Source organism: Micromonospora sp. DT229, from assembly GCF_049844505.1.
Taxonomy (GTDB): Bacteria; Actinomycetota; Actinomycetes; order Mycobacteriales; family Micromonosporaceae; genus Micromonospora.
The window spans coordinates 1-56,315 of record NZ_JBNCLD010000025.1; the positions used below are offsets into that span (position 1 = coordinate 1).

Here is a 56,315-nt window from a genome sequence, read left to right on the forward strand (position 1 = left end):
CTATTCCCGCAGGTCAACCAGCAAGGTAGCGTGAGATCAACTTATCGACCCTGTCCGTCAAGCCGGGTCAACCCCAGCGTTTCTACGACTGGGCCTGGCTCGACGATGTCACCACCGACGCAGACCCTGACGACGGCGGCCGACACAGCCTCCTGATCAGACGCAACACCACGACCGGAGAACTGGCCTTCTACCGCTGCTGGACCCCGCGACCGACCACCCTCGCCCAACTCGTCCGGGTCGCCGGGATCCGTTGGACCGTCGAAGAAGCATTCCAGACCGCCAAGGGTCAGGTCGGCCTCGACCAGCACCAGGTCCGCCGCTGGGACTCCTGGCACCGCTTCACCACCCTCGCCCTGGCCGCCCTCGCCGTCCTGGCGATCTGCGCCGCCGACGCCGCCAACGAGTCCGACGACGCTACCGGGCCCAGCTTGATCCCACTGACCGTCAACGAGGTCCGCCGCTTGATCAACACACTGATCATCCGGCCGGTCCGCGACATCGCCCACCGACTGCGCTGGTCACAGTGGCGACGCCGCCATCAAGCCCGAGCCCGACGAGCCCACTACAAACGACGACTCACACTCTCACTTCAACCATGAGCCCGAACGGCGGCTGCCGTACTAGTACTCCAGCCGCACTTGCCTGACCTGAAGTTTTGGCAGCTCGTCGGCTTGATCGCCGCCTGGCGGAACCGGGCCATGTAACTGCGCACGTCGATGCTATTCGTGCCATGGATCAGGGGATCGCACTGTCTGTCTGTTGTGGCCACTTGTGGGGCGGGCAGGCTGCCGTGCTTGTGTTGATCGATGAAATCGTGGGCTGGCGGGCAGGGTTGGATGATCTGCTGGCACGGTTCGCGCACCGGTTCGGGCGGGCAGAGCCGCGCCGGCAGGCGCTGCGCTATCTGGTGGGGTTGCTGTCGCCGCTGGCGAGCAAGAACGGCTGGACCTTGGCCGAAGCGGCTGGCGACACCACGCCGGACCGGATGCAACGGCTGCTTAACAGGTCCGCGTGGGACCCGGACGCTGTTCGCGACGACCTGCTCGCCTACGTGTCCGAGCATCTCGGCCACGACGATGGGGTGCTGGTCGTCGATGAGACCGGGTTCCTGAAGAAGGGGATCAAGTCGGCCGGGGTGCAGCGTCAGTACTCCGGCACCGCCGGACGGACGGAGAACTGCCAGCTCGGGGTGTTCCTCGCCTACGCCAGCCCCGCCGGGCGCACCCTGATCGACCGCGAGTTGTATCTACCCCGCGGCTGGTGCGACGACCCCGCCCGCCGCGCCGAGGCCGGCATCGCGGCGGGTGTCGGGTTCGCCACGAAACCCGCCCTTGGGCTGCGGATGCTCGAACGCGCCATCGCCGCCGGCCTGCCGGCGAGGTGGGTCACCGCGGACGAGGCATACGGCCAGGACTCCAAGTTCCGGACCTGGCTGCAGCAACACAGGATCGGCTACGTCCTCGCCGTGCCCCGCAACCAACGGATCCCCACCACAGTGGGAAACTCCCGCCCCGACGTCCTCGCCACCAACGCGCCAGCCCTGGCCTGGAAACGCCGCAGCTGCGGCGACGGCGCCAAAGGACCACGACTCTACGACTGGGCCGTGGCCTCCCTACCCGGCACCACCGACGGATACGGCCACTGGCTGCTGATCCGCCGCAGCATCACCGACCCCACCGACCTGGCCTACTACCTGTGCTTCGGGCCTGCCGGCACCCCGGACGAGGACCTGATCCGCATCGCCGGCACCCGATGGGCGATCGAGGAGTGCTTCCAAACCGCCAAGACCGAGGTCGGTCTGGACCACTACCAGGTCCGCCGCTACGACGCCTGGTACCGCCACATAACCCTCGTTCTGTGCGCCCACGCCTACCTCGCCGTCACCGCCGCACAGGCGAAAAAGGGGGCACCGAATCTGACGATGGCCTCATTCCGCTCACCCTCGGCGAGGTCCGACGTCTCCTGGCACACCTGATCACCACCACCCGACCGTTCGACCACATACATCGATGGTCACGATGGCGCCGCCGACACCAGTACCGCGCCAGAACAGCCCACTACCAGCGAAGACTACGACTCCACCAAGTACGGCTGGAGTACTAGGCGTAGACGTCGCCGCCCAACTCGCCAGCGATCCACGTCTGCGGGTCGTCGTGCTTCCAGCCGCGGCGAAACCAGTCGAGCACGGTCGCGTCAGGCACGGTGACCACCCGCTTGCTGAACGGAGATTCCTCCCGCCACCGGCAGACGAAGTACACGCGGTTGACTCTAGGGACCGGGCTCGATCCCGCAGTCGGGTGGGCATCCGCGGTCGGCGTTACCCGGTGAGCCTCATTCTCGCCTGTCCGTGGGTGCGGTCAGATGTCGTCTGCGGCAAGAAGGACCGGGTTGATCTCGACCAGCGCATCGAGCAGGTGAGCAGCGCCCCGGCGGAGCGACGGATCGCCCTGCTCGATCATCGCGTCGCAGGTGTGTACTGCGGTGTCTCGTCGGCTGGCATAGATCATGAACACGTCGCAGACTGCGGTGTACAGCCAGTCGGCATGGTTGGCGTCGGCGTCGGCCAGGGCTCGCGCGACCGCCGCCAGGCCGGGCGCATCCATCCGCCGCAGCAGGGCCTCTGCGGTCGTGCGGGTGACGCCGGTGTCGTCGGCGTCGAGCAGGAGCCGCTGCAGTGGCTCACGGGTCTCTGCCATCTCCACGAAGCTCGCCATGGCCTGCCCGGCATCGGCGCGGTCCCGGTAGTCTGCGCTGCTGGCCAACTGCACCAGCGCTGCGACCACGGTCCGGCGCACCTCCCTGTTCATGGGCGCCATCATGCAGTGCCCGACGACGGATCGCCCACATGCACCTCGTCCGCCACACCGGGATGACGGGAGAGCGTGGAGCGGCGGCGCTACCGGGAGCGATACCGCCGGCACGGGCAGGGCGCGGGAATCGGCTCGTCTCGGAAGTCTCGGTGTGATCGCGGATCCGGTGCGTTCAGCGTGGTCGTTGCGCGAGGACGAGCCGGCACCGTGGGTTGCCGTCGCGGCGCTGTCCCAGGGCGGTCAAGGCGACCGTCGTCACGGTGAAGCCGGCCGCTGTCAGGTCATCGCGGACTGCGGGCAGCGGGTTGGTGCGGTAGTACATGACGAACGGGGGTCGCCACACGGTGTTGCGTACCCGCATGGCCAGGTCGAAGCCGAGCGCGGCCCAGTGCGCGGTCGAGGTCAGCGGCGGCGGTGCACCGATCGGGAGGGCGAAGATCCCGCCGGGCCGCAGCGCGCGGTGGACGTCCGTGAAGAGAGCCGGTCGCTCGGCGGGCAGAAAGTGCCCGAGCGCTCCGAAGCTGACGGCCAGGCTGAAGCCTCCGGTGAATGGCAAGGCACGAGCATCGGCCTGAACCCACGTGGCGTCCGGGTGAGCGCTGCGCGCCTGGGCGAGCATGCCGGCGCTGAAGTCCACACCCGTGATGCCTGCTCGGCACACGGATTTGAGCACCCCCATGCCCGCCCCGGTACCGCAGCACACGTCCAGCCCATGGTCGAAGGGCCCGGCCAAGGGTACCTGCCCGGGCCCTGCGGGGCGCCCTCTGCCGGAGTAGCAGGGCCGCTGGTCGGGGCGTATGGCGGCGGTGAGTTCGTCGGCGCACAGTGGCGATCAGGTCGCGTCGATGCTGCCCAGCAGGGTCGCCACAGCAGCCTCCGAGGGTGTCTGCACCGTTCGGTGTGGGGCCGACGGGCTGACCCACACCAAATCGGCGCCAGCGGTCAGCGGTCCACCGCCATCGACGTGTTGACCAGATCGAGCAGTTGACGGGGAGTCTCCGCCGGGAGAATCTCCTCGTCGTCCATCACCACCCCGTACTCAGCACGGAGACGACCGGCTATCTCCAACATTGCAACGGAGTCATAACCCATCGCCGCGAAGGGCACCTCGAGAGCGTCGTCCCGCAGGTTCGACTCCTCCTCACCGGCGCATTCCTTCAAAAGCCGGGCCAGATCCGCGATCGTGAACGTGCTCATGCTTCCACTCCTTCCGTTCCGCCGCTTCCGCTCAATCTCGGTCGGTGTCGTCTTGCCCACCGCGCAACACCATCGCGGAGTTGAACCCGCCATGGCCACGAGCCACGACCAGAGCCGTGGTGAGCGATTGTCGGCGGGCCTGGGTAACCAGGTCGATCTCGTACTCGGGCACCGGGCTGGAGACGTTGATCGTGGGTGGGATGACCCCGTGTCGCAGCGCCAGCAGCGCGGTGGCCACGTCGAGGGCCGCCCCGCCTGCCCCGAGCCGCCCCGTCATCGTCTTCGGCACGGTCACCGGTACGCCATGCGGTCCGAAGATCGTCCGCAACGTCGCCGCCTCCAAACGGTCCCGCTCCGGGACGCCGGCGCCGTCAGCGAAGACGACGTCGATGTCAGCAGCGGCCAACCCGGCATCGGCGAGAGCGTCCTCGATGGCACGGCGCAGCGCCGGTGGCCGCGCCGAACCGGGCGGCGGATCGAAGGTTGCCGCGTATCCCGCCACCTCGCCGTACCAGGAGCGCACGCCGCGGGCCCGTGCAGCGGTCGCGGATTCCAGGACGAGCAGCGCGCCGCCGTCTCCAGGCACGTACCCCGAAGCATCCGCATCGAAGGGCAGGTACGCCCTGGCGGGCTCCTCAGCCCGGCTGACCTGCCCGGTCGCCAACTGCGCGACCCAGCCCCACGGGCACGGTGAGCCGTCAAGTGCCCCGCAGACCATCGCCGCCGTCCCGTCCCGAACCCGCCGTCGGGCCTGTGCGACCGCGTCGAGACCCCCCGCCTGGTCGGCGACCAGGACGCCGTTCGGCCCGCGCAGGCCATGCCGGATCGAGATCTGCCCGGTGTTGACCGCGTAGAACCAGGCGAACGACTGGTACGCGCTCACGTGCTCGGGACCCTTGCTCCACAGTTTTTCCAACTCGCGCTGGCCGAACTCGAAGCCACCGGCGGTGCTGGCGGTCACCACGCCGATGCCGTACTCGGACAGGGCGGGCAGGTCCATGGCGGCGTCCCGCAGCGCCCACTCGGCGGCGACCAGGGAGAGTCGGGTCACCCCGTCGGTCTGCGGCAGCAGCCGGCCCGGCAGGTGATCACCGGCCCGGAAGCCGCTGATCTCACCGGCGAGCCGGCTCGAGTACCCACCCGGGTCGAAAGCGGTGATCGGGCCGATCGCACCCCGCCCGGCGATGGTGTTAGCCCAGTGCAGCTCCGTGCCCAGTCCGGTGGGGGCGAGCACACCGATTCCGGTCACGACGGTCGCGGTCATGACACCCGCCGGTCGGGCCGGGCGATGACCATGGCGCTCTGAAATCCACCGAACCCGCTGCCGACCGTCAGGACGGTGTCGATCCGGTGCTCACGCGGCACGACCGGGACATAGTCCAGGTCGCAGTCCGGATCCGCCTCGTGCAGGTTGGCCGTGGGCGGAACGATCCCGTACCGCATCGCCAGCACGCACGCGGCGATCTCCAGCGAGCCGATGGCCCCGAGCGAGTGCCCGATCATCGACTTGATCGAGCTCACCGGCGTTCGATACGCCCGTTCCCGAAGGACGCGCTTGAAGGCGGCCGTCTCGTGCCGGTCGTTCTGCAGGGTGCCCGAGCCGTGGGCGTTGATGTAGTTGATGTCTGCCGGGGCGACTCGGGCCCGGTCCATGGAGACTCGAATCGCCTCCGCCATCTCGATGCCGTCCGGCCGCAGGCCGGTCATGTGGTAGGCGTTGGCACGGGTGGCGAAGCCCGCGATCTCGGCGTAGATGTGTGCGCCCCGTCGCCGGGCGTGCTCCAGGTCCTCCAGGACGAACATTGCCGCACCCTCGCCGAGCACGAATCCGTTGCGGGTCCGGTCAAACGGCCGAGAAGCGGTGGTCGGCTCGTCGTTACGTGGTGTGGTGGCCCGGATCGCGTCGAAGCAGGCCACCGTGATCGGCGAGATCGGTGCGTCGGTGGCACCGGCCACCATCACATCTGCGGTGCCCTCGGCGATCAACTCGACGGCGTGGCCAACCGCGTCGAGCCCGGAGGTGCAGCCGGTAGAGACCACCGAGACCGGTCCCTCCGCACCGACGATCCAAGCCACCTCGGTGGCCAGGGAACTCGGCACCAGGTAATTGAAGAGATGCCGAACCGCGTACTCCTCGGATACTCGCCAGCTGCGACCACCGTCGCTGACGGTGACGTACTCCTCCTCCAAGCCCATGGTGCAGCCGACGGCCGTACCGACCGCCACCCCGGTACGCGCCGGTTCGAGTCTCCCGAGGTCCAAACCACTGCTGTCGAGGCTCTCCCGGGCACTCACCATCGCGAGTTGGGCCGCCCGGTCGGTGCGGCGGATCTGTTGTGGGGAAAGCCCTTCCTCGGCCGGATCGAAGTCGCACTCGGCCGCTACCTGCGATCGGAACGGCGAGGGGTCGAAGAAAGTGATCCGACGAGTCGCCGTACGACCGGTGGAGATCACATCCCAGAACTGCTTGGCGCCGATACCGCCCGGTGCGACAACCCCGATGCCGGTCACCACGACACGACGTTTCATTCCCACTGACCTCGCAAGGGTGTGATGGCTTACCGCACCTTGAAGGACTGCCGAGGGGCGTACATGTTGGCCTCGTTGGTGCAGCGGCTACGGATCTCCTTGGCGTGCTGCTGGAAGTCCGGGTGTTGCACCGCGTTGCGCCAAGACTCGACGTCGGTCCAGAGTGCGATGTTGACGTAGCGGTTCTGCTTGTCCGCATCGATGTGCCGGCAGAGGGTGTATTGGATGAAGCCGGGCTGCCGAGCCATGAACTCGGAGATGTCCGCGAAGACCCGTTCGAACTCGTCCGCCGCGCTGTGCACGTCGAAGGTGTTGACGAAGGTGACCGTCCCGCTGGCCGTCGCGTCGTACCGCTGGGCATTCGACATCAGCGCTGCTCCTCCTGGGTTCGGCGGGACCACCTCCGGTCCCGCTACGGCAACGCTGCCGGACGGTTCTAGTGCCTTGCTCGACTCTGGCTCGGCTGTAGACGGGCTCACCCGACGGCGCGGGGCGATACTCACGTAACGCTGGCCCCGCCGTCCACGGCCAGCACGGTGCCGGTCGCGAAGTCCGCCTCGGGCGCGGTCAGCTGTCGCACCCACCAAGCGATCTCCTCCGGTCGGCCGACCCGGCGGAGCGGGGTGACGGTCTTCATCCACTCCAGGAATCCGGCGTACTCCCCCGGCGTGGCACCGGCGCGGATGCCCATCCCGGTCTCCACCACACCGGGCGCGACCGCCACGACCCGGATGCCGAGCGGTGCGAGCTCCACCGCCCATGTCCTGGTGAGGAAGTCCAGGGCGACCTTGCTGGCACCGTAGACCGAGAAGTTGGGCCAGGCCCGGCGGCCGAGCGAACCGGCACTACTGATGTTGACCACCGTGCCGCGCGTTTCGGCCAGCGCCGGGATCGCCTGCCGGGTCAACATCATCGGGGCCAGCAGGTTCACCTCCAGCCCGTCGAGCGCGACCTGCCGGTCCAACTGCTCCAACGGTGCCGGCCTACCCGACGAGGCGTTGTTGACTAGGACGTCGATCCGGCCGAACTCACGCAACGCGGTCTTCACGATCAGTTCGGGGGCGTCCGGAGCACAGATGTCGGCGGTCAGTCGGCTGATGCCCGGGTACCCGTCGGCGGTCTCCACGAGCGTTCGCTCGGTTCGTCCCACCACCAGCACCCGGTCACCACCGTTGGCGTACGCCCGGGCGGTGGCCCGGCCGATACCGGTGCCGCCGCCGGTGATCACGACCGCCCGGACCGCGGAATCGTTCCTCGAATCGTTCACGGCCGGAACGCTAGGCCCTGGCGCTCGAAGCGGAGTCAACGGCGACCGGCACGATGCTTGCTCACCGCTGGTCGTCGCGGGTCACCACCCGTTCGCGGACCTTGAGCTCGCCGTCCACGCGTACCAGGACGTCCTCGCAGACGCACATTGCGTGCACCACCGACTCGCCACCCTGCACGGTACGCACGACCAGCACGTACGACCGCACCCGCAGCTCGCCGCCGGGCTGTGGGGCCACCGACATCATGGAGTGGCACCGGCGGTACCTGACGCCTTGCGCGGCCAGAGTCTCTGCCACCTTGAGCAGCCCGGTGTGGAGGGCGGCGCGTCCTCGGATCGGCTCCGGCACCTTGGGCGGGGAGACCATGCTGACGTCTTCGGTGAAGGTCTCCGCCACCTCGTCCGCGGCTCCCTCGTCGAGCAGCCAGATGTGGTGGGCGTAGAACTGCTGCACCTCCGCGTAGAGGTCCGCGAAGGTCGCCTGATCGAGCTGTGCGGTCATGGTGCTCCCGTCCGAGACGTCGCGCGGTTGCCGGTGTGTTCCACCGCGGCACGCTGACACGCGCCCGTTGAGCCTGGCTCGACTCACGATCGGATGCCCGTGATGGAGCGAGGCTGTACCGGGTCTCGAAGCGGTGCGGCGAGCATTCCCGCGACGTGTCGTCCTCGAACCGGGAGTCACCTGTGCGCATCATCGACCTTTCCGCACCCGTCGACGCCGCCGGCTACGAACCTGATCCGGTCAGGCACGAAGTTCTCAGTCCGCGCGACGGTGCGCTGCACATGAGCCACGAGATGCGCGAACATTTCGGCATCGAGTTCGACCCGGATGTCCTGCCGGACGGCGAATTCCTGTCCCTCGACCGGATCTCGTTGACCACGCACACCGGCACGCATGTGGACGCGCCGTCGCACTACGGGTCGGTGGCCGCGTACAGCGACGGACGGCCCCGACATATCGATGAGATGCCGCTGGACTGGTTCTACCGGCCCGGCGTGGTGCTCGACCTGACCGACACCGGGACCGGAACGATCAACGCCGCCCGCCTGGAAGAGGAGTTCGTGCGGATCGGCCACGTGCCCGCCCCGATGGAGATCGTGCTGCTGCACACCGGCGCGGACCGGTTGGCCGGCACCCCGGACTACTTCACCACCTTCGCCGGACTGGACGGCACCGCCGTTCACGCGCTGCTCGATCTCGGTGTCCGGGTGATCGGGACCGACGCCTTCAGTCTCGACGCACCGTTCGGGTACATCATCGAGCAGTACCAGCGCACGGGCGACCGGTCGGTGCTGTGGCCGGCCCATTTCGCCGGCCGCCTGCGCGAATACTGCCAGATCGAACGCCTGGCCAACCTCGGCTCACTGCCCCGGCCGTACGGATTCACCGTCTCCTGCCTGCCGGTGCGGATCACCGGGGCCGGCGCCGGCTGGGCCCGCGCCGTCGCCCTCGTGGAGGACTGAACCGCGCCGGTCGCCGCTCGTCCAGCCAGGCTCCACAGGTATTCGAGCGCAGCCCGTGAGCCTCGAAGCGAACCGTCACACAACCCGGAGGTGCTCGACCGTGCCGACTCCGCAACAGGACACCATCCGACACACCATGACCGTCAGCGCCCCCGTAAGCCTCGTGTACGACCTGGTCGCGGGGCTTCAGCGGTGGCCCGAGTTCCACGGCCCGTCCGTGCACGCGGAGCCACTGGGCCAGCGGGACGGCCGCGACTCCTTCCAGCACTGGTGGGTGATCGACGACCACACCGTACGGTCTTGGACCGGGTACTGGCGCTTCGACCGGAACGCCCTGCGGATCAGCTACGAATTCGAACCCGAGGAGCCCGACGCGGCACCGTCGCGGGGCCAGTTCGCATTCCTTGCGCTCTCCGACACCAGCACGGAGATCCGGGCCGAGCAGACGGCCTCCGGGCCGGGTGACTTCCCGACGGACCGGGCCGACCAGGAGCTCCGCGAGTTGCTCGAACGGTTCCGCTACGCGGCCGAGCAGGCCGAACTGCTGAACGACCTGGTCGTCGACTTCGAGGACCCACTGTTCGTGGCTGCGCCGCCCGACGACGCGTACCGCTACCTGTACGAGGCGGACAAGTGGCCCGAGCGCATCCCGCACGTCTCCCGCCTGGTACTGGAGGAGCCGACCCCGAACGTCCAGTTCTTCGACATGGACACCCTCACGTCGGACGGCTCGGCGCACACCACCCGTTCGGTACGGGTGTGTCTGCCCGGCACCCTGATCGTCTACAAGCAGATTCATCTGCCGAAGCTGCTCGACGGCCACACCGGACATTGGCGTTTCACGACCACCCGGGAAGGCACCGTCCTGGCGTCGCGGCACACCGCCACGATCAAGCCCGAGGCGCTGTCGATCCTGGGCCCTGGCACGACCGTGCTCGACGCCCGCCGGTACCTGCGCCGGGTACTCAGCAGCAACAGCATGAGCAACCTGCGGCTGGCGAAGGCGTACGCGGAGGAGCGCGTCCGTGACTGACCGGCCGACCCGGGAGGAGAGCCTGGCCGGGACAGCCGTGTACACACCGCAGTGGCTCGCCGAGTACGACCAGGCGGTGCTCGGCGACATCTGCCGGCGGGTCTGGTGTTGCGACCGCTCGGTCATGCTCGACTGGTACGACCGCCACATCGGCGACCGGCACGTCGATGTTGGTCCGGGCACCGGCTTCTTCCTCGACAACTGCCGGCACCGGACGCCCCGGCCGCGGATCGCCCTGGTGGACCTCAATCCGACGGTGCTGGCGGAGGCGGCCGGGCGGCTGCGTCGCTTCGAACCGGTGACCCTCGAAAGGGACGTGCTGGCCCCGTTCGATGTCGGGGCCGAACGGTTCGACTCGGCGGGCCTGAACTTCCTGCTGCACTGCCTGCCGGGCGGGATGGCGTACAAGGCCCAGGTGCTCGACCACGTGCGGACGCACATCGAGCCGGGAGGCTGGATCTTCGGCAGCACGGTACTCGCGGAAGGTGTGACACACACACCGGCGGCGAGCCGGCTGCTGGCGACGCTCAACGACAGCGGCACCTTCAGCAACCGGACCGATTCCCTGACCGACCTGCGGGCCGAGTTGGCGGCGCGGTTCGCCGACTTCCAGATCGTGGTGCACGGATCCGTGGCCCTGTTCCGGGCTCGTAACTGAGTCACCCTGCGGCACGCCCACGGTCGACGGCCCGAAACTTTCGGGAATTGCGCTGGAAGTTTCATGTGAAGATTGGCGACCAAATTGCTACTGTCGCCCGACCCGGCTGATTGGAGGGCAATCGTGAGAATTCTGGTAACTGGCGCAACTGGCACCATCGGCCGCCAAGTGGTCGACCGACTGCTGGCCTCCGAGGCGCGTGTTCGGGCCCTGACCAGGCGGCCGGACAGTGCGGGCCTGCCGTCCGGCGTCGAGGTCGTCGGCGGCGACCTCGAACGCCCGGAGACCGTGGAACCGACGCTCGTCGGCGTCGACAGCCTCTACCTGCTGGCGGAAGGCGACACCGAACAGGTGGTCGAGTTGGCCCGCATGGCCGGAGTGCGGCACATCGTCGTCCTCTCCTCGGCGACCGCCGCCATCGAGGATGACGCGAACGGCAGGCACCACCGAGCCGCAGAACTCGCGGTGGAGAATTCCGGCCTCGCCTGGACACACCTGCGGCCGGGCATGTTTGCCAGCAACCTGCTGGACTGGTCAGACGCCATCCGTACCGAGGGCGTGGTGCGGGCACCGTACGACGCGGCCCGGCAGGCACCGGTGCACGAGGCGGACGTCGCCGAGATCGCCGCGGCGGCACTGCTCGGCCAGGGGCAGCAGGGGAACATCTACACCCTCTCCGGGCCGGAGAGCCTCACCAAGTCCGAGCAGGTTGCCGAGATCGGGCGTGGGATCGGCCGTCCGCTCCGCTTCGAGGAAGTCAGCCCCGATCAGTGGCGCGAGCAGGTCAAGGACGAGATGCCCGAGTACGTGGTCGAGTGGTTCCTAGGCTACTGGGCGACGACTGTCGACAATCCGGAACCGGTGCTGCCGGATGTCGAAAAGGTGCTCGGCCGTCCGGCTCGGACGTTGGTCGAATGGGCCGCCGACCACGCCGCAGCCTTCCGCTGACCGCCAACACCTGAGTGACGGCCATCGCATTTTGCGGTGGCCGTCACGCATTTCCCGCCCGCGCTGGCGTCCTCAAGTGAGCCTCGACGTATCGGTCCAGTCGCCTTCGAGTGCGCGCTGACACCGTGAGATCCGAGATCCCGGCAGCTTGCCGAGATGAAGGAGGCCCCCGGTGAGCACGGTCCACGAAACCCTCGCCGACCCCCGGTCGGCCTACCACCGCACCATGCCCCGACGCATCGCCCAGTCGGTGTCCGCGGGGGACGAAACGGGCACGGCCGAGTTCGACCGATGGTTCGACGACCTGCGCGAACGGCGTGCCATGCAGGTGACGCCGGTACCGCTCGACGACCTGAGTGGATGGAGTACGCACCCCGACACCGGTGTGATCCGGCACGACTCCGGCAGGTTTTTCACCATCGGAGGGCTCGAGGTGCACGTCCCGAACGGGCCGGTGCCTCAGTGGAGCCAGCCCATCATCAACCAACCGGAGATCGGCATTCTCGGGCTGCTGATCAAGCAGATCGACGGTGTTCTGCACTGTCTGGTCCAGGGCAAGGTGGAACCCGGCAACCGCAACGGGCTCCAACTCTGTCCGACCGTGCAGGCGACCCGCAGTAACTACACCCAGGTACACGGCGGGCGGCCGGTGCCGTATCTGGAGCACTTCCGGGATACCGCACGGCACCGGATCGTCAGCGACGTCCGCCAGTCGGAGCAGGGTGCCTGGTTCCGTCAGAAGCGCAATCGCAACATGGTCGTCGAGGTCACCGAGGACATCGAGGTGATCGACGGATTCCGGTGGGTCACCTTCGGAGAGCTGCATCGGCTGCTGCAGGCCGAGGATCTGATCAACATGGACGCCCGGACCGTGCTGTCCTGCGTTCCGTTCGCTGGCCCCGAGGTGACGGCCGTCCTACCGGCGGGTGGCGACGCTTTCCACGCCGCGCTGCTGGCCTCGTGCAGCGGCGACGGTGGCCTGCATCCGATGACCGACATCCTGAGCTGGGTGACCGAGATACGGACCCGCACCGAGGTGTACACCAGGGAGGTGCCGCTGCGCGGCCTACCGGGCTGGCGGCGGGAGGCGGGGCGGATCGTCCATGAGTCCGGGCGCTTCTTCGACGTCATCGGGGTGGACGTCCGTACCGGCACCCGGGAGGTGGGCAGCTGGATGCAACCGCTGATCGCGCCGATCGGGACCGGGCTCGTCGCCTTCCTCGTGGCCCGGATTCAGGGCATGCTCCACGCGCTGGTGCACGCCCGCGCGGAGCCGGGATACCTCGACGTGGTCGAGCTGGGGCCGACCGTCCAGTGCACCCCGGAGAACTACACCGTGCTGCCTTCAGCGGCCCGCCCTCGCTTCATCGACACGGTGCTGGCCGCCCGGCCGGAACGCATCCACTTCGACACCGTGCTGTCCGAGGAGGGAGGCCGCTTCCACCACTCTCGGAACCGCTACACCGTGGTCGAGGTCGATCCGGGTCCCGAGTACGACCACCCGGATTTCCGCTGGGTCACCCTCCACCAGATGGCGGATCTGCTGCGGCACAGCCACTACCTGAACGTACAGGCCCGAAGCCTGGTCGCCTGCCTGCACAGCCTGACCGCGACCGGACGGGCCACCAGGCGAACGGACCGGCCGTGACCGTACGACCGCTCGCCGTCGAGGGCGCCTTCGCTTTCCGGACGCCCGGATTCACGGACGATCGCGGCCTGTTCAGCACCCCGCTGGACGCGACGGTGTTCGCCGAGGCTGCAGGCCGGCCGCTGTTTCCGGTCGCCCAGGCATGTCTCAGCCGGTCCCGCCGTGGAGTGTTCCGAGGGGTGCACTACACAGCAGCGCCGCCGGGTCGGGCCAAGTACGTGTGGTGCGCCCACGGCCGCTGCCAGGATTTCGTGGTCGACCTCCGAGTCGGATCGCCCACCTTCGGCCGGCACGACGTCATCACCCTGGACGGCGACGGGTCGACCGCGCTGTACCTGCCGATGGGGGTCGGGCACGCCTTCTTGGCGCTGGCGGACGACACCGTGATGTCGTACCTGCTCTCCGGCGGATACGTGCCGGAACACGAACACGCCCTCGACCCGTTCGACCCGGATCTGGGCCTCTCCCTGCCGGCCCCAGCCACCCTGCGGCTGTCTGATCGGGACCGCGTGGCGCCGACCCTGGCGGAGGCGCTGCGGCAGGGCTGGCTGCCCTCGTACGCGGAATGCGTACGGGCGGAGCACGGCTGACCCACGAGCGTCCGGCCGTGACACCGATGTGCCACGGCCGGACGGCTTCAGGCCGGTGGTGTCCTGACGCCGACGAAGAGGCCCCGACTGAACTGGGCGGAGGTGACGAACTCCGCGGGACAGCCCGCCTTGGCGAAGGCGTCCTCGTACTGTTCCCGGGTGAACAGCGCGAGCCGGTGGACGTCGGTGAGGTGCTTGACGCCGCCTGAGTCCGCGTCGAGGTAGTGCACCGTCATCACGACTGCGTCGCCGTCGCGCACCGAGTGTGAGATCCGGGCGATGCTGCGATCGTCGTGGCGGACCAGGTCGGCGGCCACGTACCCGGGAAGGAACGTGTCCGGGAAGACCCACGGCTCGATGATGAGGACGCCACCGAGGTGGAGGTGTTCGGCCAGGCAGCGCAGGGTCCGCTCCAGGTCGGCCTGGTCGAGCACGTACCCGATCGAGCTGAACATCAGGGTGATCGCGTCGTAGCGGCGCCCCAGCCGGAAGGCGCGCATGTCACCCTGGTGCAGTCGAAGTCCCGGAAGCCGCTCGCGAGCGATGGCGAGCATCTCCGGGGACATCTCGAGTCCCTCTGCGGTGGTGAACCGCTCGCGTAGGTGGCGCAGGTGTCCACCGGTGCCGGACGCCACGTCCAGCACCGAGTCGGCCGACGGGTGGCGGGCCCGGACCAGTTGGGCCAGGTACGCCGCCTCCGCCGCATAGTCCTTGCCCCGATGCCGATGGACCTCGTCGTAGATCTCGGCGAAGCCGGCCTCATACACGGGCGCCTCCCAGCGGCGACACCCGGTTGTCCGCCGTGCGGTACTGGGCCGTCAGACGTTCCAGCACCGGCACCAGCTCGTTCGGGGTCGGCTCGGCCAACACCTCCCGCTGTACCCGCCGAGCACCCTCGGCGAACGACGGATCGTTGAGCAGCCGGTGCAGGCTGTCGCGGAGCAGATCGGCGGTGATCTCGGCGCGCGGTATGGCCAGCCCTGCCCCGCTGCCGGCCACACCCTGTCCCCGTACGGCGTCCCAGGGGTCGAAGAGCATCAGCTGCGGCACACCGTGCACCTCCGAGGTGGACCGACTGCCGCTACCGCCCTGGTGCAGGATCGCCGAGCAGGTCGGCAGTAGATCGTTGAGTGGCACGAAGCCGACCGCCTGGACGTTGTCCGGTAGCCGGACCCCGGTGAGCAGTTCCGGCGCGACGGTCAGCACGATCTCGGCATCCAGGCCTCGGACCGCGTCGAACAGGTCGCCCAGGGACAGTGAGCCCAGCACCTGGTCGAGGGCACTGATCGGCTGACCGTCAGTGCGGCTGCTGAGGCCGAAGGTCAGGCAGATCCGCGAGCGCTCCGGCGGGGTACGCAGCCAGTCCGGAAGCACGGACGGCCCGTTGTACGGCACGTAGCGCATGCCCACCGTGCGCAGGCCGACATCGAGCCGCATGCTGGGCGGCGTCATGTCGATGCTCCAGTGGCCGGTGACGACCTCCTCGTCGAAGTGGCTCCCGAACCGGGCCAGGCACTCCCCCAGCCACTCGGCGGTGGGATCGTGCCGGTGAGCGGCCGGTTGCCGCTCGGCGAGCCGCAGCATCGTGTGCCGAGCGCGCACCGCGATGTCGGGAGCCCAGAGGAAGCGGGCGTGTGCGGCGCCCGAGACCCGGGCCGCGATCGCACCGGCGAACGTGTACATCTCCCAGATCACCAGGTCCGGCCGCCACTCGTTGGCGAACGTGGTCAACCCGTCGATCATCGGGTCGCTGTTCGTCGTGGCGTACAGGCCGGAGCTGGTGACGTACTCCAGTTCCAGCAACTGTCGCAGGCTCCACTGCTGTGCGGAGTTTCCGGTGTAGTCGAAGTCCCGAACGAAGTCGAGGCTGTCCGGGAAGGTCTGCCCGAGTAGTTCGGGCGCCCACGCGTCCACCCCGAACCAACCGGCCGGGCCGACCGGGACGGCGGTGAGTCCGGCCTGGGTGATGGTGTCGGCGAGGTCGGGCTGGCTGGCCACCCGGACCTCGTGGCCCGCCGTGCGCAACGCCCAGGCGAGCGGCACCAGCGAATAGAAGTGGGTGGGTGCGGCGAAGCAGGTGAACAGCACCTTCACAGACGACTCACTCTCCTGTCGGTCCAAGCGGGCAGCTCGCGAACGGCCCGGGTGGCCGGTGCCCGGACGTCCCGGACCACCGGCCCCGCGGCCGCCAGGTCGGGGAACCGGTCGGCCAGCGCGGTCAACGCGACGACTGCCTGGGCTCGGACCAGCGGCAGTACCGACCCGACCGGCCAACCAGGCAGCAGCACGGGCTGGTCCGGCGACACCACCCGGTCGGGACGGAAGACGTCCGGGTCCGGGAAGACCTCAGGGTCCCGGTTGGCCACCCCGAGCAGGACGGCGATCTGGTCACCCGTCGCGATCGGGACGGAGTGTGTGTCAGTGTCGGCCGCCGCCACCAGCATCTGCACACGTACCGGTGGGTCGTGGCGAAGGGTCTCCCCGAGGACCGCCGCCGCGGAGCCGGGTTCGGCCCGTAGGGCGGCCCAGCCCGCCGGGTTGGCGAGCAGCGCGGCCAGCGCGTTGCGCAGCAGATCGCTGCAGACGCGTACGCCGAGCACGGCAAGGATCAGGTGCAGCGGCTGCTCCTTGAAGAGATCCCGCAGGTCGGCAATGCCGGCCAGCATGTCCCGGGTCCGCCGCAGGTCCTGCGGGCACAGCAGGCTGTCGGCCGCCAGCCCGGCGCGAGGTGCCTGCTCGGCGAGCCGGCTCCGGTCCTGCTCAGGCAGCGCCAACTGCGCGGCGAGCATGTCGACGGCGAGGTCGGCGGCCAGCGCGGCGAGGTCGATCTTTCCGCCCTCACCGGCCCGGTCCAGTCTTCGCCGTACGGCTGCCGCCCACTGCGGCTGCCAGCCGACCAGGGCCTCCTCCCCCAGTTCCGCCCGCGCGAGACCCAGCAGCGACTCCCGGCCCTCGGGGTGCAGCCCCAGGTGGTGCGCGGTCAGCGGCATGACCGGTATGCCGAGAGGTCGCCAGTCCACGAACTGTTCCTCGACGGCCGGGTCGGCCGCCAGCGCCATCGCGGCGCGGTGCCGGGCCACCACCCAGGTACCGGTGGTGCTGCGCCAGATCGGGGCACCACCGTGCAGCCGGGCGTACAGGTCGGCATGGTCCTCGTCGTGGTCACGCAGCAGCGCGGCGAACGGATCCCCGCCGGCGGCGCGCAGCCATTGCAGCCCTTGCGCCAGTTGCAGGCGGCGTCGCTGGCCGCCCTCCAGCATCGTGCTCACGGTCTCGCTGCGGGGGTAGTCCGCTCCCGCCGTGCTCACGGCCGGATCCCCAGGTAGAGGCCCGGGGCGTTGGGGCGCCCCCGGTCCAGGGCCAGTCCCGGCACCAACTCCGCGGAACACCCGGTACGGGTGATCGCATCGACATACTCGGCGTGGGTGAACAGGGCGATGTCGAGGACCTCCCGAACGTCGCGTATGCCGGACGGCTCAGCGATCACGAACTTGATCTCCAAGTGGGCCCGGTCGCCCTCCCGGCGCGAATGCGTGATCCGGGCGACGACCCGTTGCTCCTCGACCGCCAGGTGGCCCCGGACGTACCCCTCGATGAAGTTCTCCGGGAACCAGAACGGCTCGACGATGAGCACGCCGCCCGGTTTCATGTGATCCACCATCCGTTCGATCGCGATGCGCAGCTCGGCAACCGAAGCGGTACACGCGATCGCGTTGCCCAGGCAGACCACGGCGTCGAAGGTGTGGCCGAGCCGGAACTCGCGCATGTCGTCCGGGTGGATGGTCACCCCTGGGAGGCGCCGCTCGGCGATCTTCCGCATGGCCGGGGCGTACTCCACCCCCTCGACGTGGTCGAAGGTCTCGCGCAGGACCTCCAGGTGGGTGCCCGTGCCACAGGCTACGTCGAGCACGGAGCTCGCCTGCGGCCGGTGATGGTGGATCAGCCGGGCGACCGTTTCCGCCTCGGCCCTCAGGTTCTTGCCGCGGTCCGGGAAATCGATGTCGTACAACTCCGCGTGCTCTACTCCGTACTGCATGGCACTCCGCATCGTGGTCAGGCCGGGGCGTGCGCCGCGGCCCGGGCGGCGACCGACTCGGCCAGGGCAGTGGTGATCAGGTCGACGTCGGCATCGGTCAGTCCCTGGTGCAGGGGGAGGCAGAGGGTCGTCTGGGCGACCCGCTCGGCGTTCGGCAGCCGGTTGTCGGCGCCGTACGCCCGAACCTTGTGCAGCAGCGGGTAGCGGTAGGTGGTGTATACCCCGCGCTCATACAGGTCGCGGGCGACCTGATCGCGGATGGCCGGGTCCATCTGCACCCAGTACAGGTAGTAGGAGCTCTCATGGCCGGGGGGCAGCGGTGGCGGCAGCAGCAGCCCCGGCACGTCACCGAGCACTGCGTCGTACCGGTCGGCGATCACGCGTCGGCGGGCGACGAAGTCGGCCAGCTTCCTCAGCTGCACGGAACCGACGGCCGCCAGCACGTCGTTCATGATGGAGCGGCGGGAGAACGACGACACCTCGAAGTCCCACCACCGGCTGGTGCCGCGCATCGCCTCGGCGTACCCGGTCGCCTGTTCCATGCCGAAGTAGGCCAGTCGCACCGCTCGGGCCGTCAACTCCGGGTCGCGGGCGTAGAGGACGCCGCCGTCGACCGCCACCGCGATCTTTGCGTGGTCGAAGCTCCACACCCCGATGTCGCCGATCACGCCGCAGGCCCGCCCGTCGACACGGGACGCCTGGGCGTTCGCGGCGTCCTCGATCAGCTTGACGCCCCGGTCCCGGCACAATTGAGCGATCTGGGCGACCTCGCCGGGGTAACCGCCGTAGTGCAGCAGCAGCACCGCCTTGGTCGCGGGCGTCAGCGCCACCTCGACGTCACGCACGGTTGGGTTCAGCGTCCGTGGGTCGACATCGCAGAAGACCGGCCGCGCGCCGTACGCGGCCACCGCGTTCGCGGTGCCGACGAAAGTCACGGTGGGCAGAACGACCTCGTCCCCCGGGCCGACCCCCAGCAGTTCCATCGCCAGGAAGGTCGCCTCGGTACAGGAGTTCGTCGAGGTGACGTGCTCCCGGGAGACGCCGAGGTGGGCAGCGAAGTCGCTCTCGAATTCCGCGACCCTGCGGCCCTTGCCGACCCAACTGCTCTGGAAGACCTCCCGGACGACGGCGACTTCCTCCTCGCCCAGCGTGGGCTGGAACACGTTGATCATCTTTGGCCTGGTGACGACCTCGTCGGCTGAACCTGCGCTCATGGGTCATGAATGTCGCAGCACACACTCGGATTCGGCTAAAGCGACGGTGAACCGCATCGCGGCGGCCAGGCAGCGACGGTGTACCGATCTTCAAGTGCCGCTCTGGCCGCTGGCGCTACGTTCGGCTGATCGACCCGGCGGAGTTCCGCCGCTCGCCGTCGCGGGCCCCGGGTCCAGCCGATTGCGTCAGGTACGGTGAGGTGCCGATGTCCGAACGCTATACCGGAGGCATACTGCGGGTGGGAGCGGTTGGATGCGCCGACATCGCCATCCGCCGGGTCCTACCCGCGCTCGTCGAACTGGAGTCAGCCCAGCTCATCGCGGTTGCCAGCCGTGATCCCGCCAAGGCAGCCGCGGTCGCGGCGAAGTTCGGATGCGTCGGCATCGGCGGATACCAGAACCTGATCGATCGCCCCGACATCGACGCCCTGTACATCCCGCTGCCACCGAGCATGCATCACGAGTGGGTGGGCCGGGCTCTGCGCGCCGGCAAGCACGTGCTCTCCGAGAAGCCGCTGGCCGTGAACTACCAGCAGACCGCGGACCTGGTGCGACTCGCGCGCGCGCAGGACCGGGTGCTCGCCGAGAACTACATGTTCCTGCACCACTCGCAGCACAACACGGTACGCACGATGATGGCAGACGGCGCGATCGGCCCCTTGCAGGTGTTCTCCAGCTCGTTCGGTATCCCACCGCTGCACTCGGACTCCTTCCGCTACCAGCCCGGCCTGGGCAGCGGGGCGCTGCTGGACGTGGGGGTCTACCCGCTGCGGGCCGCGCAGCTCTTCCTCTCAGCAGACCTCGAGGTGCGCGGCGCCTCGCTGCGGATCGGCGCCACCGGCGTGGACGTGGCCGGCAGCGCCCTCCTGCGCAGCCCGACGGGTGTCACCGCCCAACTCGACTGGGGTTTCGAGCACAAGTACCGGTCGGTGTACTCGCTGTGGGGCACTCGGGGCCGGATCACCGTGCCGCGGGCGTTCAGCCCACCCGAGCACCACCGGCCGGTGCTTCGCCTCGACCAGCAGGACGTCGTGACGGAGTTCTCGCTGGCCCCGGACCATCAGGTGCGCAACACCCTGTCCGCGTTCGTGGCCGCGGCGACCTCCGGCGGCGGCAACCAGCCTGCCTTCGATCAGGCACTGCTGGAGCAGGCGTTGCTCGTGGAGCAGGTGCGTGCCGCTGCGGAGCGGTGACACTTGGCATATGAATACTGATCGCGTACGCCATAATGCGCTCCCAGATAGAACAATTTTGGATTGTCAAGCGGAATGCGCCATCAGCCCATGAAATTCAGACTCGACGCCTTATGTGCAATCCTCGAGAAAATCGAGTACTGTCCGGGCCGGGCATGACTCCACCTCGATTCCATTCATCCACGGGAGTTGCATGTGAATTCCGACCCTGCCATCCGTACGAGGGGCCTGCGAAAGTCGTTCGGCGAGACCAGAGCGGTAAACGGGATCGACCTGACCGTCGACAGCGGCACGGTATACGGCGTACTCGGCCCCAACGGCGCCGGGAAGACCACGACGATCAGAATGCTGGCGACGCTGCTGCGCCCCGACGGCGGCACGGCGGAGGTGTTCGGTCATGACGTGGTCAAGCAGGCTCGAACCGTACGCGAACTGGTCAGCCTCACCGGCCAGTTCGCCAGCGTCGACGAGGGCCTGACCGGTTACCAGAACCTGGTCCTGCTGGCCCGACTGATCGGCTACTCCCGCTCCGCCGCCCGCCAGCGGGCCACCAGCCTGCTCGCCGCGTTCGACCTGACGGACGCCGGTGACCGGACAGCCCGGACGTACTCCGGAGGAATGCGGCGGCGGCTGGACATCGCCGCGAGCATCCTGAGCGCGCCCCGGATGATCTTCCTCGACGAGCCGACCACCGGATTGGATCCTCGCAGCCGCAATCAGGTCTGGGACACCATCCGGACCGTGGTCGCCCGGGGCACCACGGTGCTGCTGACCACCCAGTATCTGGAGGAGGCTGACCAACTGGCCGACCGGATCGCCGTGATCGACCAGGGCCGCCTGATTGCCGAGGGCACCCCGGCCGAGCTCAAGTCGTCGGTGGGTGATCGGGCGGTGCACGTCCGAATCGCCGACCCCGCCCAGCGCCCGCAGGCGGAGCAGGTGCTGACCCAGGTGCTCGGGACATCCGTGCGTCCCGCCACGGAACCCAACACCCTCTCATCCGCCGCCACCGATCCCTCGCTCGCCGGCCAAGCGCTGACCGCGTTGACTGCCGCAGGCGTCACGGTCGCCGCTTTCTCCCTCGGCCAGCCGAGCCTGGACGAGGTGTTCCTGACCCTGACCGGCCATCCCGCCGAGGATCACAACAGCACCGAGGAGTTGGTTTCGTGAGCACCACTACCACCACGACCACCATGCCCCCGGAAAGCGAGTTGGACGCGCTTCTACTGGCAGCCGACCGGCCACGCCCTCCCAGCGCGCTCTCCGCGACGCTCACCCTGTCCTGGCGGGCCGCCATCAGAGTGAAGAACGAAGCGCTGGAACAACTCTTCGACGTCTTGATGATGCCGGTGGTGTTCCTGCTCATCTTCAGTTACCTGTTTGGTGGAGCGTTCGCCGGATCGGTCGACAACTATCTGCAGTTCTTTCTTCCCGGCGTGCTGGTCATGGCGGCCGTCATGCAGACCCTGGCCACCGGTCACACGGTGAGCCTGGACATCGCCAAAGGCGTGTTCGACCGTTTCCGGACGATGCCGTTCTGGCAACCGGCCAGCCTGATCGGAACCATGCTCACCGACCTGGGTCGCTACCTGCTGACCCTGGTGCTGACCGCCGCGCTCGGCCTGGCGCTGGGCTTCCGCCCGGACGCCGGCCCTGGCGGCATGGCCCTGGCAATCCTGCTCATCCTGGCGTTCTCGTTCGCCTTCGCCTGGATCTTCACCACCATCGGCCTACTCACCCGTAGTCCGAACACCATCCAGGCGCAGAGCATGCTGCTGATGACCGTGGTCTTCTGCAGCAACATCTTCGTCGACTCGCGCACGATGCCCAGCGTCATCCGGGCCATCGTGGATGCCAACCCGATCAGCCACCTTGTCACCGCGGTGCGAGGACTGGTGCACGGCACCGTCACCACCGGCCAACTCGGCCTGGTTGCCCTGTCGATCGGTGTGCTCCTCGCGATCTTCGGGCCGCTGACCATGGTGCTGTATCACAAGCGTGGGAACGGCTGACCCAATCAGCCCGGTGTGGCCGCCCGGTAGGGCGGCCACACCGGGGATGGGTTCAGCGGGACCGGTGCGCGGCGGTGAGCCGCTCCAGGTGCCCCACGATGTCGACCGGACTCGGCGTCGCGTTGAACTCGGCCTGGACCCGCTTGGCACCGGCCCGAAAGGACGGCTCCTCGATCAGGCGGATCAGGTTCTCCCGCAGCGTTTCGCCGGTGAGGGCGGACGGCTCCATGAAGATCGCCGCTTCGCGATCGACCAGCGCATGGGCCTTGTCCACCGCGTCCCACCACAGCTCGGTGGAGATCACCAACTGCGGTACGCCGCTTGCGAGGGCCAGCGCGTAGGCACCCGAGCCACCGTGGTGGACCACCGCCGAGCAGGTCGGCAGCAGCACATTCAGCGGATAGAAGTCGAAGATCCGCACGTTGTCCGGCAGCTTCGTCCGCGGGTCCAGTTGGTCTGCGCTAAGGGTGGCCACCACCTCGACCTCCAGGTCGGCGACCGCGTCGAACAGTTCCGAGTACGGAATCCACTCCTCACCGGTGATCTCACGTCCACCCAGCCCGGCGGTCAGGCAGACGCGTGGGCGTGCCGGCCGCTCCGGCAACCACTCTGGCACCGGCGAGGCACCGGTGTATGGGACGTAGCGGACCGGGAGGTAGTCCAGGCCGGTGTCGTCGAGGCGCAGCCAGGGCACGGTCGCGTCGAGGCTCCACTGTCCCACCACGAGGTCCTCGGCGAACGTACCGCCGGTACGGGCGACCGCCTCGCCGAGCCAGTCCGCCAGCGGGTCATGTCGCAGGTGCGCCGGCTGTTCGGCCAACAGACGCAGGAAGCCCGTGCGCATCCGGCCGATCAGATCCTGACCGAACAGGAAGCGGGCGTGCGCAGCGCCGCACGCCCGGGCAGCCACCGCGCCGGAGAACGTCATGCTGTCCCAGAGCACCAGATCCGGCTGCCACTCCCGGGCGACCGCCACGATGTCGTCCAGCACCGAGTTCGTGTTCAGGTGACGAAAGATGTTCCGGAGGTGCCAGTCCTGGACACCGCTGACGAAATCCCAGGTCAGTTTCTCCGGCCGGACCTCCCTCAGGTCACCGGCCCGGGAGTCCTCCTCGCGCCAACTGGTGTCCTCCTGCATCTGCCGCGCCAGATCCAGCGGGTCACCGACAGGCACCGCGGGAAGGGATGTCCGGACGATGGTGTCGACGAGATCCGGCTGGCTGGCGACCCGCACCTCGTGCCCGGCGGCGTGCAGGGCCCAGGCCACCGAGACCATCGGGTACAGATGCGAACTGGCGGCAAAGGTGTTGAAGAGCACTCGCATGTCGATCTTCCCCTCGATTGCGGTGACGGCTCGGCTCACCGTCTCAGGTCGGGTTCGAGAGTCGCTCGACCCGCACCGCGCCGTCCGCCGGATACCGGTCGAGTACGTCGCGGAGCGCGTTGATCACGCGGTCCTGGGTCTCTCTGGGCAGGGACGGATACATCGGCAGGGAGAAGATCTCGTCGGCCAGCCGCTCGGTCACCGGCAGCGACCCGGGACGATAACCGAGATGGGCGAAGCCGGACATGGTGTGCACCGGCCAGCGATAGCTGACGTTCAACGAGATGCCATACGACTCCAGGGCGGCGAGGATCTCGTCGCGCCGGGGATGGCGTACCACATACAGGTAGTAGACGTGGTCATTGCCGGGTCCCAGGGTGGGCAACCCCAGCTCGGTGTCGGCGAGCCCTTCGGCGTACCGTTGGGCAACCGCCCGGCGGGCCGCGATGTAGTCGTCGAGCCGGCAGAGCTTGCGGCGGAGGATCTCGGCCTGCACCTCGTCAAGCCGGCTGTTGTGGCCCGGCGTCTCCACCACGTAGTACCGCTCCTGCATGCCGTAATACCGCAGGCGCCGCATCCGATGCTGGACAATGTCGTCGGCGGTGAGCATCGCTCCGCCGTCGCCATAGGCACCCAGGACCTTGGTCGGATAGAAGGAGAAGGCAGCAGCGTCGCCCATGGTGCCGGCGATCCGGCCGTGATGTCGGGCGCCGTGCGACTGGGCGCAGTCCTCCAGGACTACCAGGCCGTGCCGCTCGGCGAGTTCCAGCAGCGGGTCCATCGCCACGCACTGCCCGTACAGGTGAACCGGGAGCAGGCATCGGGTCCGGGATGTGATGGCTGCGGCAACCTGGTCGGTGTCCATCAGGTAATCGGAATCGCGGACATCGACGAAGACCGGCCGCGCGCCGCGCGCGTCGATGGCCACAACGGTCGGCGCGGCCGTATTCGACACGGTTATCACCTCATCGCCGGGGCCTACGCCCAGCGCCTGCAACGCCAGTTTGATCGCGTTGGTGCCGTTGTCCACCCCGATGCAGTGCGGAACACCGTGGTAGGCGGCGAACGCCCGCTCGAACCCCTGGCCACTCTCCCCGAATATCAGCCGACCGGACCGAAACACCTGCTCGACCGCGTCGAGGATGTCGTCGCGCTCCTCCGCGTACTCCTGCAAATAATCCCACACCAGAATGGCCATGGGCCTGCCGCCTTCCGAGGCTGCGATATGTGATCTGACAGAACTATCACAAGCGACTCGATCCTTGGTAAAGAGTCACTCGCAAAACGTGGGTGGACGTTTCTGCAAACCGCACCTAGGATCCGAATCGCCGCGTTACTCCGGCTGTGGGGAGCACACTTTGTCACGGAATACACCTGGGCGCCGAAGTGTCGTCGTCCTCGGTGGCACCGGTTCGGTGGGCAGGCACGTCTGCGCGGAATTCGCCCGGTCCGGACACCACGTTGTGGCGGTGGCCCGCCATCCGGGCCGGGAGGTGAACTGTCACGACTTCATCGCACTCGACCTCACCGCCGTCGGAGCGGCGCGGGTGCTGCGGATGCTGCAGGGCACGGCGGCCGACGTCGTCGTCAATGCCACCGACGGCGCGAACGACACCGACGGTTGGGACCGCAGCGAGGCCGAACTGGCGACCGCCAACATGGACCTGGTCCGTACGCTGCTGGACGCGGTCGCCGCGGCGCCACGGCGACCGCGCCTCGTGCATGTGGGCACGATTCACGAGTACGGCCCGGTGCCGGCCGGCACCATGATCGACGAATCCGTCCCACCCCGCCCGGTGACCGCGTATGGCCGGACCAAGCTGGCCGGCTCCACCGCAGTTCTGGAGGCGACGGCCAGCGGCCGGGTCGACGGCGTGGTGCTACGAGCGGTCAATCTCTGCGGACCGTACCCGTCGGCGGTGAGCCTGCCCGGCAAGCTGCTGGGCATGCTCGACGACGCGGCCCGCACCGGCCGGATGCCGATTGCCATCGCCCCGGCCAGCCGCGACTTCGTTGACGTGCGGGACCTGGCGACAGCGGTCCGGCTGGCCAGCGAGCGATCGAGGACGGCTGGCGTCTTCAACATCGGCAGCGGGGTCGCGGTGCCCCTGCGCCACCTGATCACCCTCTTCGTTACCGGCGCCGGTTTCCCGGAGTCGGTCATCGAGGACAGGTCCGGCACCGTGACCAGCATGGGGGGATCCTGGACCCAGGCGGACACCCGGCGTGCTCGGGAAGAGCTCGGCTGGGCTCCCCGGATCGCGCTGGCGGACTCGCTGCGGGAGATGTGGCTGGCCCACCGCCGGGGCTAGGGTGTTGTCCGTCGACCAGCCGCCGGCCCGCAGCGGGCCCGGCGTTGCAGGAACCACTCGGATCAGACGACCTGGACCTTGGGCGTGTAGAGGATCCACCGGCCGCCGGCCTCCCGGAAAGCCCGTTCCTTCGCCATGATCTCCTCGGCGTGATTCCAGGCGAAGAGGAGCACGTAGTCCGGGTAGGGCGCGGTGAACTCCTCGGCTGGCCGTACCGGTAGATGGGCGCCCGGGGTGAGTCGTCCCTGCTTCGCCGGCGTAGTGTCGAACACGCCGGAGACCAGGTCGGCGCTGATTCCGCAGTAGTTGGTAACGGTGGCACTCTTGGCGGTCGCACCGTAGCCGACGATCCGACGGCCGTCGGAGACCAGTCCGCGCAACAGCGTCATCAACTCGTCGCGAGTCCGTTCCACCGAAGTGGCGAACCCGGTCACGGTCGCCCGGGTGGCCAGCCCTTTGCGTTCCTCCTCGGCGAGCAGTTCGGCGACGGCAGGACTCTCCCTGCGGGCACCGGTGCGGGCCAGGGTGTACCGCACCTCGCCGCCGTGCACCGGCAGTCGTCGGACGTCGACCAGATCGAAGCCGAACCGACGGGCCATGGCCCGTACCGACCGGGCGGTGAAGAAGTAGAAGTGTTCGTCGTAGATCTGGTCGAACGAGGTCCGCTCGACGATCTCACCCAGGTAGGGGTCCTCGAAGACGAAGACACCATCGGGTTTCAACAGCGCATCCACGCCTCGGAAGATGGATTCGACGTACGGGATGTGGCAGAAGGTGTTCGCCGCGTAGACCACGTCCGCCGGCCCATGTTCGGCCCGGATCGCCGCCGCCGTGTCCGCCTCGAAGAACTCCGTGCACACGGCTATGCCCTGGGCCCGGGCTCGCTCGGCCACGCTGCCGGACGGTTCCACGCCGAGATGCCGCACCCCGGCCCGGTCGATGGCACGCAACATCACGCCGTCATTGCTGCCGATCTCCACGATGAACGGATCCGGCCCCGCCAGTTCGGTACGCAGGAACTCCTCGGCGGTCGACTCGAAGTGCTGTCGCATCACCGACGAACCGGACGAGAAGTAGGGATAGCTGTCATGGAACATACGCTCTCGGGGGACCTCCTCCATCAACTGCACCATGGTGCAGTTGCCGCACATTCCCACGGCCAGGCGGAAGAAGAATTCTTTCTCCACTTCACCGGGATCGAGAAATGCGTCGGACAACGGCTGCCGCCCGAAGTCGAGGAACTCGTCGACGGACCCACTACAGACGCGACATGCAACCATGCTGCAATCCTCGGAGTCCGACCACGACGACCGCTCGAATATCGCTCAAGTGAGCCCAGCGGCAGCATGCACAAAGCACCTGGACCGGGTACAGTACCGACATTGTGCCGACGGAGCAAAAGTCCATTGGAGAATGAGAATGGGCCGTACGAATCCCCAGCACGATGCCGAGCAGCCGGGCTTCGCCATTCCCGACGCCGGGCACCGGCCCGGGGTCCGGTGGTGGTGGCCCGGTGGTGCGGTGAGCGGCCCACAGATCGAGCGGGAGATCCGAACGCTGCGTGAAGCGGGCTTCTCCCGGGCCGAGATCGCGCTTCTCCCGCTCGGCCTGCCCGAGGCCATGCCCAGCGACGCGATCCGAACATGGGGCACGCCGGCATTCAGCGACCGGCTCCGCGAGGCACTGATCGCCGCCCGGCGACACGGCATGCGGATAGACCTCACCGTGACTCCCGGGTGGCCGCTGGCCAGTCCCGCCACCGCTGGCGACTCGATTCACCTCGCACAGCGGAAACTGGTGGGTGGCAGCCACACCATCGCGGGCGGCACGACGATCGACACCCTCCCCGAGCCGGAGGGTGGCCCGGCCGACGGGGACCATCTCGTCGCTGTCACCGCCGCACGGCTGGCCACCGCCGAGCCGGACGACGCCGGCACGATCCTCCTCGACGAGGAGACCGCGACCGACCTTACCCACCGGGTCAGCGGCGGGGCGCTGCGCTGGACAGCGCCCGGTGACGGCACCTGGCTGGTGTTCTCCTTCTGGTCCCGGCCGACCGGGCAGCGCTCCCTTGCCGAGGCGGGTGTCCAGGATGCTCTGGTGATCGACCACTTCTCGGCCGAGGCGGCAGCAGCGGCCATCGAGCACATCGACCGGTACGTGCTCCCCGCCGATCTGGACCCGCTGCTGGCCGAGGTCGGCGGGGACATCTTCGAGGACTCGCTGGAGCTCGCCGCCGACGGGGAACTCTGGACTGCGGACCTGCTGAACGAGTTCGCCCGGCGGCGTGGCTACGACCTGACCCCGTATCTGCCGGCGATCCGGGTGGAGGGACTCTTTCGCTTCGACTGGGAGATGCTGCTGGCCGGGATCAACCCGGAGAGCCCTCCGGCGCACGACTTTCCGGATCGGCGAGGCCGCCGGATCCGGCACGACTACTACCGCACCCTCAACGAACTGTACGCCGACAACCACATCGCCCCACTGACGCGGTGGGCCAATGGTCGTGGGCTGCGGTACCGGGCACAGCCGTACGGCAACATCATGGATCACGTCGAGCTCGCCGGTTCGGTGCAGGTGCCCGAGAGCGAGGACCTGGTGAACTGGATCGCCTCCGGCGGGATGACCGGCGAAGGCGCGGCGGCGTACGAGACCGCCCTCGACTTTCACCGCGGCATCGCCGCCGCAGCGCATATGACCGGTGCCCCCGTGGTGTCGCTCGAGTGCTGCGCGGTCCTGGATGCCGACTATCAGACCGATCTCGCCGCGCTGAAACGGCACGTCGACACGGCGTTCAGCGCCGGCGTGAACCAGTTGGTCCTGCACGGGGTGCCGTACCAGGACGTGCCGGGTGCCCACTGGCCCGGGTGGGCGCCGTTCTCCGGTGACGGCACGCCCGCGGTTTCCGATGCCTGGGGTCCGCGGCAGCCGATGTGGCGGCACATTCGCGCCTACACGGACTACCTGGCCCGGATGTCCACAGTGCTGCGGCACGGGCGACCGCAGGTGGATGTGGCGGTCTACCGGCAGGCGTACTGGTGTCTGGCCTGGCCGAAGATCACGGACCCAGGTCTGGCGGACGCCGGATTCACGTACGAGTTCCTCTCGCCCAGCCTGCTGGAGCACCCCGCGGCGGTGGTCCATGACGGCCGGCTCGCCCCGGAGCGGGCCGGCTATCGTGCGCTGATCGTGGCTGACGAGCCGGCGATGGAGCTCCGGGTGCTGGACCGGATTCGTGAAATCGCCCGGCAGGGTCTGCCGGTTGTGTTCGTCGGTGCGCCACCACACCGGGCCCAGGGTTTCCGGGACGCGGACGGCCAGGACCGCGAGGTCGAGCAGTCCGCCGCGAGGTTGCTCGCCCTGCCGAACGTGCGCCTGGTGACAGAGCAGAAGCAGATCACCCAGGCACTCGACGAGTTGGGAGTACGCCCCGACGCCGAACTGCGGGGTGCCAGCGGGGTCGTCACCGTACACCGGCAGGGCACCGGCGGAGACTTTTACCACCTGTTCAACATGGGCACGGGCGCGGTGCGGTTCACCGCCGACCTGAGAGGTACCGGCACGGTCCGGATCCTGGATCCGTGGCGCGGCACCTCCCACTCGATGCCTGCGGTGCAGACGGCGGGCCGCCGGTCGGTCGTGCTCGACCTTGGGCCGGGTGAAACCACGGTGGTACACCTTGGCTCCGGAACGGGCCTCGGTGCCTGGGCGGTGAGTACGCCGGCAACGGTCGTACCCCGCACGGTCCGTTGGGAACGCGAGCTGACCGATTGGAACCTGGAGGTGCTCGACTGGCAGCCGCACGGCGTCGAATGCCGGCGCCGGTCGCTCCCGCTCCCGGCCGACTGGCGCACGCTCGACGGGCTCGCCGACGCGTCGGGGGTCGGCATCTACCGCAGCACCGTCGTATTGCCCACCGGATGGAGTCGCGGCACCGACGCGGTACTGCTCGAACTGGGCCTGGTGGCGGGATCGGTACGCGTAGAGGTGAACGACCAGCCGGTTCCGGTCGACTGCGCCACCGGCCGGGCACCGGACGTGCGCCCGTACCTGCACGACGGCGCGAACTCCGTCCTCATCGAGGTGGCCACCACCCTTGGCAACCGCCTGGTCGGCCTGGCACGTTCCGGTGACGCGACCTACCGCAGGTTCGCGGACCGATCGAGCAGGCCGGCCGGCCTGCTCGGCCCGGTGCGGCTCTACGGGGCGACCGTCGCCATCGAGCCGGCGGAGCCCTGCGTGAACCGCGGGCCGGGCCGCGCCGCGTCCGGTCAGTCGCCGTAGAAGGCGGCCGCGTCCAATGCCGTCAACGTGACCCAGCCGGGCGGCGGGGCCACAGCCTCCGTGGCCCCGCCGCGTAGTTCGACGGCGAGCGACGGACGTTCGTCGATCAGCTGACTCAGCGCGTAAAGGGTGGCGAGAACATGCACGCAGGGACGCTTGCGGCTGCGGCAGACGCATTCGGCCCCTAGTTCGTCGAGGCCGGCCGCGATGGCGATGCCCTTCTGCCGGAGCTCCGTCTCGAACGTGTCGGAGAGGTCTCCGGCGATCAGTCCCGGCTGCTCCGCGACGGATTTCTCGAGCAGAAGACGCACCTCCGCCTGGGTCTGCTGCGACCAGATCGGCACGTCGATGTGGACCGGGTAGGCCGTACCGGAGGCGGTCACCCGCGCCTCGATCCGGCCCGGTGCGGTGGTCAGCTCGACGGCGTGGTTACGTGCGAGGGAGCGCGCTTTCGGCAGCAGGGCGTTCGGCCCGGCAGCGGCGGTCGCGCCGGCGATCCGGACCCAGGCGCGTCCCCAGGGGGTGGACCCGAACTCGGCTGGGATCATGCCAGCGCTCCGAGGTCGAGGTCGAGGACCGCGTGCAGTTCGTCGTCGGAGAGGCGGGCCAGGGCCGCGTCGGTGTCGCCGGAGACCACCTCTGCGAAACCGCGCTTGTGTTCGTGCATCTGGGCGATGTGATCCTCGAGTGTGCCGCCGGTGACCAGCGTGTGCACCGTGACGATGCGCCGTTGGCCGATCCGGTGCGCCCGGTCGGTGGCCTGTTCCTCGACCGCCGGGTTCCACCAGCGGTCGTAGTGCATGACGTGGGCGGCCCGGGTCAGGTTCAGGCCGAATCCAGCAGCGCGCAGGCTCAGCAGCAGGACCGGTGGCCCGTCCACGCTCTCCTGGAACTCTCGGACGAGTTCGTCGCGGCGGCGGGCGGAGAGCCCACCGTGCACGAACGGGATCGGGCCGACACCGAGTGTCTCGGTCAGGTGGCCGGCCAGCAGGTCCCCCATGGCTCGGTACTGGGTGAAGACCAGACTCCGGTCACCGTCGTCGACGATCTCCGCCAGCATTTCGGTGGCCCGGTCGAACTTGCCGGAACGACCTGCGCCGGCCCTCTCCTCCCGCAGGAACTGGGCGGGATGGTTGCAGATCTGCTTGAGTTCCGTGAGCAGCGCGAGAACCCGGCCGCGCCGAGTGATGCCTTCGCCGAACCCGTCGGAGAATGCCCGGCCCACCGCCTGCCGGTAAAGCTGGGCCTGCTCGTCGGTGAGTGTGCACACGACGGTCGAGTACTGCTTGGGCGGCAGGTCGGCCGCGACGTCGGTCTTGGTGCGGCGCAACAGATGCGGCTGGATCAGCGCGTTCAGGGCGGCCGCTGCGGAAGCCGAACCCCGCTGCTCGATCGGTGCCGCGAACAACTGCCGGAACCTGCTGCGGCTGCCGAGCAGGCCTGGGTTCGTCACGTGCAGAATCGCCCAGAGCTCGTCCAGGCGATTCTCCACCGGGGTGCCGGTCATGGCGATCGCCGCTGTAGCGGAGAGCCTCGCGGCTGCCTGGCTGACTTGGGCATCCGGATTCTTGATCTGCTGCGCCTCGTCGAAGATCAGGATGTCCCATCGGATCGCGGTCAGCGCGGCCTTCCGGCGCAGCACCGGGTAGCTGGTGATCACGACGGTGCCGGGCGGCACAGTGTCCGGCAGTTCCCGTTGCGCGCCGTGGTAACTGATCACCGGCGTGTCTGGGGAGAAGCGGGCAAGCTCGCGCCACCAGTTGCCGATCAGCGAGGTGGGGCACACCACGAGGTGCGGTCCGGCGGTCCGGCGGGTGGCGAGCAGGCAGATCGCCTGCAGCGTCTTGCCCAGACCCATCTCGTCGGCGAGCACCCCGCCCTGGCCAAGGAGTGGCCGAGCAGTGAGCCAGGCGACGCCGTGTTCCTGGTACGGCCGCAGCGTGGCGTGGATGGTGGTGGATCGCAGCGCGACCCGGGCCTTCACTGCTTGACGGAACTCGGTGAGCAGCGCGGTGGCGACGACGACTGCCGTGCCTTCGGCGTTGAGCACGGCGTGCGCGGCGGCCGGCATCCGCTCACCGAGTGCGGCGAGCGCCTCGTCGTCATCCGGCAGCCGGGCGGCCTCGCGCCAGGCCCGCAGCGAGGCGCTGTCTCCTGCCGGTGGAGCGGGCCTGCGCAGGGCGGTCACCGCCGTGTCGAGGTCAACCAGGCGCACTGGAACGGTCGCGGCGCGGATGTGGCCCCGATCGGCAACGGCCAGCCGGCACGCGCCGGGCCGCCCGGCGGGCAGTCCGTGCTCTCGGACGGCCTCGTCCAGATCCCGCACACCCCACCAGGCCATCGCGTTCTCGCTCGGAATGAAGGTGGCCTGCAAGCGCCCGGGCAGAGCAACAGCGTCCTGCGCGGGCGGCTCGCCCGCGTCGATCACGTCGGGCAGCGGTGAGATCGCCCTGGTGGGCACCACGAACTCCTCCAGACGGGGGTATGCTCGTTTAATTGCATGGCACAACAGTTGCACTACGCACATTACCATGAGGTGATTCACGGCAAATGACAATGAGCCGGCACGATGCTCCGACAACCAGCGACTCCCTGGCCGATCAGGTCATCGACGCGCTGCCGGACTGGATCACGTACCTCATCCAGATCAACACGCTGATCGCGGAGCGAATGGGACTCGTCGCGACCGACCTCCACTGCCTGCACGTCCTGCAACGGGACGGACCGACCACTACCGGCGCACTGGCCACCCAGGTCGGCCTTACCCCGGGAGCTGCTACCCGGATGGTCGACCGGTTGGTCGCAGCCGGCTGCGTGCAACGGGTTTCGGACGCGGCAGACCGACGGCGGGTCCTGGTCGAGGCGACCGGCGAGGGCGCTGAACGAGCCAACGCCCACTACACCGGGCTGACCGCGCGTACCCGAGAGGACCTGGCCTCCTACGACGACGACCAACTGCAGGCTCTGCTGCACTTCGTCCGGTCGTCCGAGGCCAGTGCACGCGCCGAGGTGCAGCGGCTACGGGCGCAACGGTGACCGGGGGGTGTGCCTACCGGCGACAGGCCCACCCGCCCGGGCAGACAGTGCTCCCGCTGTTCGATCAGCGCCCCACGGATTCGGTCAGGGCGAGCGCCAACTTGCGGTAGAAGGCCAACACCCCCGGTTCCTTGGGGCTGAGGTGACCCCGTTCCAGGAAGCGGGAGCCGAGGGTACGCTGCACCTCCTCCAGGCCACGCCGGTCCTCGCCGTTGATCACGCTGGTGGTGGCCTCGACCTGAGCCCTGACGGCTGCCACGTCCGCGCCGTGGAGGGCGCCGGCCGGCATCAGCGTGCCGCCGCGCACCTCGGTCCGGTCGATGGCGGTCGGAATCAGGCTGATCCAGGCGACACTCTCGCCGAAAGTCGCCACCGCGGCACAGGGAAAGAGCCTGAAGCTGTACATCACCCGACGCTCTGCCTCGGTCAGCGGCAGGACCGTCGTCGCGAACGGCGTGCCGGCCGGACTGAGTAACCGGGTCACCAGTGGCGAGTCCATGTGCACCTGCATGTCGATGCCGCCGGTCATCAGCGGCTTGACCGTGTCCGGATGAAAGCCCAGCGCGTGGTAGTTCTCGTAGCCGTTCTCGACCGCGACCTTCCAGTTGCAGTGCCACTGCTCGGTCCAGCCGCTGATCTGCACCATGTCGTCGAGTTGATAGTTGGTCATCTCGGCGTCCACCACGGCGAGGTCGTCGTCGAAGGGCGGAGCTTCCGCGTCCAGGTTGACGAAGATCAGTCCGTGCCACTGCCGTACCGCGAAGGCCGGGAGTCGACACTCGGCCGACTCGAAGTCCGGGTTGCCCCGCATGTGCGTGGCGGCGAGCAGTGAACCGTCAAGCCGGTACCGCCACAAGTGGTACGAGCAGGTGAAGTCCTTCACATTGCCGGCGCCGGGCCGCACCAACGGCATCAGCCGGTGCCGGCAGACCGGGGAGAGCCCGTGCAGCCGCCCGTCCTCGTCACGAGTGACCGCCACCGGCTCGCCGGCGATGTCCAGCGCGAGGTAGTCGCCCGGGGCGGCCAACTGGCTCACGTGCCCGACCAGGATCCACGAGCGGCCGAAGATCTGTTCACGTTCGCGTTCGTAGATCCCCGGTGAGGTGAACATCCGCGGCGGCAGGCTGATGGCCGGCGGCTCGGGCAGCAGGTAGTCCCGCAGGTTGGTGAGCAGCTCATCCGTCGACGTGTCTGCGGGCACCGAACGCCGGACGATCTTGGCGGAACTCACGTGTCGTACCTCTCCGGTGCATCGGACGCCGGCGGTATCGCGCCGAGCGCCATCCAGGCTTGATCATCCATCCACCGCGGGAAGCAGATGTCGTCGTTGGCACCCTTCTCGATGAACGCGATGTTCCGGTACACCCGCACGCTGGCCACCTGTTCCTGAGTCAGCGTCGGCCGTCCGTCAACCTGCTGCCACTGCTCCTGATAGTGCATGTCGTCCAGCAGCCGCTTGAGCAGTCCGATCGAGGTGTCCGGACCCGCGACCGGCCCCGCGCTCCCGCCGAACCGCGGGATGTACGCGGTGTGCATGTCCTCGATGACGTACAGGCCGCCACTCCGTAGGTAGGGGAAGAGTGCCTCGAACGAGACCAGGACGTGCGGATTCTCGTGACTACCGTCGTCGATGACGATGTCGAAGGGGCCGTACCGCTCCGCGATGGCGGCCAACTCGGCCGGGTTGCCCTGGTCTGCGGTGAGCGCGGTGAGCCGCTGCTGGTTCAGGGCGGACTTGTCGAACAGGTCAAGCCCGTAGATCGTGCCGCGGTGGAAGTACTTCTTCCACATCTTCAGCGAACCGCCCCCGAGCTGCCCCTGGTAACCGCCGATGCCGATCTCCAGCACCCGGACCGGTTGATCGCGGTACCGGGCGAACTCGCGCTCGTAGTGGGTGGTGTACCAGTGGAAGCTGGCCCACTTGTCCGAGCCGTAGGCCAACGACGCCTTGCCCAGGTCGAACCTCGGCACCCCGCACCCCGACAGCAGGGTGCCGGACGCCTGGTTCGTCGCCGCCAGGATCTCCGGCAGCTCCCGCAGGTCGTCGGGCCGCCGGGGCAGGAATGTGTCGCGCAGGTCGCCGTATCCACGCTGGTCGACCGGGCCGAACAGGCGCCGCACCAGGTCGGTGGCGGTGATCCGCAGCTCCCGTCGTACCGGGCCCGCCTCATCGGCGGGAACGACGGTGACCGGCTCGTCCCGGGCGATCCGGAAGCACAACTGCCGGTTGTCGGCGCCGTGGGTCACGGTCAGCGCGAGGTGCACCGGCATCCGGTTGACCGGCTCGTCGCAGCGGAACACGATCTCGTCTGCGAGGATGTCGAGCACCGTGTCCAGGCCGGTCTCCTTGACCAGGGCGGAGATCTCGTCGTCCGTCCCGGTGCCGACCAGTTGAACCCGCTCAACGAGGTTGCTGGATCCGGTCACCGGCCCATGGTTCACGCCGGCCACGTCACCGGCCGCCCTGCTCGGTCGACCGGCTCCACTTCGCCAACTGGGCCTTCGGGTCGAAGCTGCCCGGCTCGGCCAGTGGAATCACCTCGAACCTCAGGTGCGGGCTGATCGGGTTGTCGTAGAGCGCAGCGAGCAGTTCCTCGTGAGATCCGACGTCGTAAATGTTCAGGCCGCCCGATGCACCCACCCGGATCCAGCTGTGCCGGATCACCCCCTTGTCGACCAGGGCTCTGGTGTAGGCGAAGCCCTCGTGCAGTCGCTCACGGAATTCCTCGGCCTCACCTGCGGCGGGTGCCTGCGTCGCCAGCACGGCGAACAGTGCCATCGCTCCTCCTATGCTCGGTTGCGGATACATCGGCCGGTGACCTGAACCCGGCGGTCTCAGCTGCCCACATGTCGGTGTTGAGCGGTCAGTTCGGCAAGGGCCGGTACCACCTCCGCCGGGCTGGGCTCGGCCTGGATCCGGTCACGCAGGCGGGCCGCCTCCTCGGCGAAGGACGGCTTGGTCAACAGACGTTGCACGCCGTCGCGCAGCAGCGCCGGGGTGACCTCGTGCGGTGGCAGGTAGATGCCTGCGCCCAGTTCGGCGAGCCGCTCGGCGCGGTAGACGTTGTCCCACATTCCCGCGACGACCAGTTGGGGCACACCGGCTGCCACCGCGCTGGACCAAGTACCCGCCCCGCCATGGTGGACCACCGCAGCGCAGGTGGGCAGGAGGGCGTGCAGGGGCACGAACTCGGTCACCCGCACGTTGTCCGGCACCGACGAGACATCGGCGAGTTGTCCGGCGTCCACCGTCGCGACGATCTCGGCATCCAGGTCGGCGACGGCGGCGAACAGGTCATCGAGGGACACCATGCTCGGGTATGCCTTCTCGCGTACGGTGATGCCGAGGGTGAGGCAGACCCGGGGCCGCCGCGGCTCGGCCCGCAACCAGTCCGGGACGACGGACGGGCCGTTGTAGGGCACGTACCGCATCGGCACGGTGCGTTGCCCGGACGTGACTCGGATGCCGGCGGGCATCTGGTCGATGTTCCACTGGCCGGTCACCACCTCCTCGTCGAAGGTGCTGCCGAACCGCTCGAGGGTCCAGGTCAGCCACTCCGCCAATGCGTCCTCCCGCCGTTGCGGTGGAAGCCGCTCGATCTCCTGGCGGAACCGGCTCCGAGTGCGGAGAAACAGGTCCGGCCCCCAGAGCAGGCGGGCGTGCGCGGCGCCGGTGACCCGGGCGGCGACCGCGCCGGCGAAGGTGAACGGCTCCCAGAGCACCAGATCCGGCTTCCAGAACCGCGCATAGTCGACCAGGTCGTCGATCATGGAGTCGTTGTTGGCCTGCGCGTAGAACGTGGCGGTGAGCAGCAGGTTCGCCGCCTTGAGGTCGAACAGGCTGGCGTTGCGCCCGGTGAAGTCGATGTCCCGGTAGAAACCGGTCAGCTCCCCGCCGAGGTCCCGAACGAACTCGTTGTGGGTGTGGTCGGTGCCGACGGGTACGGCGGTCAGCCCGGCGGCGGTGATCGGCTCGGTGAGAGCCGGCTGGCTCGCGAAGCGAACCTCATGCCCCGCCGAGCGCAACGCCCATGCCAGCGGAACGGTGCCATTGAAGTGCGCCTCGACCGCCAGAGACGTCATCAGTACCCGCATGATGCAACCCTTCGCTCGATGATCAGATGGTGGAGGCGGGATCAGGCGGAGACAGGGAAGCGCACGATGGCGTGCGTGACGGGGGCTCGCAGCCGGCGTACCACCGGTCCGGTCCGGCGCAGTCCCGGCAAGCGGACCGCCAGGACCCGCAGGACCGCGGCGGCCGTCGCCCGTACCGCGGGTGCCAGCAGGTCGAGGTACGAACCGCCGGCGAGCGGCAGGTCCACGCCTACGGCGGCGCCACCGTGCTGTGCGGCCTCGACATACACCACGATGTCGCTGCCGGCCGCCACCCGCCTGCCGGCGATCTCCACGTCCTCGTGGGCGAGCAGTGCGTGCATCCGAATCGGTGGATCATGCCGCAGGGTGTCGGACACCACCTCGTCGGCCCGGTCCTGCTCACCGGCGAGCGAATCCCAGCGACCGGGCTGGTCGAGCAGCGCCAGCAGCGCATTGGCGAGCAGGTTCGCGGTGACCTCCACCCACAGCACCCCGGCGACCGTCCCGGCAGCGACGGTCGACTCGCCGCCGGGGCAGGTACGAAGTCGGGCAGTCAGGTCATCCACTGCCGTCATCATCGATCGGGCAGCCGGCAGGGTCGGTGGACAAAGCACGGCGTCCAGCGCGATCGCCGCCGCTGCGGAATCCCGGCCCAGCGCCTCCCGGTGTTCCGGGGGCAGGGCGAGCATCTCCGCGAGCAGTCCGGCAAGGATCGGGCGCAACAGGTCGGTGACGAGGTCGAACTCGCTGCCGATCCGGGTGGCCGTCGCCGCACAAACTCGCTCGACAATCTCCTGCGGTAGGTCGATCTCGGCCAGTCGACGCCGCGCGTCGGGCGACAACTCGGGAAAGGCGTCGCACTGGTACAGCACATGGCCAGCGGGAAAGGTACGCGAGGACCTGGCGGTGATCCGCGGATCCGCGAGGATCTCAGTGGCCACCTGGTGGTCCCCGGTGACCCAGGCACCGACCCGGCTCAAGTGGATCGGTCCCCGCTCGCGGATCCGCTCGATCAGCTCGCGTCGGTCGTCGTCCTCGGCCCGCAGCAACCTGGCGAGGGGATCGCCGCCGTGCGCGTAGAGCCATTGCATGCTCCGCTCGGTCAGCAGAGCCCGCCCCAGTTCGCCGTCCGTGAAGGTAATCACGGTTCCACCGTCGGGTGGGGTGGTCGCAGGGCACTCGGATGCGCCTCGAATGATGGTCAGCTGGCCCGGAACCGGGCCCAGCTCGTCCCATGGGCGCTTGTCTGAAGCGGCCGAATGCCGCGCAGATCGTCTTCGAAATCGGTATCCGAGTTCAGGATCGACCGGTGGATTCGTTGCACCTGGGGCTCCGGTTCCAGCCCTAGTTCGTTGACGAGGCTACGGCGCAGCCGGTGGAAGACCTCCAGCGCCTCTGCGCGACGACCACTGAGGTACAACGCCCGCATGTACTGCGCCTGGAGCCCCTCGTGCAACGGGTTCTCCGCGGTGAGCGCGGCCAGTTCGATGAGAACCTCCCGGTACATGCCCTGGCGCAACTTCGCGCCGACCAGGTACTCGGTGGCCATCAGCCAGGACTCCTCCAACTCGCGCCGCTTCGATTCGAGCACCCGACCCAGCGGCACGTCGACCAGCGCGGGACCACGCCATAGCCGCAGAGCCTCGGTGAGCCTGCCCATGCCGGTCGCGTCGTCGCCCATGCCGAGTGCGGCACAGCCGGCCGACATGAGGCGCTGGTACTCCCGGATGTCGACGGCAACGCGATCGCTGCGCAGCATGTAACCGCCCGCCCGGGTGATGAGGAGGTTTCGGGTGACCTCCGCAGCGGGCAGGCCGGTGACCGCCACGAACATCTTGCGCAGATTGAGAACGTACGTCTGGAGAGTGGTGAGGCTGCTGACCGGAGGTTCGTCGTCCCAGAGCTCGGAGACCAGGACGGAGACCGGGACAACTTGGTCGGCATGCACAAGGAGCATGGCGAGCACATTCCGCGGTTTTCGCGCCGTCGGCGTCTTGCTCTGGGAAGAGGAGCTCACGAACAGTGGGCCAAGGGCGCCGAGATTTACGACGACTTCCGGATTTCGCAATTGCACGACGTCCCCCATGGAAAAGCAATGTAACCGGACATTTGAAACCTTCAACAGGGAATCGAATCGCCCTATATGAATGTAACACCTCAATCACGCGAGCCGCGAGCCCTCGTCATTGCGCCAAACCTCCGCTGCGGCACGCCTTCGCGGCCCACGGGCTGCCTGCGTCGTGTTTTCGCTGGTAAACGGCGCAACTACCGTCCATTCGTCACGCTGGGCAACAGTTCCGGGATGCCAGCAAAGCCACGCTGACCAGGAACAACGGCTTGGATAACGAAGTGCGGTGTTTTCCTGGAGTCAGTTTTGCCAGGCCGCACCACGTCGCCTGGAGCAGGGTGCCAACCTGGGCCCATCGACACCTCCAGAGGCGTCCACCGCGCTGACCAGCACCTACGAGTATTGACATGGCTACGCACAGTAACCAGATAGGTCCGACGCCCCGAGCAGAAGGCTCACCTGCGGACGAAGATGTGCGCTTCTTCACAGCGCGGCGGGGCTCACCTGGTGGCGATCTTGGCGATCAGCAGCTCACGCCACACCCCCGTGCCCTCCCTGTCACGGCCGACGATGACCCACGCCGCTTACCGGACAGCCGCCGGCCCGGTCGGGCGCTCAGGTACGCCAAAGGATGTCGGAGGTCCGCCGCCCGGGGGCCACCGTCGTCCGTCCCGGCGGTCCCTGCGCGATGCGGACGGCGACGTACGCCTGCGCCAGCAGCGCCAGCGTGACGTGCCGGTACCAGGCGCCGTACTGCCGCACCTGGTACCGATCCAGGCCGGCCTCATCGCACGCGCGTTGCAGACAGTCCCGGGCGGCCGGCACTGACTCAGCGACCCGGGCCAGGACTCCGACCTCGGTGTCCGCAGGCCCCGAGCAGAGGAAGAAGGCGAACTCGTCCGGCTCGCCGGACACCCGCCGAATGAGCAGCCAGCGGCCGTGAACGCCACCGCCCGGCAGTTCCCCCATCGCCCAGTCGGCCAACTTGAGCCGGCCCGACCCCGCGCCGGTATTCACCCGCTTCCAGGCGCGCTCAGGAGCCTGCCCGGCGATGGTCGCCACCCGTACCGGCCCGTTCGGCAGGGCGACCGTGTGGCGGCGGGACAACTCCACCACGTAGCCCACTCCACGTCGCTCCAGGAACGCGCGGAACGCCGGTTCCGGCCCGTACGGCTCACCGGCCGCTACCCAGCGCGCGGGTACCCCCGCGTCGAACGCCCGGGAGAGCATCGCCGCAGCTTGTGCTGGCCGGGCGGCGTACCGGGTATGCGCCGGCACCCCCGCACCGGCGCACCGGGGCGGGTCCGCCGCCCATGACCGTGGCAGGTACAGCTCCCGGTCGATCAGTGCCTGACCGACCGGGGTCGCGTATGCCAGGAAGACCCCGATCTGGCAGTTCTCCGCCTGCTCCGCGCCGGGCAGTATCTGCCGCTCGACCCCGGCAGAGCGGGCACCCTTCTTGACGAAGCCGGCCTCGTCGACGACGAGCACGCCGGCCGGGTGGCCGAGGTGCTCGACCACGTACGCGCGGAGGTCGTCGCGTACCCGGTCAGCGTCCCAGCGGGCACCGTTCAGCAGCCGCTGCATGCCGTCGGGCCGGCTCTCGCCGGCCGCCTCCGCCAGCTGCCACCCGGTCTTGCGTGGCAGCGGCGCGAGCAGTCCGAGCAGGTACGCCCGCGCCCGCCGGCGCGGCTCCACCCGCCCGAACCGCGCCGCCACCCGCGCGAACATCGCGTCGAACCCGGCGACCCAGTCGGCATGCGAGTCAGCGTCAGCGACCACCCGGCACCCCCATCGAGAACAACGATCTGCGGTTGCAGGCTTCGGCGAGCACGACCTTAAATGCAGTGGCCGGGAACGTCCACCAGGCTACGCCGGGCAGGGGCAATCGGCCCGCCCGTCTGCGGGACGTGATTATGAACGACCGCGAAGCTGGTCCAGTGGGTGCAAAATTGCCGAGCCTCTTCCGAGGCCGAGATAAGAGGCCGAAGAATCGTGGCGCGAATCAGCCGGCCGACGCGGCCGCCAACACGGCCGGAAAGGCTTCGGCCAGCGCCGGGCGCCAGTTCCGAATGGGCGCGAGGCCGGCTTTTGCCCAACGGTCATGGCCCAGCACACTGAATGCCGGGCGCGGGGTACGGCTCTGGAATCGGTCACTGGAAATAGGTCGGATCCGGTCCGGATCGGCACCCAGCAACCCGAAGATCTCCCGGGCGAACTCGTACCAGGTGGTGTGGCCGGCGCTGGTGCCGTGGTAGATCCCGGGTGGGGCGTCGCCGGCCAGCGCCGCGATGCCCAGCGCGGTCAACTGGCCGGCCAGGTCGGCCGTCCAGGTCGGTTGACCGCGCTGATCGTCCACCACGTCGAGAGTTTCCCGTTGCCGTTGCGCCCGGATCATCGTGGCCACGAAGTTGTGGCCGGCGGCGCCGTACAACCAGCCGGTCCGAACCACGTAGCCCTGCTCCGGGCAGGTCTCGAGCACCGCCTGCTCCCCCGCAAGCTTCGTCCGGCCGTACGCGCCGCGCGGTCCGGTGACTGCGTCCTCACGGTAGGGCCGGTCCGCCCGACCGTCGAACACATAGTCGGTGGAGATCTGCAGCAGCACCGCCCCGGACGCCGCGCACTGGTCGGCGAGCCACCGTGGCCCCCGACCGTTGACCGCCAGCGCTTCCTCCTCACGTTCCTCGGCGTCGTCCACGGCGGTGAAGGCGGCACAGTTGACCACCACCGCCGGCCGGTACGCGGCGAAGACCTCCCGGACGGCGGTGGCGTCTACGATGTCCAGCTTGCGGCGGTCGGCACCGAGTGCCGGTATTCCGGCAGCCTCCAGCCGGGGCAACAGGTCCCGGGCGAGCATGCCGCCCGCGCCGGTCACCAGCCATCTGGGCGACCGGGCGGGGCTCACCGCACTACCACCCGCTCACGCAAGGGCTCCCACCAGGTCCGGTTCTCCCGGTACCAGCGCACCGTCTCAGTCAGTCCCTGGCGGAACTCCACGCGAGGCGCGTAGCCCAACTCCCGCCGCGCCTTTGTGCAGTCGAGCGAGTAACGCCGGTCGTGCCCTTTGCGGTCCGGCACGTACCGCACCCTGCCCCAGTCCGCGCCGCATGCGGCGAGCAACATGCCGGTCAGCTCGCGGTTGGACAGTTCCGCTCCCCCGCCGAGGTGGTAGATCTCTCCGGCCCGGCCCCGCGTACGGACCAGCTCGACCCCGCGGACGTGGTCGTCGACGTGGAGCCAGTCCCGCACGTTGCCGCCGTCGCCGTAGAGCGGCACCGGTTCCCCGTCGAGCAGGCGGGTGATGAACAGGGGGATGAGTTTCTCGGGGAAGTGGTACGGCCCGTACGTGTTGGAGGCCCTGGTCACCCGCACGTCGAAGCCGTGCGTGCGATGGTACGAGAGTGCGACGAGGTCACCGGCCGCCTTCGATGCGGAGTACGGCGAACTCGGCTCCAAGGGATACGTCTCGAGCCACGAGCCCTCCTCGATGGAGCCGTACACCTCATCGGTGGAGACGTGCACGAACCTCTTTATTCCGCTCCGGTGTGCGGCCTCGACCAGGGTCTGGGTACCGAGCACGTTGGTGCGTACGAACGCCGCGCCGGTGTCGATGGAACGATCCACGTGTGACTCAGCGGCGAAATGGACCACCTGGTCCTGCTCGCGCATCAACGATGCCACGGTCTGGGCGTCGCAGATGTCACCGTGGACGAACGCGTACCTCGGATGACCGCTCAGCCCCGCGAGGTTCTCCGGGTTGCCGGCGTAGGTGAGGTTGTCCAGGACCGTCACGCGCACGCCAGCCGGGCCGTCCGGGCCAAGCAGGGTTCGGACGTAGTGGGAACCGATGAATCCGGCACCGCCGGTGACCAGAAGTCGGGTCGTCATGACGAGATCTGCACCTTGCTGTGATCGCCGAGCACGAACCGGTGGGCAGCGGGGTTGCGCGGGGCCGGGGTGACCTCCACGTCGCGCCCGATCAGCGACGCCTCCACCCGGCGTACGCCGGTGAGCGCCGAATCCTGTAGCACGATCGAGTACTCGATCTCGGTGTCCTCGATCCGGCAGCCCTCACCGATCGCGGTAAACGGCCCGACGTACGAGTCCACGACCTCCGTCGAGGCGCCGATGACCGCCGGGCCGACGATGCGGCTGCCACTGATCCGGGCGCCACGCTCGATCCGTACCCGGCCGATAATCTCACTCGTCGCGTCCACCGTGCCGGCCACGACCGGTTCGATGCTCTCGAGTACTGAACGGTTCACCTCCAGCATGTCGGTCACGTTGCCGGTGTCCTTCCAGTACCCGGAGATGACTGTCGAGCGCACGTCGTACCGCTGGTCGATCAGCCGCTGGAGGGCGTGGGTGATCTCGAACTCGCCTCGCTCGGAGGGGGTGATCACGCGTACCGCCTCGTGGATCACCGGGGTGAACAGGTAGACGCCGACGAGGGCGAGGTCGCTCTTGGCGTGCTCCGGCTTCTCCACCAGGCTGACCACCCGGCCACCGTCGAGCTCGGCCACCCCGAACTGCCGCGGGTCCGGCACGCTGGTCAGCAGGATGTGAGCGTCGGGGCGATCCCGGCGGAAGTCGTTCACCAGGTCACGGATGCCACCGACGATGAAGTTGTCACCCAGGTACATGACGAAGTCGTCGTCGCCGAGATAATCACGGGCGACCAGGACCGCGTGCGCGAGTCCCAACGGAGCGTGCTGCCGGATGTAGGTGACGGAGATACCGAACGCGGAGCCGTCTCCCACGGCGGACCTGATCTCGTCTGCCGTGTCACCGACGACGATGCCGACATCGCAGATCCCGGCCTCGGCGATCGCCTCCAGCCCGTAGAAGAGCACCGGTTTGTTGGCCACCGGCACCAGTTGCTTGGCCGACGTGTGCGTGATCGGTCGTAAGCGGCTACCCGCTCCGCCCGACAGAACAAGCGCCTTCATGTGACCCCCGAGAACCAGAGATGAACCGTCCACCCTCGCGTCCAGGTTGACGGGGTTGTCTTCAGGGCAGGTCGAGCCCGGGCTGAGAAAGGCATGCTCACCGAGCCCGCAGGGCCTGATCGAGCGCGACGCATTCGGCGTACGCCGGCAACATCCCGTCGGCTAGCGCCTGCTCGATGGTGGGTGCCTCGCGGTCCCGGTCGGACAGGATCGGCTCGATGCCTGCGGGCATGGGCAGGCCCAGCGCCGGGTCCAGGACCGAGAGGGTACGTTCGCCCTCCGGCACGTACTCGGTGGAGAGCATGTACGCCATCGCGGTGTCATCGGCCAACACGACGAAGGCGTGTGCCACTCCGACGGGCAGGTACACCGCGCGGAAAGAGACCGAGTCCAGCAGGGTGGAATCCCACTTGCCGAACGTCGGCGAGCCAACCCGGACGTCGACGACGATGTCTATCGCGCGTCCTGAGGCACAGTACACGTACTTCGCGCACCCGGGCGGGGCCGTCGTGAAGTGCAGGCCGCGCACCACTCCGCGCCGGGAGACGCTGTGATTCGCCTGCATCACCGGGAACAGCGGACGTCCGGCGCCCGCCACGAACGCAGCCTGCTGGAACGGGGAGACGAACCTGCCCCGCGCGTCGGGAAAGACCGTCGGCTCGAACTCGAGGGCACCCTCCACCGCCAACCCACGCACCCGCATCCCTACTCGCCCCACTTCAGATAGACCACCGGTTGCTCGCGGCCGGGGATCTGCCGCAAGGTCACCTGGCCGAGATCGAGGCCGTCTCGGATGGCGGCGGTCACGCCCGGCCACCGGGGATGCCCGAGTTCGTCGAAGGCGATGACGCTCCCTTTGGCGAGGCAGGGACGGATCGCGCGGAGCACGTCACGGGTGGGTTCGTAGAGATCAAGGTCGAAGATGGCCAGCGCGATGATGGTCTCGGGGTTGTCCTGCAGGTACCGCGGGAGCGTCTCGCGCACATCTCCCTCCACGACGAAGGTGCGCTGGACGTGCGCGACAGGATCGCCGGCCTCGTGCGCCGCGAGCACCTCGCGCAGATGGTCCACCTCACCGTCGGGAACCGCGAATCGGCCGACCACGGCACTCGGACTCGCCTGATCGATCTCGGAGATGTCGGGAAAACCGGTGAAGGTGTCGAACCCGATGATTCGGCGGTAGGAGTTGTACGGCTCGTGGAGGCCCCGCAAGGCGGTGAGGGTGGCGAGATGGCGACCGTGCAGGACTCCGAACTCCAGGATGACCCCGGGTACGTCGGAGAGCATCCGATAGAGCGCGTCCATGGCGAGCAGGTCGGCCATTTGATGCCGCCGAAGATACAACGGAAGGTTGTCGATGAGGTAGACCGGCGGGATGGGCGTCTCGATCAACAACTCGGTAAGCCTTTGCCGTACCTGCCGCTCCTGTTCCGACTCGTGCGGCAGGGTTCGAGGATCCCGGTACTCGATATCGGTCATAGATCCCTTCCTTCTCGACGGCTTGTCCGCCATCTCGCCGGGTCGATCGGCTGCGCCGCACAGCCGCAGGCCAGCGGGTCACGACAGTTCGGCCTCCGGCACCGGCCACGCCTGCCACGGGTAGCGGGACGCGGCCCAGCCGAGCCAACTGCACCGACGATGGCCTCTCGAAGTGGAATTCGTGCCGTCGGCGTACGGATATCAGCTTCGTGGGACCGGCTTGACTCTGGCTCAAGAGCCGATGTACCGGCTGTTCGCCGCTCTCCTGTCGAGGTTTCGTGAACCGAGGGTCGGGCGGAAATCAGGGGCACTGCGAGTATGAGGTTGCCACTCCGGCTGGCGGACTGACTCGCTGCGCAACCGGCCCTGGTGCCTTGTCGCCAAACCGTCGTTCGCCGGGCGGAGCCGCATGCTCGACATGGGAGCGTCGCTGACGTGTCTCGATAGGGCCTCGCTACAGGCGTCGCCACAGTTCCGACCCTCGCCCGCTCCGACAAGAAGCTCGTCCGCCTTACCCGGAACTCGAACGCGAACGCGCCTGGCTCGTCGACAGCGGCGTCCTGCCGGCCGATCTGGTCGACCGCAACCGCGAGATAGCCGAGGCCGCGATTCGGCCGTGGACGCCGGTGTTCATAGCCGGCTGATCGAACACGGCTTCGACCCGTCCTTGCCAGGCTGCGAGTTCGACGTCCTGAGATCGCCGATGTAAGGCTGCACGACCCCGACGGTCACGAGCGGTGACCGGGGGCGCTCGGGGACTCGGCTATTCCGTCGGTGTCCTGCGGAGGGCGGGCGACACCAGGCCCATGGCGACGGCAGCCGTGTCCGCCACCAGCCAGATCCGGTAGGGGTCGAGCGGCCAATCGGCCCGATCGATGCTGAACGACACGAGCAGCCCTCCGACGAAGTGCCCGACCTGAAGCGACGTCGATGCCACGACGTCGAGCAACGTCAAGGCCCGGACCGAGGTGGTTTCGTCGACGTCCCGGTGTGCCCGCTCGAGCATGGCCAGAAGGATCGTGAGGTTGGCTGCCGACGCCACGGCCAGGGCCGCGATGGTGATCATCTGCTCGGCGGTCCCGTCGACCGGTGCCCGCACGACGGCGAGGGCGACGGTGGCGGTCAGCAGCACCGGACCGGCCTGCCAGGCATAGCGGCCGAGGTTCGTGTGGCTGGACCGCTCCGCGGGTCGGTTCGGAGCCGGGATGCCGCGGGCGGCGACAGCCAGCAGCAGGGCGACGGCGCCGATGACCGCGAACATCGCCGTACGCAGCACTGGGCCGCCCGAGCCGTACAGCAGGACCGCACCGGCCACGATCAGGCCGCCGGCGGCCCTGCCCCAGGAGTTCACCCGCTGGCGTTCCTGGCTGACGAGGCCGTAGTTCAGCAATGGCTGCCACGAGGGGACGTAGAGCACCGACAGGTTGATCTCCGCCGTGACCGTGACGGCCAGGGCGATGAGGGCGAAACCTCCGCCGACCACGTCCAGACCCACGAGCACCGCCAGGACTGCGCATTCGACGGCGCGTTCGACCTGCGCTCGGACGGTGCGGTGTTGCTTGTTCAGGTCGGCTTTCCAGTCGGGTAGTTCGTTGCCGTCGGCGGGTTTGCGGTAGGGATGATCACGTCGGGGTTGCCGCGGTAGGCGCCGTCGGCGATGACGGGCCGTCCGGTCAGTTTCTGGTCGATGCCGCTGGTCCGGTAGACGATGGTGTCGTTGCGGTTGCTGGGTCGCGGATCGCCGAGGGCGACGACGAGGCGGGTGTGGGCATCGATGGCGACCTGCAGGTTCGTGCTGTAGCGGTAGTTCTTGCTCGGGGCGGCCAGCCGGTGGTCCCGGGTCGGTATGAGGGTGCCGTCGACGATGGTGATCTGGTCGACCCGGCGTCGGTGTACCGGGGCCAGGGCCAGCAGCGGGCCGAGGGTGTCGATCACTCGGTGCGCGGCGGAGTGCGACACCCCGAACAGCGGGCCGATCTGCCGCATCGTCAGGTTCGTGCGCCAGTAGGCGGCGACCAGCAACACCCGATCAGCAAGGTCAAGAGACCACTGCCGGCCCGGCCGGCCGTCGGCGATCGCGTCACCGCCACGCTCGGCGACCAGCCGGACCAGCCTGCGGAACTGGGCGGGCTGCAACCCGGTGAACGGGAAGATCCACTCCGGGCGGGCCGCCGAGATCACCTGCACCCAGACATGATCCACCATCGACCAACCACCGAGTTACGAGACGTCCCTCAGTAACCGCGCTCGGCGACATCACCACCGTGCTCCGCGACGCCGACCCTGCCGACAAGGCCGAGGTGTACCGGCAACTCGGCCTCCGGCTCGCCTACCAGCCGGAAACGCAAACGGTGCGCGCTGAAGTAGATCTCAGCGCACACCGTAGGGCTATGGTTTGTGTCCGAGGGGTGATCGATACCGCAACCCCACCGTCGCAATCCGCTGACGATCACGTGATGATCGACTATCGACGGTAGCTGCCCGGCGTCACCGAGCTTTGCCGATTGCAGCAACACAGGCGGGCGACCCTAGCCGAGGCAGCAGAGCTAACGACGGAAGGGCCGTCGTTAGCTCTGCTCGCACGCAAGGATCAACGCTGAAACATGGTCCGGTGAGTCGGTGGGGCACCACGGCGCTGGGTACTCATGGCAGTCTGCTCTGATGCATCCACCCGTTGGGGCGTCGGGCTCGTTGATCAAGCCGGCCGACGCCTTCGATGTACCGGTGTTTGTACGACACTCGTCGCCCGCGCCCGGCACGCCGTCACCACCCTCACCGCCGAGGCCGACGAAGCAGGCAACGTCTCCACCCGCGTGCGACTCCTGGCCGACGTGCGGACCGCGTTCACCGTGCTCGGCGACCCGCCCGCCGCATCCACACACGACCTACTCGCCGCGCTCAACGGCGACGACGAAGCACCCTGGGCAGGATTCGGGCCAACCGGCCTCACCGGCAAGCGACTCGGCGACCTGCTCCGCGAATTCGGCATCACCTCGACCACCATCCGCTTCCCCGTCGGACAGGCCAAGGGCTACACCCGAGAAGCCTTCACCGACGCATGGAACCGGTACTGCCCCACCCCATCCGTACCATCCGTCCCACCCTCATTTCCGCAGGTCATCCCCGGTACGGATTACCCACCTGGTACGGATCGATCCGTACCACCAACCCCACCCGGACGCGCCCCTGGTACGCATCAATCCGTACCAGCACACCAATCCGTACCGCACCTGACCAGGCAAAACGAGCTTGGTACGGATGGTACGGATACCCCCCGGCGACACGTCACCCACCGTCGACCCTGACCGGACCGCCCGGCACGGCCACCGGCCACCGATCCCGGAAACGGCCCGCTGAGAGCCACACAGGCGCGACCGCCCTATGCCCCTCGCCGGGCCGCCCGAAATCGCGCGCCTCCGGCGCTCTCAGCGGGCCGTTCTACGCCGTTCTGCGGCGACACCTCCCCGTCTATCCCCACAGAGTCCAACCACCCCGGAAAGGCGCTCACCGTGCGACTCGTGCCGCAGAATCAGCCCGCAGACGCGACCGACCGCCAGGAAGGAGACAACGTCATCCGCCTCTCGCCCAAGCCGTTCATGTCCACCGAGGAACTTGCCGGACTGCTCGACGTCGACCCGTCGACCATCCGGCGGTGGCGCACTCTCCAACCGTTGCAGGGTTCGCCGTTCATTCAGATCTCCGACCGGGTGGTGAAGTACGCGACGACCGATGTCGAACGGTGGCTGTCGGCCCGTCGCATCTACCCGCAGGCGGCCTGATGGCCACGCCGCAGCAACCACCGATCGGCGTACGGCTGACCACCGATGTGGAGTACCGGCCCGGCCGCGACCGGCCGTACCGGGCACGGGTGCGGTGGACCGACCCGACCAGCAAGCGCCGGCTGTCCAAATCAACGACGGTCGCCACACCGGAAGAAGCGCAAGCCTGGATCGACGGCATGGCCAGTGCCGCACAAGGTGGCGTCGACCCGGTCGCCGCTACCAAGCGGCTCGCCGAGTACGGCGAGAGCGTGATGACGCTGGCCCTACGCGGCTTGGAACGCAAGACGCTTGATCCGTACCTGGCAGGGTGGCGTAAGCGGGTGGTGCCGACGCTCGGCCACATTCCTGTTCGGATGATTACCAATGGCGCGGTGGATCGGGCGGTGCATTCCTGGATCGCCGACGAATACAGCCGATCTACGGTGAAGAACAGCCTCGCCGTGCTGGTCCGCGTGCTGGAACAGGCCGTACGCGACGGCATCATCCAACGGAATCCCGCACAGGTCACCGGGTGGCAGCGCGAATACCAGCGGGCCGAAGACGAGTTGGACGATCCGCGCTCGCTGGCCCTGCCCGATTGGGAAACGCTGACCAAGCTTGCCGCTGCACTGGTGGACCGATCCGCGAACAACTTCACCGGTTGGGCCGACGTGGTGGTATTCGCAGCCTGTACCGCCGCTCGGATCGGTGAGGTTTCCGGCGTGCGGGCCGAGGACATCGACCGGGAAACGTGGATGTGGACAGTGCGCCGCCAAACCACACCCAGCCCCGGTGGCCTCATCGACAAGGGCACCAAAGGAAAACGCGCCCGGACCGTGCCCCTGATCGAAGAGGTACGGCCGATCGTCGCTCACCGCCTGGCCGCCGCGACCAAGCCTGATTCCCGGCTGTTCACCGGCCCGCGCGGTGGCCGAATCAGTACCGCCGTGCTCCGCGACGCGACGCATTGGGATGAGGTGGTGACCAAGCTGGGATTCGAGCACCTACGCCGACACGACCTACGGCACACCGGCCTCACCTGGATGGCCGACGCAGGCGTACCCGTGCACGTCCTACGGAAGATCGCCGGACACGGGTCGCTGACCACAACCCAGCGCTACCTACACCCCGACCGGCAATCGATCACCGACGCCGGAACGGCCCTCAGCGCCCATCTGAAGGCCCGCCGGTCCCCAGATGGTCCCCAGCTACGCGCCGTCTAGATCAGGAAACCCCTACTACCTCAGTACGAATTAGAGGCCGTTGACCAGGGAGAATATCCCGGTCGACGGCCTCTTTTCGTGCTGTCGGGACGGCCGGATTCGAACCGACGACCCCTTGACCCCCAGTCAAGTGCGCTACCAAGCTGCGCCACGTCCCGTTGCCACCGCCGGACCTTGCCCGCGACAGCCGGTACAGCTTAGCGCAGCCTCCCCCATCCGTCGCACAGCCCCCACCCCACACCGCCGCCTCGCCGAACAGCTCACCCCCGCTAGAGCATCCTAGGAAGATAGGTGAGCAGCAAAAGGGCCCGGGTGGAGGCGAGCGCCTCCACCCGGGCCCGGGTAAGACAGGATCAGCCGTGTGCTTTGCCTCGGCCGCCGGGGCCGAGCTTCTTGCGGGGGCGTACCGAGATCTCGATCGGGCTGCCCTCGAAGCCGAACTCCTCGCGCAGCTTGCGCTCGACGAAGCGCTGGTACCCGGCGTCCAGCGGGGCGGTGGTGAACAGCACGAACCGGGGTGGGGCCACGCCCGCCTGGGTGGCGAACAGGATCCTCGGTGCCCGTCCCCCACGTACGGGGTGCGGGGTGGCCTGGACCAGGGCGGTGAGCCAGGCGTTGAGCTGCGCGGTGGGGATGCGGGTCTCCCAGCTGTCCAACGCCCGGTGCAGGGAGGCGGCGAGCTTGTCGACGGCCCGGCCGGTCATCGCCGACAGGTTCAGCCGGATCGCCCACGGGATGCGGCGCAGTTCCCGCTCGATCTCCTTGTCCAGGTAGTACCGACGGTCGGCGTCGACCAGGTCCCACTTGTTGAAGGCGATGACCAGTGCCCGGCCGGCCTCGGTGACCATGGACAGGATCCGCTGGTCCTGTTCGCTGATCGGCTCGCTGGAGTCGAGCAGCACCACCGCCACCTCGGCGGCCTCGATCGCGGAGGCGGTACGCAGGCTGGCGTAGTACTCCGTGCCGCTGGCCTTGCCGACCCGCTTGCGCAGCCCGGCGGTGTCCACCAGGTGCCAGGTCTCGCCGCCGATGGTGACCAGGCTGTCCACCGGGTCGACCGTGGTGCCGGCGACCGCGTCGACCACCGCGCGTTCCTCACCGGAGAAGCGGTTGAGCAGGCTGGACTTGCCGACGTTGGGTCTACCGACCAGGGCCACCCGGCGGGGACCGCGGGGACGGTTCTCCACGATCTTCGGTGCCTCGGGCAGCGCGGCCATGATGGCGTCGAGCAGGTCGCCGGAGCCGCGGCCGTGCAGTGCCGACACCGGGTGCGGTTCACCGAGGCCGAGGGACCACAGCGAGGTGGCCTCCAGTTCGATGTTGGTGTTGTCGGCCTTGTTGGCGACCAGGATCACCGGTTTGGCGCTGCGCCGCAGCATCTTCACGGCCGCCTCGTCGACGTCGGTGGAGCCCACCGTGGCGTCGACCACGAACACCACCACGTCGGCGCTGGCCACGGCCGTCTCGGCCTGCGCGGCGATGGCCGCGGCCCGGTCCTTGGCGTCCGGTTCCCACCCGCCGGTGTCGACCACGGTGAAGGTCCGGCCGGACCACTGTGCGTCGTACGGGATCCGGTCGCGGGTCACTCCGGGGACGTCCTCGACGACCGCCTGGCGGCGGCCGATGATCCGGTTGACCAGTGTGGACTTGCCGACGTTCGGGCGGCCGACCACGGCCACCACCGGCTGCGGGCCGGTCGGCTCCTCGATGTCGAGGTCCGGTTCCCGCAGCTCCACCCAGCCGTCGTCGTTGCTCATGCCACTCCCCGCTCGGTGAGCAGCTCACGCAGTCGGGCCACGACCTCGTCGATGCCCAGTTCGGTGCTGTCCAGCACCACGGCGTCGGCGGCCTGGGCGAGCGGGTCGGCCTTGCGGGTCGAGTCCAACTGGTCGCGGCGGGCCAGGTCGGCGGCGGTGGCGGCGACGTCGGCGGCGTTCTCGGCGCTGCGCCGGGCGGCCCGGGCCTCCGCCGAGGCGGTGAGGTAGACCTTCAGGTCGGCGTCCGGGGCCACCACGGAACCGATGTCGCGGCCCTCGACCACGATCCGGCCGGCCTTGTCGATCATGTCGCGTTGCCGGGCGACCAGCAGGGCCCGCACCGCCGGTACGGCGGCCACCGCGGAGACGGCGGCGGTCACGTCGGCGCCTCGGATCTCGGCCTCGACGTTCACCCCGTCGACGGTCACGGTGTAGCCCGCCGGGTCGGTGCCGATGCGCAGGTCGACCTCGCCGGCGACCTTGGCCACGGCGTGGGCGTCGTTGAGGTCGACGCCGGAGCGCAGCACCGCCCAGGTGACGGCCCGGTACATCGCGCCGGTGTCCAGGTAACGGGCGGCCAAGCTGGTCGCCAGCCGTCGCGAGACGGTGGACTTACCCGAACCGGACGGCCCGTCCACAGCGACGACGCAGCGTCCGACCGGTATCTTTTCTTCCACCGTTGTCCTCCTCAGCCCGTACCTCACGTTCCGCCGTCATCGGCGGACGCGAGCGGTTGTCACACATGTCTCAATCATCCCCGGCGCCGAACCCCACGGCCCGCCGGGCCGTCCGCGAGCCTACCCCCAGCGGTACCCGCGACCGCGCGGTCAGTCACCCACGGCCTTGAACAGGGCGGCGACCTCCGCGTTGGTCAGGCGTCGGGTCCGCCCGCTGCGCAGGTCGCCGAGCCGGATCGGCCCGATGGCGGTACGCACCAGCCGGCTCACCGGGTGCCCCACCTCGGCGAGCAACCGTCGTACGATGTGTTTGCGCCCTTCGTGCAGGCTCAGCTCCACCTGGGCGGTACGCCCCAGGGAGTCCACCACCCGGAAGCCGTCCACGGTGACCGGCCCGTCCTCCAGTTCGATGCCGGCGGCCAGCCGCTTGCCGAGGTTGCGCGGGATGGGCCCGGCCACCTCGCACAGGTAGGTCTTCTGCACCCCGTAGGAGGGGTGCATCAGCCGGTGCGCGAGGGTGCCGTCGTTGGTGAGCAGCAGCAGGCCCTCGCTGTCCGCATCGAGCCGCCCGACGTGGTAGACCCGCTGCTCGACCCGGTTGCCGAGGAAGTCGGCCAGCGCGGTGCGGCCCTTCTCGTCGGCCATGGTGGAGACCACGCCGCGGGGCTTGTTCATGGCCAGGTACACCAGCCGGGTGTCGGCCTGGAGCCGTTCACCGTTGACGTGGATGACGGCGGTGGCGGGATCGACCTTGTCGCCGAGCTGCGCCACCCGCCCGTTGACCGTCACCTTCCGACGGAAGATCAGGTCCTCGCAGGCGCGCCGGGAGCCGACACCGGCGGCGGCGAGCACCTTCTGGAGGCGTTCCGGGCCGGTGTAGACGGGCGCGTCGGGTGAGGGGGTGCGGTTATCGCGAAGCATCGGCAAGCTCTTCTACGTCGTCGGGGAGGAACGGGGCCAGCGGTGGCAGGTCGTCGAGGCTGTTCAGGCCGAGTTTCTCCAGGAACATCGTGGTCGTCCGGTACAGGAACGCCCCGCTGTCGGACTCGGTGCCGCACTCTTCGATCAGCCCTCGGGAGACCAGGGTACGGATGACCCCGTCGCAGTTGACACCGCGGATGGCCGAGATGCGGGACCGGGTGACCGGCTGCTTGTAGGCCACCACGGCCAGGGTCTCCAGGGCGGCCTGGGTGATGCGTACGGACTGCCCGTCGAGGACGAACCGTTCCACGTAGGTGGCGTATTCCGGCCGGGTGTACAGCCGCCACCCGCCGGCGGCCCGGCGCAGGTCGAAGCCGTGACCGGCGGCGGTGTATCCGGCGGCGATCTCGTCGAGCATCGGGCCGATCCGCGCCGGCGGCTGCTCCAGCACCTGGGCCAGGGTCAGCTCGCTGACCGGTTCGTCCACCACCAGCAGGATCGCCTCCAGGGCGCCGCGCAGTTCGGTGTCGTCGAGCACCGGCGCCGGTTCCGGTGCCGGCCGGGTCCGCCCCGACCGCTGCCGACGCACCACCGCAGCGCCGGCAGTTCCCCCCGCCGTCACCGCACCGACGACACCCGTCTCCCCCGCCGCCGCACCGGCGGCACCCGCGTCATCCGGCGCCGCACCTACGACATCCGCGTCATCCGGCACATCGGCCTGGGCCGGAGTGGATGGCGCAGTCAGGGCGTGGGAAGGCCCCTGGCGGGGCACCTCCGGGTCACGATCGGGGGCGGCGGCCTCGACGGGTGGGGCGGGGCGCTGCCAGGGTGGGATCCAGGCTGCGGCCTGGTCAGCCAGCGAATCGCCACGTTCCTCGTGGGTCATTCGGCCTGCTCCTCGCTCGTTGCCGTCCCGTCCGGGTTCGGTTCGGCCGGGGCCCCGGCGTACTCGTCGATGGCCAGGGCCGGTCCGCCGTCGGCGGGACCGGTCCAGCGTACGGTCAACTCCTCCAACGCCTGTTCCTGCACGAAGGCCACCACCCCCTGCCGGTACAACTCCAGCAGGGCCAGGAACCGGGCCACCACCTCCAGGGTGGCTTCGCAGTCGACGCAGAGCAGGGTGAAGGTGGCCGTACCGGCCCGGCGTAGCCGTTCGGCGATGATCGCGGCGTGTTCCCGGACACTGACCCGGACCATGTGCACGTGGGCGATGGAGACCTCCGGCACCGGCTTCGGGGTCATCGCCCGTACGGCCAGGTCCCGCAGCCGCTGCACACCGATGTTGAGCACCAGGTCCGGCAGGGCCTCGGCGTAGCGGGGTTCCAGGGTGACCGCGCGGGGATAACGGCGTCCCCCGACCTCCTCCAGGGCGGCGATGTGCGCGGCCGCCTCCTTGTACGCCTTGTACTGGAGCAGCCGGGCGAAGAGCAGGTCTCGCGCCTCGAGCAGGGCCAGGTCCTCCTCGTTCTCCACCTCGGCGGCCGGCAGCAGCCGGGCCGCCTTCAGGTCGAGCAGGGTGGCGGCGATGAGCAGGAACTCGCTGGCCTCGTCGAGGTCCCAGTCGTCTCCCATGGCCCGGATGTAGGCGATGAACTCGTCGGTGACCTGGTGCAGGGCGACCTCGGTCACATCCAGCTTGTGTTTGCCGATCAGTTGCAGCAGCAGGTCGAACGGGCCGGTGAAGTTGGCCAGCCGCACGGTGAATCTGCCGGGATCGGCCGAATCGTCGACAGCGGCGTCCGCACCGACCGGGCCGGCGTCCGGCTCGGCCACCCGGGTCGGATCGTCCGCGGCGGCGGGGTCGAGGGGCGGCGCGGTCACGTCGAC

General features: G+C 68.7%; 52 protein-coding genes, 1 tRNA gene and 4 pseudogenes. 17 read left to right on the forward strand and 40 right to left on the reverse strand.

Annotation, left to right across the window (positions count from 1 at the left end; translation table 11 throughout):
* Positions 1 to 77 precede the first annotated feature (77 nt).
* A pseudogene (locus tag ACLQ2T_RS26695) lies at positions 78 to 602 on the forward strand (IS701 family transposase); the annotation flags it as partial.
* Positions 603 to 799: 197 nt separating this feature from the next.
* Positions 800 to 1,909 (forward strand): annotated as a pseudogene (locus tag ACLQ2T_RS26700) (IS701 family transposase); the annotation flags it as partial.
* 193 nt (positions 1,910 to 2,102) lie between these two features.
* Here the strand turns inward: ACLQ2T_RS26700 and ACLQ2T_RS26705 are convergent.
* The 9 genes from ACLQ2T_RS26705 to ACLQ2T_RS26745 all read right to left on the reverse strand — a co-directional run bounded on the left by ACLQ2T_RS26705 (position 2,103) and on the right by ACLQ2T_RS26745 (position 8,308).
* A complete protein-coding gene (locus tag ACLQ2T_RS26705; RefSeq protein ID WP_425769109.1) occupies positions 2,103 to 2,261 on the reverse strand; it encodes a hypothetical protein in 159 nt (52 codons plus the stop codon).
* Between the two features lie 99 nt (positions 2,262 to 2,360).
* Positions 2,361 to 2,810 carry a hypothetical protein gene (locus ACLQ2T_RS26710; protein ID WP_425769110.1) on the reverse strand — a complete coding sequence of 150 codons (450 nt, stop codon included), beginning with the start codon at positions 2,808 to 2,810 and terminating at the stop codon, positions 2,361 to 2,363.
* Between the two features lie 175 nt (positions 2,811 to 2,985).
* The gene (locus ACLQ2T_RS26715) at positions 2,986 to 3,516 is read right to left on the reverse strand and encodes a class I SAM-dependent methyltransferase (RefSeq protein ID WP_425769172.1); all 531 of its coding nucleotides are present in this window, start codon (positions 3,514 to 3,516) and stop codon (positions 2,986 to 2,988) included.
* A gap of 239 nt (positions 3,517 to 3,755) precedes the next feature.
* Positions 3,756 to 4,010, reverse strand: a complete 255-nt coding sequence (locus ACLQ2T_RS26720; RefSeq protein WP_425769111.1) for an acyl carrier protein — start codon at positions 4,008 to 4,010, stop codon at positions 3,756 to 3,758.
* A gap of 31 nt (positions 4,011 to 4,041) precedes the next feature.
* A complete protein-coding gene (locus tag ACLQ2T_RS26725) occupies positions 4,042 to 5,274 on the reverse strand; it encodes a ketosynthase chain-length factor (RefSeq protein WP_425769112.1) in 1,233 nt (410 codons plus the stop codon).
* A complete protein-coding gene (locus tag ACLQ2T_RS26730; protein ID WP_425769113.1) occupies positions 5,271 to 6,539 on the reverse strand; it encodes a beta-ketoacyl-[acyl-carrier-protein] synthase family protein in 1,269 nt (422 codons plus the stop codon). The genes ACLQ2T_RS26725 and ACLQ2T_RS26730 overlap by 4 nt, the downstream gene beginning before the upstream one ends.
* Before the next feature lie 29 nt (positions 6,540 to 6,568).
* A complete protein-coding gene (locus ACLQ2T_RS26735; RefSeq protein WP_425769114.1) occupies positions 6,569 to 6,907 on the reverse strand; it encodes an antibiotic biosynthesis monooxygenase family protein in 339 nt (112 codons plus the stop codon).
* Positions 6,908 to 7,038: 131 nt separating this feature from the next.
* On the reverse strand, positions 7,039 to 7,806 hold the full coding sequence (locus ACLQ2T_RS26740; RefSeq protein ID WP_425769115.1) for an SDR family NAD(P)-dependent oxidoreductase: 768 nt from the start codon (positions 7,804 to 7,806) through the stop codon (positions 7,039 to 7,041).
* Positions 7,807 to 7,867: 61 nt separating this feature from the next.
* Complete coding sequence (locus ACLQ2T_RS26745) at positions 7,868 to 8,308, reverse strand: nuclear transport factor 2 family protein (RefSeq protein WP_425769116.1); 441 nt, start codon at positions 8,306 to 8,308, stop codon at positions 7,868 to 7,870.
* Between the two features lie 182 nt (positions 8,309 to 8,490).
* Here ACLQ2T_RS26745 and ACLQ2T_RS26750 point away from each other — a divergent pair, with 182 nt between their 5' ends.
* The 6 genes from ACLQ2T_RS26750 (at position 8,491) to ACLQ2T_RS26775 (ending at position 14,147) form a co-directional block, all read left to right on the forward strand.
* Complete coding sequence (locus tag ACLQ2T_RS26750) at positions 8,491 to 9,270, forward strand: cyclase family protein (RefSeq protein WP_425769117.1); 780 nt, start codon at positions 8,491 to 8,493, stop codon at positions 9,268 to 9,270.
* Between the two features lie 100 nt (positions 9,271 to 9,370).
* Positions 9,371 to 10,303, forward strand: coding sequence for an SRPBCC family protein (locus tag ACLQ2T_RS26755; protein WP_425769118.1), 933 nt, complete (start codon positions 9,371 to 9,373; stop codon positions 10,301 to 10,303).
* The gene (locus tag ACLQ2T_RS26760; protein WP_425769119.1) at positions 10,296 to 10,961 is read left to right on the forward strand and encodes a class I SAM-dependent methyltransferase; all 666 of its coding nucleotides are present in this window, start codon (positions 10,296 to 10,298) and stop codon (positions 10,959 to 10,961) included. Before ACLQ2T_RS26755 ends, ACLQ2T_RS26760 begins: the two co-directional genes overlap by 8 nt.
* A 123-nt stretch (positions 10,962 to 11,084) precedes the next feature.
* Complete coding sequence (locus ACLQ2T_RS26765) at positions 11,085 to 11,909, forward strand: NAD(P)H-binding protein (protein WP_425769120.1); 825 nt, start codon at positions 11,085 to 11,087, stop codon at positions 11,907 to 11,909.
* A gap of 226 nt (positions 11,910 to 12,135) precedes the next feature.
* Positions 12,136 to 13,557: an NDP-hexose 2,3-dehydratase family protein gene (locus ACLQ2T_RS26770; protein WP_425769173.1), complete on the forward strand. Its 1,422-nt coding sequence runs from the start codon at positions 12,136 to 12,138 to the stop codon at positions 13,555 to 13,557.
* Entirely contained in the window at positions 13,554 to 14,147 is a 594-nt protein-coding gene (locus ACLQ2T_RS26775; RefSeq protein WP_425769121.1) for a dTDP-4-dehydrorhamnose 3,5-epimerase family protein, read from the forward strand. The genes ACLQ2T_RS26770 and ACLQ2T_RS26775 overlap by 4 nt, the downstream gene beginning before the upstream one ends.
* Positions 14,148 to 14,194: 47 nt before the next feature.
* Here the strand turns inward: ACLQ2T_RS26775 and ACLQ2T_RS26780 are convergent, their stop codons facing one another.
* From ACLQ2T_RS26780 to ACLQ2T_RS26800, 5 genes are read right to left on the reverse strand one after another with little or no spacing between them, the layout of a single operon-like run.
* Positions 14,195 to 14,914, reverse strand: coding sequence for a class I SAM-dependent methyltransferase (locus ACLQ2T_RS26780; RefSeq protein ID WP_425769122.1), 720 nt, complete (start codon positions 14,912 to 14,914; stop codon positions 14,195 to 14,197).
* Entirely contained in the window at positions 14,907 to 16,241 is a 1,335-nt protein-coding gene (locus ACLQ2T_RS26785; protein ID WP_425769123.1) for an activator-dependent family glycosyltransferase, read from the reverse strand. The genes ACLQ2T_RS26780 and ACLQ2T_RS26785 overlap by 8 nt, the downstream gene beginning before the upstream one ends.
* A complete protein-coding gene (locus ACLQ2T_RS26790; RefSeq protein ID WP_425769124.1) occupies positions 16,238 to 17,455 on the reverse strand; it encodes a cytochrome P450 family protein in 1,218 nt (405 codons plus the stop codon). Before ACLQ2T_RS26790 ends, ACLQ2T_RS26785 begins: the two co-directional genes overlap by 4 nt.
* Positions 17,452 to 18,183, reverse strand: coding sequence for a class I SAM-dependent methyltransferase (locus ACLQ2T_RS26795; RefSeq protein WP_425769125.1), 732 nt, complete (start codon positions 18,181 to 18,183; stop codon positions 17,452 to 17,454). Before ACLQ2T_RS26795 ends, ACLQ2T_RS26790 begins: the two co-directional genes overlap by 4 nt.
* Before the next feature lie 17 nt (positions 18,184 to 18,200).
* The gene (locus tag ACLQ2T_RS26800; RefSeq protein ID WP_425769126.1) at positions 18,201 to 19,397 is read right to left on the reverse strand and encodes a DegT/DnrJ/EryC1/StrS family aminotransferase; all 1,197 of its coding nucleotides are present in this window, start codon (positions 19,395 to 19,397) and stop codon (positions 18,201 to 18,203) included.
* Between the two features lie 206 nt (positions 19,398 to 19,603).
* Between ACLQ2T_RS26800 and ACLQ2T_RS26805 the strand changes: the two genes are divergently transcribed.
* From ACLQ2T_RS26805 to ACLQ2T_RS26815, 3 genes are all read left to right on the forward strand, one after another.
* Positions 19,604 to 20,590 carry a Gfo/Idh/MocA family protein gene (locus ACLQ2T_RS26805; protein ID WP_425769127.1) on the forward strand — a complete coding sequence of 329 codons (987 nt, stop codon included), beginning with the start codon at positions 19,604 to 19,606 and terminating at the stop codon, positions 20,588 to 20,590.
* 195 nt (positions 20,591 to 20,785) lie between these two features.
* Complete coding sequence (locus ACLQ2T_RS26810; protein ID WP_425769128.1) at positions 20,786 to 21,760, forward strand: ATP-binding cassette domain-containing protein; 975 nt, start codon at positions 20,786 to 20,788, stop codon at positions 21,758 to 21,760.
* A gap of 23 nt (positions 21,761 to 21,783) precedes the next feature.
* Complete coding sequence (locus ACLQ2T_RS26815) at positions 21,784 to 22,602, forward strand: ABC transporter permease (protein WP_425769129.1); 819 nt, start codon at positions 21,784 to 21,786, stop codon at positions 22,600 to 22,602.
* Between the two features lie 52 nt (positions 22,603 to 22,654).
* Here ACLQ2T_RS26815 and ACLQ2T_RS26820 read toward each other — a convergent pair whose 3' ends face one another.
* Together ACLQ2T_RS26820 and ACLQ2T_RS26825 are read right to left on the reverse strand one after the other, a co-directional pair.
* Positions 22,655 to 23,926 carry an activator-dependent family glycosyltransferase gene (locus tag ACLQ2T_RS26820; protein ID WP_425769130.1) on the reverse strand — a complete coding sequence of 424 codons (1,272 nt, stop codon included), beginning with the start codon at positions 23,924 to 23,926 and terminating at the stop codon, positions 22,655 to 22,657.
* 43 nt (positions 23,927 to 23,969) lie between these two features.
* The gene (locus tag ACLQ2T_RS26825) at positions 23,970 to 25,124 is read right to left on the reverse strand and encodes a DegT/DnrJ/EryC1/StrS family aminotransferase (protein ID WP_425769131.1); all 1,155 of its coding nucleotides are present in this window, start codon (positions 25,122 to 25,124) and stop codon (positions 23,970 to 23,972) included.
* Here ACLQ2T_RS26825 and ACLQ2T_RS26830 point away from each other — a divergent pair.
* On the forward strand, positions 25,123 to 26,238 hold the full coding sequence (locus ACLQ2T_RS26830) for an NAD-dependent epimerase/dehydratase family protein (RefSeq protein ID WP_425769132.1): 1,116 nt from the start codon (positions 25,123 to 25,125) through the stop codon (positions 26,236 to 26,238). The genes ACLQ2T_RS26825 and ACLQ2T_RS26830 overlap by 2 nt on opposite strands.
* A 62-nt stretch (positions 26,239 to 26,300) precedes the next feature.
* On the opposite strand, the gene ACLQ2T_RS26835 is transcribed toward ACLQ2T_RS26830, so the two are convergent.
* The gene (locus ACLQ2T_RS26835; protein ID WP_425769133.1) at positions 26,301 to 27,518 is read right to left on the reverse strand and encodes a methyltransferase domain-containing protein; all 1,218 of its coding nucleotides are present in this window, start codon (positions 27,516 to 27,518) and stop codon (positions 26,301 to 26,303) included.
* Positions 27,519 to 27,657: 139 nt separating this feature from the next.
* Here ACLQ2T_RS26835 and ACLQ2T_RS26840 point away from each other — a divergent pair, with 139 nt between their 5' ends.
* Positions 27,658 to 30,522 carry a glycosyl hydrolase gene (locus ACLQ2T_RS26840; protein ID WP_425769134.1) on the forward strand — a complete coding sequence of 955 codons (2,865 nt, stop codon included), beginning with the start codon at positions 27,658 to 27,660 and terminating at the stop codon, positions 30,520 to 30,522.
* Here ACLQ2T_RS26840 and ACLQ2T_RS26845 read toward each other — a convergent pair.
* Together ACLQ2T_RS26845 and ACLQ2T_RS26850 are read right to left on the reverse strand one after the other, a co-directional pair.
* Positions 30,510 to 31,070, reverse strand: a complete 561-nt coding sequence (locus tag ACLQ2T_RS26845) for an SWIM zinc finger family protein (protein ID WP_425769135.1) — start codon at positions 31,068 to 31,070, stop codon at positions 30,510 to 30,512. The genes ACLQ2T_RS26840 and ACLQ2T_RS26845 overlap by 13 nt on opposite strands.
* Entirely contained in the window at positions 31,067 to 32,983 is a 1,917-nt protein-coding gene (locus tag ACLQ2T_RS26850; protein WP_425769136.1) for a DEAD/DEAH box helicase, read from the reverse strand. The genes ACLQ2T_RS26845 and ACLQ2T_RS26850 overlap by 4 nt, the downstream gene beginning before the upstream one ends.
* 89 nt (positions 32,984 to 33,072) lie before the next feature.
* On the opposite strand from ACLQ2T_RS26850, the gene ACLQ2T_RS26855 reads away from it, so the two are divergent.
* A complete protein-coding gene (locus tag ACLQ2T_RS26855) occupies positions 33,073 to 33,558 on the forward strand; it encodes a MarR family winged helix-turn-helix transcriptional regulator (protein ID WP_425769137.1) in 486 nt (161 codons plus the stop codon).
* Between the two features lie 64 nt (positions 33,559 to 33,622).
* On the opposite strand, the gene ACLQ2T_RS26860 is transcribed toward ACLQ2T_RS26855, so the two are convergent.
* The 15 genes and pseudogenes from ACLQ2T_RS26860 to ACLQ2T_RS26930 all read right to left on the reverse strand — a co-directional run bounded on the left by ACLQ2T_RS26860 (position 33,623) and on the right by ACLQ2T_RS26930 (position 48,665).
* The gene (locus ACLQ2T_RS26860) at positions 33,623 to 34,789 is read right to left on the reverse strand and encodes an aromatic ring-hydroxylating oxygenase subunit alpha (protein WP_425769138.1); all 1,167 of its coding nucleotides are present in this window, start codon (positions 34,787 to 34,789) and stop codon (positions 33,623 to 33,625) included.
* Complete coding sequence (locus ACLQ2T_RS26865) at positions 34,786 to 35,985, reverse strand: class I SAM-dependent methyltransferase (RefSeq protein WP_425769139.1); 1,200 nt, start codon at positions 35,983 to 35,985, stop codon at positions 34,786 to 34,788. The genes ACLQ2T_RS26860 and ACLQ2T_RS26865 overlap by 4 nt, the downstream gene beginning before the upstream one ends.
* Positions 35,986 to 36,010: 25 nt before the next feature.
* On the reverse strand, positions 36,011 to 36,337 hold the full coding sequence (locus tag ACLQ2T_RS26870; RefSeq protein WP_425769140.1) for a muconolactone Delta-isomerase family protein: 327 nt from the start codon (positions 36,335 to 36,337) through the stop codon (positions 36,011 to 36,013).
* Between the two features lie 56 nt (positions 36,338 to 36,393).
* On the reverse strand, positions 36,394 to 37,653 hold the full coding sequence (locus tag ACLQ2T_RS26875; RefSeq protein ID WP_425769141.1) for an activator-dependent family glycosyltransferase: 1,260 nt from the start codon (positions 37,651 to 37,653) through the stop codon (positions 36,394 to 36,396).
* Between the two features lie 41 nt (positions 37,654 to 37,694).
* Positions 37,695 to 38,798 carry a cytochrome P450 family protein gene (locus ACLQ2T_RS26880; RefSeq protein ID WP_425769142.1) on the reverse strand — a complete coding sequence of 368 codons (1,104 nt, stop codon included), beginning with the start codon at positions 38,796 to 38,798 and terminating at the stop codon, positions 37,695 to 37,697.
* A gap of 56 nt (positions 38,799 to 38,854) precedes the next feature.
* A complete protein-coding gene (locus ACLQ2T_RS26885) occupies positions 38,855 to 39,739 on the reverse strand; it encodes an AfsR/SARP family transcriptional regulator (RefSeq protein ID WP_425769143.1) in 885 nt (294 codons plus the stop codon).
* A gap of 597 nt (positions 39,740 to 40,336) precedes the next feature.
* Entirely contained in the window at positions 40,337 to 41,452 is a 1,116-nt protein-coding gene (locus ACLQ2T_RS26890) for an IS701 family transposase (RefSeq protein WP_425769174.1), read from the reverse strand.
* A gap of 274 nt (positions 41,453 to 41,726) precedes the next feature.
* Positions 41,727 to 42,626 (reverse strand): dTDP-4-dehydrorhamnose reductase, encoded by a 900-nt coding sequence (gene rfbD / locus ACLQ2T_RS26895; RefSeq protein ID WP_425769144.1) that lies wholly within the window; start codon positions 42,624 to 42,626, stop codon positions 41,727 to 41,729.
* Entirely contained in the window at positions 42,623 to 43,609 is a 987-nt protein-coding gene (gene rfbB / locus ACLQ2T_RS26900) for a dTDP-glucose 4,6-dehydratase (protein ID WP_425769145.1), read from the reverse strand. The genes rfbD and rfbB overlap by 4 nt, the downstream gene beginning before the upstream one ends.
* A complete protein-coding gene (locus tag ACLQ2T_RS26905) occupies positions 43,606 to 44,670 on the reverse strand; it encodes a glucose-1-phosphate thymidylyltransferase (RefSeq protein WP_425769146.1) in 1,065 nt (354 codons plus the stop codon). The genes rfbB and ACLQ2T_RS26905 overlap by 4 nt, the downstream gene beginning before the upstream one ends.
* Positions 44,671 to 44,767: 97 nt before the next feature.
* On the reverse strand, positions 44,768 to 45,373 hold the full coding sequence (locus ACLQ2T_RS26910) for a dTDP-4-dehydrorhamnose 3,5-epimerase family protein (protein WP_425769147.1): 606 nt from the start codon (positions 45,371 to 45,373) through the stop codon (positions 44,768 to 44,770).
* 2 nt (positions 45,374 to 45,375) lie between these two features.
* The gene (locus ACLQ2T_RS26915) at positions 45,376 to 46,149 is read right to left on the reverse strand and encodes a TylF/MycF/NovP-related O-methyltransferase (protein WP_425769175.1); all 774 of its coding nucleotides are present in this window, start codon (positions 46,147 to 46,149) and stop codon (positions 45,376 to 45,378) included.
* 763 nt (positions 46,150 to 46,912) lie between these two features.
* Positions 46,913 to 47,650: a hypothetical protein gene (locus tag ACLQ2T_RS26920; RefSeq protein WP_425769179.1), complete on the reverse strand. Its 738-nt coding sequence runs from the start codon at positions 47,648 to 47,650 to the stop codon at positions 46,913 to 46,915.
* 18 nt (positions 47,651 to 47,668) lie between these two features.
* Positions 47,669 to 48,336, reverse strand: a pseudogene (locus tag ACLQ2T_RS26925) (transposase family protein); the annotation flags it as partial.
* Positions 48,337 to 48,383: 47 nt separating this feature from the next.
* On the reverse strand, positions 48,384 to 48,665 hold the full coding sequence (locus ACLQ2T_RS26930) for a hypothetical protein (RefSeq protein WP_425769148.1): 282 nt from the start codon (positions 48,663 to 48,665) through the stop codon (positions 48,384 to 48,386).
* A gap of 129 nt (positions 48,666 to 48,794) precedes the next feature.
* On the opposite strand from ACLQ2T_RS26930, the gene ACLQ2T_RS26935 reads away from it, so the two are divergent.
* The 3 genes from ACLQ2T_RS26935 to ACLQ2T_RS26945 all read left to right on the forward strand — a co-directional run bounded on the left by ACLQ2T_RS26935 (position 48,795) and on the right by ACLQ2T_RS26945 (position 51,133).
* Positions 48,795 to 49,454, forward strand: a complete 660-nt coding sequence (locus ACLQ2T_RS26935; protein ID WP_425769149.1) for a DUF3631 domain-containing protein — start codon at positions 48,795 to 48,797, stop codon at positions 49,452 to 49,454.
* Between the two features lie 213 nt (positions 49,455 to 49,667).
* Complete coding sequence (locus ACLQ2T_RS26940) at positions 49,668 to 49,928, forward strand: helix-turn-helix transcriptional regulator (RefSeq protein WP_425769150.1); 261 nt, start codon at positions 49,668 to 49,670, stop codon at positions 49,926 to 49,928.
* Positions 49,928 to 51,133: a tyrosine-type recombinase/integrase gene (locus ACLQ2T_RS26945; protein WP_425769151.1), complete on the forward strand. Its 1,206-nt coding sequence runs from the start codon at positions 49,928 to 49,930 to the stop codon at positions 51,131 to 51,133. The genes ACLQ2T_RS26940 and ACLQ2T_RS26945 overlap by 1 nt, the downstream gene beginning before the upstream one ends.
* 84 nt (positions 51,134 to 51,217) lie before the next feature.
* Here the strand turns inward: ACLQ2T_RS26945 and ACLQ2T_RS26950 are convergent.
* From ACLQ2T_RS26950 to ACLQ2T_RS26975, 6 genes and pseudogenes are all read right to left on the reverse strand, one after another.
* Positions 51,218 to 51,291 (reverse strand) — tRNA-Pro (locus ACLQ2T_RS26950).
* A 195-nt stretch (positions 51,292 to 51,486) separates the two neighbouring features.
* On the reverse strand, positions 51,487 to 52,890 hold the full coding sequence (gene der, locus ACLQ2T_RS26955) for a ribosome biogenesis GTPase Der (RefSeq protein ID WP_425769152.1): 1,404 nt from the start codon (positions 52,888 to 52,890) through the stop codon (positions 51,487 to 51,489).
* Entirely contained in the window at positions 52,887 to 53,567 is a 681-nt protein-coding gene (cmk, locus tag ACLQ2T_RS26960) for a (d)CMP kinase (protein WP_425769153.1), read from the reverse strand. Before cmk ends, der begins: the two co-directional genes overlap by 4 nt.
* A gap of 150 nt (positions 53,568 to 53,717) precedes the next feature.
* Positions 53,718 to 54,488, reverse strand: coding sequence for a pseudouridine synthase (locus ACLQ2T_RS26965; protein ID WP_425769154.1), 771 nt, complete (start codon positions 54,486 to 54,488; stop codon positions 53,718 to 53,720).
* Complete coding sequence (gene scpB, locus ACLQ2T_RS26970) at positions 54,475 to 55,374, reverse strand: SMC-Scp complex subunit ScpB (RefSeq protein WP_425769155.1); 900 nt, start codon at positions 55,372 to 55,374, stop codon at positions 54,475 to 54,477. The genes ACLQ2T_RS26965 and scpB overlap by 14 nt, the downstream gene beginning before the upstream one ends.
* 17 nt (positions 55,375 to 55,391) lie before the next feature.
* Positions 55,392 to 56,261 (reverse strand): annotated as a pseudogene (locus tag ACLQ2T_RS26975) (segregation and condensation protein A); the annotation flags it as partial.
* Between the last annotated feature and the right edge of the window lie 54 nt (positions 56,262 to 56,315).

Bases quoted from the DNA above. Each gene is read 5' to 3' on its own strand.
- ACLQ2T_RS26710 (WP_425769110.1), bottom strand. From the start codon at position 2,810: ATGAACAGGGAGGTGCGCCGGACCGTGGTCGCAGCGCTGGTGCAGTTG.
- ACLQ2T_RS26720 (WP_425769111.1), bottom strand. From the start codon at position 4,010: ATGAGCACGTTCACGATCGCGGATCTGGCCCGGCTTTTGAAGGAATGC.
- ACLQ2T_RS26725 (WP_425769112.1), bottom strand. From the start codon at position 5,274: ATGACCGCGACCGTCGTGACCGGAATCGGTGTGCTCGCCCCCACCGGA.
- ACLQ2T_RS26730 (WP_425769113.1), bottom strand. From the start codon at position 6,539: ATGAAACGTCGTGTCGTGGTGACCGGCATCGGGGTTGTCGCACCGGGC.
- ACLQ2T_RS26735 (WP_425769114.1), bottom strand. From the start codon at position 6,907: ATGTCGAATGCCCAGCGGTACGACGCGACGGCCAGCGGGACGGTCACC.
- ACLQ2T_RS26745 (WP_425769116.1), bottom strand. From the start codon at position 8,308: ATGACCGCACAGCTCGATCAGGCGACCTTCGCGGACCTCTACGCGGAG.
- ACLQ2T_RS26770 (WP_425769173.1), top strand. From the start codon at position 12,136: ATGCCCCGACGCATCGCCCAGTCGGTGTCCGCGGGGGACGAAACGGGC.
- ACLQ2T_RS26795 (WP_425769125.1), bottom strand. From the start codon at position 18,183: ATGCAGTACGGAGTAGAGCACGCGGAGTTGTACGACATCGATTTCCCG.
- ACLQ2T_RS26800 (WP_425769126.1), bottom strand. From the start codon at position 19,397: ATGAGCGCAGGTTCAGCCGACGAGGTCGTCACCAGGCCAAAGATGATC.
- ACLQ2T_RS26805 (WP_425769127.1), top strand. From the start codon at position 19,604: ATGTCCGAACGCTATACCGGAGGCATACTGCGGGTGGGAGCGGTTGGA.
- ACLQ2T_RS26815 (WP_425769129.1), top strand. From the start codon at position 21,784: ATGCCCCCGGAAAGCGAGTTGGACGCGCTTCTACTGGCAGCCGACCGG.
- ACLQ2T_RS26820 (WP_425769130.1), bottom strand. From the start codon at position 23,926: ATGCGAGTGCTCTTCAACACCTTTGCCGCCAGTTCGCATCTGTACCCG.
- ACLQ2T_RS26830 (WP_425769132.1), top strand. From the start codon at position 25,123: ATGGGCCTGCCGCCTTCCGAGGCTGCGATATGTGATCTGACAGAACTA.
- ACLQ2T_RS26825 (WP_425769131.1), bottom strand. From the start codon at position 25,124: ATGGCCATTCTGGTGTGGGATTATTTGCAGGAGTACGCGGAGGAGCGC.
- ACLQ2T_RS26835 (WP_425769133.1), bottom strand. From the start codon at position 27,518: ATGGTTGCATGTCGCGTCTGTAGTGGGTCCGTCGACGAGTTCCTCGAC.
- ACLQ2T_RS26840 (WP_425769134.1), top strand. From the start codon at position 27,658: ATGGGCCGTACGAATCCCCAGCACGATGCCGAGCAGCCGGGCTTCGCC.
- ACLQ2T_RS26845 (WP_425769135.1), bottom strand. From the start codon at position 31,070: ATGATCCCAGCCGAGTTCGGGTCCACCCCCTGGGGACGCGCCTGGGTC.
- ACLQ2T_RS26855 (WP_425769137.1), top strand. From the start codon at position 33,073: ATGACAATGAGCCGGCACGATGCTCCGACAACCAGCGACTCCCTGGCC.
- ACLQ2T_RS26870 (WP_425769140.1), bottom strand. From the start codon at position 36,337: ATGGCACTGTTCGCCGTGCTGGCGACGCAGGCACCCGCCGCAGGTGAG.
- ACLQ2T_RS26875 (WP_425769141.1), bottom strand. From the start codon at position 37,653: ATGCGGGTACTGATGACGTCTCTGGCGGTCGAGGCGCACTTCAATGGC.
- ACLQ2T_RS26885 (WP_425769143.1), bottom strand. From the start codon at position 39,739: ATGGGGGACGTCGTGCAATTGCGAAATCCGGAAGTCGTCGTAAATCTC.
- ACLQ2T_RS26890 (WP_425769174.1), bottom strand. From the start codon at position 41,452: ATGTTCGCGCGGGTGGCGGCGCGGTTCGGGCGGGTGGAGCCGCGCCGG.
- rfbB (WP_425769145.1), bottom strand. From the start codon at position 43,609: ATGACGACCCGACTTCTGGTCACCGGCGGTGCCGGATTCATCGGTTCC.
- ACLQ2T_RS26905 (WP_425769146.1), bottom strand. From the start codon at position 44,670: ATGAAGGCGCTTGTTCTGTCGGGCGGAGCGGGTAGCCGCTTACGACCG.
- ACLQ2T_RS26910 (WP_425769147.1), bottom strand. From the start codon at position 45,373: ATGCGGGTGCGTGGGTTGGCGGTGGAGGGTGCCCTCGAGTTCGAGCCG.
- ACLQ2T_RS26915 (WP_425769175.1), bottom strand. From the start codon at position 46,149: ATGACCGATATCGAGTACCGGGATCCTCGAACCCTGCCGCACGAGTCG.
- ACLQ2T_RS26935 (WP_425769149.1), top strand. From the start codon at position 48,795: ATGGCAGTCTGCTCTGATGCATCCACCCGTTGGGGCGTCGGGCTCGTT.
- ACLQ2T_RS26945 (WP_425769151.1), top strand. From the start codon at position 49,928: ATGGCCACGCCGCAGCAACCACCGATCGGCGTACGGCTGACCACCGAT.
- der (WP_425769152.1), bottom strand. From the start codon at position 52,890: ATGAGCAACGACGACGGCTGGGTGGAGCTGCGGGAACCGGACCTCGAC.
- ACLQ2T_RS26965 (WP_425769154.1), bottom strand. From the start codon at position 54,488: ATGCTTCGCGATAACCGCACCCCCTCACCCGACGCGCCCGTCTACACC.
- scpB (WP_425769155.1), bottom strand. From the start codon at position 55,374: ATGACCCACGAGGAACGTGGCGATTCGCTGGCTGACCAGGCCGCAGCC.